This is a genomic window from Roseovarius sp. D22-M7, assembly GCF_037083785.1.
Taxonomy (GTDB): Bacteria; Pseudomonadota; Alphaproteobacteria; order Rhodobacterales; family Rhodobacteraceae; genus Roseovarius.
On the sequence record NZ_JBAPKY010000010.1, the window covers coordinates 1 to 56,560 of the forward strand.

53 protein-coding genes and 2 pseudogenes are annotated in these 56,560 nt (G+C 66.1%); 32 read left to right on the plus strand and 23 right to left on the minus strand.

What is annotated here, in order from left to right; genetic code table 11:
* Window positions 1–8 precede the first annotated feature (8 nt).
* A complete protein-coding gene (locus tag V8324_RS22345) occupies window positions 9–311 on the minus strand; it encodes a hypothetical protein (RefSeq protein ID WP_442970480.1) in 303 nt (100 codons plus the stop codon).
* Between the two features lie 323 nt (window positions 312–634).
* Here V8324_RS22345 and V8324_RS06390 point away from each other — a divergent pair.
* From V8324_RS06390 to V8324_RS06400, 3 genes and pseudogenes are all read left to right on the plus strand, one after another.
* A pseudogene (locus V8324_RS06390) lies at window positions 635–938 on the plus strand (IS110 family transposase); the annotation flags it as partial.
* Window positions 939–1,761: 823 nt separating this feature from the next.
* Entirely contained in the window at window positions 1,762–2,205 is a 444-nt protein-coding gene (gene aroQ / locus V8324_RS06395) for a type II 3-dehydroquinate dehydratase (protein ID WP_336419097.1), read from the plus strand.
* Entirely contained in the window at window positions 2,202–2,954 is a 753-nt protein-coding gene (locus tag V8324_RS06400) for a LuxR family transcriptional regulator (RefSeq protein ID WP_336419098.1), read from the plus strand. Before aroQ ends, V8324_RS06400 begins: the two co-directional genes overlap by 4 nt.
* Before the next feature lie 305 nt (window positions 2,955–3,259).
* Here V8324_RS06400 and V8324_RS06405 read toward each other — a convergent pair whose 3' ends face one another.
* From V8324_RS06405 to V8324_RS06420, 4 genes are all read right to left on the minus strand, one after another.
* Entirely contained in the window at window positions 3,260–4,663 is a 1,404-nt protein-coding gene (locus V8324_RS06405) for an MATE family efflux transporter (protein WP_336419099.1), read from the minus strand.
* A gap of 92 nt (window positions 4,664–4,755) precedes the next feature.
* Window positions 4,756–6,018, minus strand: a complete 1,263-nt coding sequence (locus tag V8324_RS06410; RefSeq protein WP_336419100.1) for an NAD(P)/FAD-dependent oxidoreductase — start codon at window positions 6,016–6,018, stop codon at window positions 4,756–4,758.
* 39 nt (window positions 6,019–6,057) lie between these two features.
* On the minus strand, window positions 6,058–7,281 hold the full coding sequence (locus V8324_RS06415; protein ID WP_336419101.1) for an acyl-CoA dehydrogenase: 1,224 nt from the start codon (window positions 7,279–7,281) through the stop codon (window positions 6,058–6,060).
* A gap of 80 nt (window positions 7,282–7,361) precedes the next feature.
* Entirely contained in the window at window positions 7,362–8,504 is a 1,143-nt protein-coding gene (locus V8324_RS06420) for a divergent polysaccharide deacetylase family protein (protein ID WP_336419102.1), read from the minus strand.
* Window positions 8,505–8,664: 160 nt separating this feature from the next.
* Here V8324_RS06420 and V8324_RS06425 point away from each other — a divergent pair, with 160 nt between their 5' ends.
* From V8324_RS06425 to lexA, 8 genes are all read left to right on the plus strand, one after another.
* Window positions 8,665–9,246, plus strand: coding sequence for an anthranilate synthase component II (locus V8324_RS06425; RefSeq protein ID WP_336419103.1), 582 nt, complete (start codon window positions 8,665–8,667; stop codon window positions 9,244–9,246).
* Window positions 9,243–10,265 carry an anthranilate phosphoribosyltransferase gene (trpD, locus tag V8324_RS06430; RefSeq protein WP_336419104.1) on the plus strand — a complete coding sequence of 341 codons (1,023 nt, stop codon included), beginning with the start codon at window positions 9,243–9,245 and terminating at the stop codon, window positions 10,263–10,265. Before V8324_RS06425 ends, trpD begins: the two co-directional genes overlap by 4 nt.
* Window positions 10,262–11,077, plus strand: a complete 816-nt coding sequence (trpC, locus tag V8324_RS06435; RefSeq protein ID WP_336419105.1) for an indole-3-glycerol phosphate synthase TrpC — start codon at window positions 10,262–10,264, stop codon at window positions 11,075–11,077. The genes trpD and trpC overlap by 4 nt, the downstream gene beginning before the upstream one ends.
* Complete coding sequence (gene moaC / locus V8324_RS06440) at window positions 11,077–11,553, plus strand: cyclic pyranopterin monophosphate synthase MoaC (protein ID WP_336419106.1); 477 nt, start codon at window positions 11,077–11,079, stop codon at window positions 11,551–11,553. Before trpC ends, moaC begins: the two co-directional genes overlap by 1 nt.
* Complete coding sequence (locus V8324_RS06445) at window positions 11,550–12,722, plus strand: molybdopterin molybdotransferase MoeA (protein WP_336419107.1); 1,173 nt, start codon at window positions 11,550–11,552, stop codon at window positions 12,720–12,722. Before moaC ends, V8324_RS06445 begins: the two co-directional genes overlap by 4 nt.
* Before the next feature lie 75 nt (window positions 12,723–12,797).
* On the plus strand, window positions 12,798–13,262 hold the full coding sequence (locus V8324_RS06450; protein WP_336419108.1) for a (2Fe-2S)-binding protein: 465 nt from the start codon (window positions 12,798–12,800) through the stop codon (window positions 13,260–13,262).
* Between the two features lies 1 nt (window position 13,263).
* Complete coding sequence (locus tag V8324_RS06455) at window positions 13,264–15,504, plus strand: xanthine dehydrogenase family protein molybdopterin-binding subunit (protein WP_336419109.1); 2,241 nt, start codon at window positions 13,264–13,266, stop codon at window positions 15,502–15,504.
* A gap of 127 nt (window positions 15,505–15,631) precedes the next feature.
* Entirely contained in the window at window positions 15,632–16,351 is a 720-nt protein-coding gene (gene lexA / locus V8324_RS06460) for a transcriptional repressor LexA (RefSeq protein WP_336419110.1), read from the plus strand.
* Here the strand turns inward: lexA and V8324_RS06465 are convergent.
* Window positions 16,345–18,366: a ComEC/Rec2 family competence protein gene (locus V8324_RS06465; protein WP_336419111.1), complete on the minus strand. Its 2,022-nt coding sequence runs from the start codon at window positions 18,364–18,366 to the stop codon at window positions 16,345–16,347. The two genes, lexA and V8324_RS06465, sit on opposite strands and share 7 nt — an antisense overlap.
* Before the next feature lie 77 nt (window positions 18,367–18,443).
* Here V8324_RS06465 and gltX point away from each other — a divergent pair, with 77 nt between their 5' ends.
* Together gltX and gltA are read left to right on the plus strand one after the other, a co-directional pair.
* The gene (gltX, locus tag V8324_RS06470) at window positions 18,444–19,865 is read left to right on the plus strand and encodes a glutamate--tRNA ligase (RefSeq protein WP_336419112.1); all 1,422 of its coding nucleotides are present in this window, start codon (window positions 18,444–18,446) and stop codon (window positions 19,863–19,865) included.
* A 61-nt stretch (window positions 19,866–19,926) separates the two neighbouring features.
* Window positions 19,927–21,222: a citrate synthase gene (gltA, locus tag V8324_RS06475; protein ID WP_336419113.1), complete on the plus strand. Its 1,296-nt coding sequence runs from the start codon at window positions 19,927–19,929 to the stop codon at window positions 21,220–21,222.
* On the opposite strand, the gene V8324_RS06480 is transcribed toward gltA, so the two are convergent.
* From V8324_RS06480 to V8324_RS06490, 3 genes are read right to left on the minus strand one after another with little or no spacing between them, the layout of a single operon-like run.
* Window positions 21,198–21,515, minus strand: a complete 318-nt coding sequence (locus tag V8324_RS06480) for a hypothetical protein (RefSeq protein ID WP_442970481.1) — start codon at window positions 21,513–21,515, stop codon at window positions 21,198–21,200. The two genes, gltA and V8324_RS06480, sit on opposite strands and share 25 nt — an antisense overlap.
* Window positions 21,443–21,748 carry a hypothetical protein gene (locus tag V8324_RS06485; RefSeq protein ID WP_336419114.1) on the minus strand — a complete coding sequence of 102 codons (306 nt, stop codon included), beginning with the start codon at window positions 21,746–21,748 and terminating at the stop codon, window positions 21,443–21,445. Before V8324_RS06485 ends, V8324_RS06480 begins: the two co-directional genes overlap by 73 nt.
* Window positions 21,745–21,873 carry a hypothetical protein gene (locus tag V8324_RS06490; protein WP_336419115.1) on the minus strand — a complete coding sequence of 43 codons (129 nt, stop codon included), beginning with the start codon at window positions 21,871–21,873 and terminating at the stop codon, window positions 21,745–21,747. Before V8324_RS06490 ends, V8324_RS06485 begins: the two co-directional genes overlap by 4 nt.
* A gap of 444 nt (window positions 21,874–22,317) precedes the next feature.
* On the opposite strand from V8324_RS06490, the gene V8324_RS06495 reads away from it, so the two are divergent.
* Window positions 22,318–23,844: a class I adenylate-forming enzyme family protein gene (locus tag V8324_RS06495; protein ID WP_336419116.1), complete on the plus strand. Its 1,527-nt coding sequence runs from the start codon at window positions 22,318–22,320 to the stop codon at window positions 23,842–23,844.
* Window positions 23,831–24,469 carry a DsbA family oxidoreductase gene (locus V8324_RS06500; RefSeq protein ID WP_336419117.1) on the plus strand — a complete coding sequence of 213 codons (639 nt, stop codon included), beginning with the start codon at window positions 23,831–23,833 and terminating at the stop codon, window positions 24,467–24,469. The genes V8324_RS06495 and V8324_RS06500 overlap by 14 nt, the downstream gene beginning before the upstream one ends.
* 75 nt (window positions 24,470–24,544) lie before the next feature.
* Here V8324_RS06500 and trpB read toward each other — a convergent pair whose 3' ends face one another.
* Window positions 24,545–25,765: a tryptophan synthase subunit beta gene (gene trpB, locus V8324_RS06505; protein ID WP_336419118.1), complete on the minus strand. Its 1,221-nt coding sequence runs from the start codon at window positions 25,763–25,765 to the stop codon at window positions 24,545–24,547.
* Window positions 25,766–25,968: 203 nt separating this feature from the next.
* Between trpB and dld the strand changes: the two genes are divergently transcribed.
* The 5 genes from dld (at window position 25,969) to V8324_RS06530 (ending at window position 34,541) form a co-directional block, all read left to right on the plus strand.
* The gene (gene dld, locus V8324_RS06510) at window positions 25,969–27,687 is read left to right on the plus strand and encodes a D-lactate dehydrogenase (RefSeq protein ID WP_336419119.1); all 1,719 of its coding nucleotides are present in this window, start codon (window positions 25,969–25,971) and stop codon (window positions 27,685–27,687) included.
* Between the two features lie 223 nt (window positions 27,688–27,910).
* Window positions 27,911–30,562 carry a pyruvate dehydrogenase (acetyl-transferring), homodimeric type gene (gene aceE, locus V8324_RS06515; RefSeq protein WP_336419120.1) on the plus strand — a complete coding sequence of 884 codons (2,652 nt, stop codon included), beginning with the start codon at window positions 27,911–27,913 and terminating at the stop codon, window positions 30,560–30,562.
* A 25-nt stretch (window positions 30,563–30,587) separates the two neighbouring features.
* Complete coding sequence (gene aceF, locus V8324_RS06520; RefSeq protein ID WP_336419121.1) at window positions 30,588–31,865, plus strand: dihydrolipoyllysine-residue acetyltransferase; 1,278 nt, start codon at window positions 30,588–30,590, stop codon at window positions 31,863–31,865.
* A gap of 13 nt (window positions 31,866–31,878) precedes the next feature.
* Window positions 31,879–33,615: a dihydrolipoyl dehydrogenase gene (gene lpdA / locus V8324_RS06525; RefSeq protein ID WP_336419122.1), complete on the plus strand. Its 1,737-nt coding sequence runs from the start codon at window positions 31,879–31,881 to the stop codon at window positions 33,613–33,615.
* A 194-nt stretch (window positions 33,616–33,809) separates the two neighbouring features.
* Window positions 33,810–34,541, plus strand: coding sequence for a VPLPA-CTERM sorting domain-containing protein (locus V8324_RS06530; protein WP_336419123.1), 732 nt, complete (start codon window positions 33,810–33,812; stop codon window positions 34,539–34,541).
* Window positions 34,542–34,639: 98 nt separating this feature from the next.
* Here V8324_RS06530 and V8324_RS06535 read toward each other — a convergent pair.
* Together V8324_RS06535 and cysE are read right to left on the minus strand one after the other, a co-directional pair.
* A pseudogene (locus V8324_RS06535) lies at window positions 34,640–34,993 on the minus strand (DMT family protein).
* 6 nt (window positions 34,994–34,999) lie between these two features.
* A complete protein-coding gene (cysE, locus tag V8324_RS06540) occupies window positions 35,000–35,827 on the minus strand; it encodes a serine O-acetyltransferase (protein ID WP_336419124.1) in 828 nt (275 codons plus the stop codon).
* Window positions 35,828–35,910: 83 nt separating this feature from the next.
* On the opposite strand from cysE, the gene V8324_RS06545 reads away from it, so the two are divergent.
* The 9 genes from V8324_RS06545 to gap (V8324_RS06585) all read left to right on the plus strand — a co-directional run bounded on the left by V8324_RS06545 (window position 35,911) and on the right by gap (V8324_RS06585) (window position 42,703).
* Complete coding sequence (locus V8324_RS06545; RefSeq protein ID WP_336419125.1) at window positions 35,911–36,249, plus strand: TraR/DksA family transcriptional regulator; 339 nt, start codon at window positions 35,911–35,913, stop codon at window positions 36,247–36,249.
* Between the two features lie 19 nt (window positions 36,250–36,268).
* On the plus strand, window positions 36,269–36,979 hold the full coding sequence (locus V8324_RS06550) for a CbiX/SirB N-terminal domain-containing protein (RefSeq protein WP_336419126.1): 711 nt from the start codon (window positions 36,269–36,271) through the stop codon (window positions 36,977–36,979).
* A gap of 153 nt (window positions 36,980–37,132) precedes the next feature.
* Entirely contained in the window at window positions 37,133–38,134 is a 1,002-nt protein-coding gene (gene gap, locus V8324_RS06555) for a type I glyceraldehyde-3-phosphate dehydrogenase (RefSeq protein WP_336419127.1), read from the plus strand.
* A gap of 121 nt (window positions 38,135–38,255) precedes the next feature.
* Window positions 38,256–39,734: a hypothetical protein gene (locus tag V8324_RS06560; RefSeq protein ID WP_336419128.1), complete on the plus strand. Its 1,479-nt coding sequence runs from the start codon at window positions 38,256–38,258 to the stop codon at window positions 39,732–39,734.
* 243 nt (window positions 39,735–39,977) lie between these two features.
* Complete coding sequence (locus tag V8324_RS06565; RefSeq protein ID WP_336419129.1) at window positions 39,978–40,232, plus strand: PepSY domain-containing protein; 255 nt, start codon at window positions 39,978–39,980, stop codon at window positions 40,230–40,232.
* A 59-nt stretch (window positions 40,233–40,291) separates the two neighbouring features.
* On the plus strand, window positions 40,292–40,831 hold the full coding sequence (locus V8324_RS06570; protein ID WP_336419130.1) for a cytochrome b/b6 domain-containing protein: 540 nt from the start codon (window positions 40,292–40,294) through the stop codon (window positions 40,829–40,831).
* Entirely contained in the window at window positions 40,828–41,361 is a 534-nt protein-coding gene (locus V8324_RS06575) for a helix-turn-helix transcriptional regulator (protein WP_336419131.1), read from the plus strand. Before V8324_RS06570 ends, V8324_RS06575 begins: the two co-directional genes overlap by 4 nt.
* 66 nt (window positions 41,362–41,427) lie before the next feature.
* The gene (locus V8324_RS06580) at window positions 41,428–41,571 is read left to right on the plus strand and encodes a hypothetical protein (RefSeq protein WP_336419132.1); all 144 of its coding nucleotides are present in this window, start codon (window positions 41,428–41,430) and stop codon (window positions 41,569–41,571) included.
* Between the two features lie 130 nt (window positions 41,572–41,701).
* A complete protein-coding gene (gene gap, locus V8324_RS06585) occupies window positions 41,702–42,703 on the plus strand; it encodes a type I glyceraldehyde-3-phosphate dehydrogenase (RefSeq protein WP_336419133.1) in 1,002 nt (333 codons plus the stop codon).
* 4 nt (window positions 42,704–42,707) lie between these two features.
* Here gap (V8324_RS06585) and coaD read toward each other — a convergent pair whose 3' ends face one another.
* Window positions 42,708–43,199, minus strand: a complete 492-nt coding sequence (gene coaD / locus V8324_RS06590) for a pantetheine-phosphate adenylyltransferase (protein WP_336419134.1) — start codon at window positions 43,197–43,199, stop codon at window positions 42,708–42,710.
* 102 nt (window positions 43,200–43,301) lie between these two features.
* Window positions 43,302–43,736, minus strand: a complete 435-nt coding sequence (locus V8324_RS06595) for a CBS domain-containing protein (RefSeq protein WP_336419135.1) — start codon at window positions 43,734–43,736, stop codon at window positions 43,302–43,304.
* A 188-nt stretch (window positions 43,737–43,924) separates the two neighbouring features.
* On the opposite strand from V8324_RS06595, the gene V8324_RS06600 reads away from it, so the two are divergent.
* Both V8324_RS06600 and V8324_RS06605 read left to right on the plus strand, forming a co-directional pair.
* Window positions 43,925–45,424 (plus strand): CoA-acylating methylmalonate-semialdehyde dehydrogenase, encoded by a 1,500-nt coding sequence (locus V8324_RS06600; protein ID WP_336419136.1) that lies wholly within the window; start codon window positions 43,925–43,927, stop codon window positions 45,422–45,424.
* A 229-nt stretch (window positions 45,425–45,653) separates the two neighbouring features.
* Window positions 45,654–46,784 (plus strand): carboxylate-amine ligase, encoded by a 1,131-nt coding sequence (locus tag V8324_RS06605; RefSeq protein WP_336419137.1) that lies wholly within the window; start codon window positions 45,654–45,656, stop codon window positions 46,782–46,784.
* Here V8324_RS06605 and pyrF read toward each other — a convergent pair.
* On the minus strand, window positions 46,781–47,473 hold the full coding sequence (gene pyrF / locus V8324_RS06610) for an orotidine-5'-phosphate decarboxylase (protein WP_336419138.1): 693 nt from the start codon (window positions 47,471–47,473) through the stop codon (window positions 46,781–46,783). The two genes, V8324_RS06605 and pyrF, sit on opposite strands and share 4 nt — an antisense overlap.
* A 229-nt stretch (window positions 47,474–47,702) precedes the next feature.
* On the opposite strand from pyrF, the gene clpB reads away from it, so the two are divergent.
* Window positions 47,703–50,324: an ATP-dependent chaperone ClpB gene (gene clpB / locus V8324_RS06615; RefSeq protein WP_336419139.1), complete on the plus strand. Its 2,622-nt coding sequence runs from the start codon at window positions 47,703–47,705 to the stop codon at window positions 50,322–50,324.
* 81 nt (window positions 50,325–50,405) lie between these two features.
* Here the strand turns inward: clpB and V8324_RS06620 are convergent, their stop codons facing one another.
* The 8 genes from V8324_RS06620 to sdhC form a co-directional block, all read right to left on the minus strand.
* Window positions 50,406–51,137, minus strand: a complete 732-nt coding sequence (locus tag V8324_RS06620) for a VPLPA-CTERM sorting domain-containing protein (RefSeq protein WP_336419140.1) — start codon at window positions 51,135–51,137, stop codon at window positions 50,406–50,408.
* Window positions 51,138–51,267: 130 nt separating this feature from the next.
* Window positions 51,268–52,113 carry an urea carboxylase-associated family protein gene (locus V8324_RS06625; RefSeq protein WP_336419196.1) on the minus strand — a complete coding sequence of 282 codons (846 nt, stop codon included), beginning with the start codon at window positions 52,111–52,113 and terminating at the stop codon, window positions 51,268–51,270.
* Between the two features lie 4 nt (window positions 52,114–52,117).
* Window positions 52,118–52,327 carry a hypothetical protein gene (locus tag V8324_RS06630; protein WP_336419141.1) on the minus strand — a complete coding sequence of 70 codons (210 nt, stop codon included), beginning with the start codon at window positions 52,325–52,327 and terminating at the stop codon, window positions 52,118–52,120.
* 259 nt (window positions 52,328–52,586) lie between these two features.
* Window positions 52,587–53,366, minus strand: coding sequence for a succinate dehydrogenase iron-sulfur subunit (locus V8324_RS06635; RefSeq protein ID WP_336419142.1), 780 nt, complete (start codon window positions 53,364–53,366; stop codon window positions 52,587–52,589).
* 13 nt (window positions 53,367–53,379) lie between these two features.
* A complete protein-coding gene (locus V8324_RS06640; protein ID WP_336419143.1) occupies window positions 53,380–53,700 on the minus strand; it encodes a succinate dehydrogenase in 321 nt (106 codons plus the stop codon).
* Complete coding sequence (gene sdhA, locus V8324_RS06645) at window positions 53,700–55,517, minus strand: succinate dehydrogenase flavoprotein subunit (RefSeq protein WP_336419144.1); 1,818 nt, start codon at window positions 55,515–55,517, stop codon at window positions 53,700–53,702. Before sdhA ends, V8324_RS06640 begins: the two co-directional genes overlap by 1 nt.
* Window positions 55,518–55,528: 11 nt before the next feature.
* Entirely contained in the window at window positions 55,529–55,900 is a 372-nt protein-coding gene (gene sdhD, locus V8324_RS06650) for a succinate dehydrogenase, hydrophobic membrane anchor protein (protein WP_336419145.1), read from the minus strand.
* Window positions 55,901–55,910: 10 nt separating this feature from the next.
* Window positions 55,911–56,318, minus strand: coding sequence for a succinate dehydrogenase, cytochrome b556 subunit (gene sdhC, locus V8324_RS06655; RefSeq protein WP_336419146.1), 408 nt, complete (start codon window positions 56,316–56,318; stop codon window positions 55,911–55,913).
* Window positions 56,319–56,560: the final 242 nt, after the last annotated feature.

The following is a 56,560-nucleotide window of genomic DNA, read 5'->3' on the forward strand; positions in this document are numbered from 1 at the left end:
CGTGCCACTCAGGACAGGGCGCGCCTTTGGCGCGACGCACTTGCCTTCTTGTAAGGGCTGAGCGCCCTTTTTCTGTCAGGCGGCGGTTGCCGCCCGGACTTCCGCCTGTTTTTCATCAGCGCACGGGCCGTGTCCACGGTCAGCGCTTCGGTCTTCACGGTGACAAACCGCATCGAGGAACGCGACACGGCCTCGCAAATCGCCTCGGCACCGCTCTTGTCCGTCTTGCCGCGCTTGACGTAGCCCGTCACACGGCCGCGCGTGATCAACTCCCGTGCCCGGCAATGCGCGCTGGCGCTGGAAGAACTCAAGCAGCTGGCTGCGCCTGGGTTGACGGCGCAACGAGGGACGCCCCTCGGCGTCAACACCGGGCAGCTGGAAAACACACTTCGCCAGACCGATCCCGATCGGGACAATCTCGTTCATCGATGGCTCCCTTCATTGGGCGTTGTTGCACAGCACCCGACATGGCACATCGCGATGCCGGAAGCGGGAGCCATCCGCATGGGGTAATCGCGAGAGCGAGTCGCCCCGATGGCAAGTCGTTTTCTCGAAGGGCGGCTGTTCCCCCGGCAGCATGGAAAAACGGGCTCACGACTGGTTGCCGGGCCCAGGCATCGAAGGGAGAACGGCCATGGAAGACGATATCGGCCTTGACGTGTCCATGAAAGAAACCGCCGTTTCGATCCGACGGGGCGGTCAGCGTGTGTGGCGCGGAAAGTGCGTCACCGATCCGACGGCAATTGCGGCACTCATTCGCAAACGGGCGCCGGCGGTGAAGCGTGCCGTGGTCGAGACGGGTCCGCTGTCTGTGTGGTTCTATCACGCATTCGGCGCCAGAGGACGACCGGCGATCTGCATTGACGCGCGTCATGCCAAGGCTGCGCTCGACATGGCACCGAACAAGACCGACGCGAAGGATGCCGATGGTCTNTCATCTTCGAGTACCGCATTCCGCACGCGCGATGAGCGGCCTTTGGGGCGCAGCGCCATGAAGTATTTGACCATCTCCGTTCGACGCCCGGATCGCTTGCGCCGCTTGCTTGGGCTGGCTTGCGCCTCTCCGGTCCGCGCGACGAGGTGGATATATTTGGCGGATATCGTGATGCGCCGTGCTTTCGTTGCATTGATGGTCGCGGGAGCTTTCTCCAGCAGTCGCTTTCGGTCCGCCAGAATGACCTTCGGGCCGTTCAGGCGCCGGGGCAGTGAAGTCTGGAGCCCCATGTTCTCCACGAGTAATTCTATCTCGAAATCATCGAGGTAACGACCGTCCTCCAGGCGCGCGTTCAGGTCAGAAAGCCCTTCGAATTCAGAAGCCTGGCCCAGATGCACGAGATCGGTCGCGCCCGCTTTCATTGTCAAAGCGCCAGCATTCTTGCTGCGCAGGTTGAGCATCAAACCTGTTGGGTAATGCGGTGGCACGCCAGTCTCGTCAAAGACGGTAGGGAAGCGCTCGCCATTTGGTCGAACATGCGTGCGGACACGATGACAATACCGGAACTGTGCAGGTGGCAAATGTTCGTTCTTTTTTGAAATATGTTAGCTTATTTATCATTCTTATAAAATGGGTTATGCGAAGGAAAACGCCGGACAGGACGCAATTAGCGTATAATATGTATTATGTAAAATAATACGCTCTTCTAATTATCCATCTTCTGCGGCATCTTCGCCATGGCCAGCTATCTTGCGAGTTTTATAAACGATGCAATGCTCGACAGACCGTGCAAAACCCGTTTAGCTGCCTGCCAAAGGATTTAACGCATGACATCCATCCTCGTGCTCAACGGCCCGAACCTCAACCTGATGGGCGTCCGGCAGCCGGAGGTCTACGGTCACACCACGCTGTCAGATATCGAGGCGATGTGCCGGGCGCATGCGACGGCGCACGATCTAGGTCTTGCCTTCGAGCAGAACAATCATGAAGGCGTGCTGATCGACCGCATCCATGCCGCGCGCGGCACACATGACGGGATCGTGCTCAACGCCGGCGCCTACACCCATACCTCGGTGGCGCTGATGGATGCGCTGAGCTCTGCCGGCCTGCCGGCAATCGAGCTGCACCTGTCGAACGTCCATGCCCGCGAGGAATTCCGGCACGTGTCGCACATCGCTAAGGTGGCGGTCGGCGTGATCTGCGGGTTCGGCGCGCAGGGCTATATCCTCGCGCTCGACGCGATGCGCGGGCACCTGGAGAGCCGCGGATGATCAGCCCGCCCTCGATCAACCGGATGCTCAACCTGACTTCGGTCGAGGAACTCTGGGATGTCCACACGCGCAACATGGCCGCGTTCGGCTTCGACCGGCTGCTATACGGATGCACGCGGTTCCGCACCGCAACCTCGCTGGGCGATCCGGACGATTTCGTGATCCTGTCCAATCACAACCGCGACTATATCGATCCGTTCATCGAGGACAGGCTCTACATGCACGCGCCGATGGTGCGCTGGTCGATGGAGCATGACGGCCCCGGATCGTGGTCGGTTCTCGACGCGCGCGAGCGGCGCGGCGATTTCACCTCCCAAGAGCGCCGGGTGCTGGAGTTCAATCGCCGGCACGGCGTCCTTGCCGGCTACTCGATCAGCTTCAAGTCGCTGCGCCCGCGAATGAAGGCCGCCATCGCGCTGACTGCGCAGGCCGGCATGACGCAAGCCGAGGTAGACGAGATCTGGCACCGCGACGGCGAGACCATCCTGGCGCTGAACAATCTGGCGCATCTGTGCATCCAGTCCCTGCCCTACGAAATGCCGAAGCGCGCCCTGACCGGGCGCCAGCGCGAGGTCCTGACCTGGGTCGGCGACGGCAAGACCGTGCAGGATATCGCGGTGGTCATGGGGCTGACCCACGCCACGGTGGAAAAGCATCTGCGGCTCGCGCGGCACGCGCTATGCGTCGAGACGACCGCGCAGGCGGTCCTGAAGGCGTCTTTCCAGAATCAGATATTCTTCGTGGAATGATCCGCGGCGGGTAGGGAATCCCTGACTTTCCTAACGCCACGTTAAGTCGCATGATAATGATGTTCCGTGAGTGAGGGTGTTGATACCCGGGACGTAGCGGCGGCGCCCAGCTCGGGTCTTTTCCGGGGGGCGGTGTCGCACCGGTCTGACCGGTTGTCGGTCGTCCGCTCTTATTGATCAGGGCGGACGGTCGACCATCCAAGGCTGTCGTCGCGTTCCCCAAGGGCGCACAGCCCCGCGCGGTGTCGCCCGTGTTGCGCGGCGACACCGTGCACTACTACTTGATCCAGGACATGTTCACCCGATCAGCGCAATGCGCGGTTGGCGACGATGTGCATCCGGCGGTCGGGGCAGACATATTGTCCCTGCAGCGGGTCGCGGCACGGCTCGTCGATGACGCGCAGGCCCAGCCACAGCCCGAGGGCCGCGAACACCGCCCCGCCGACCATCTGCCCGGCCAGCACACCGGGCGCGCCCCAGATCGCGCCGAAGGCCAGCGCGAAGGGCCATGTGCCGGCCGTGTGTCGCGCCCAGTTCAGACCCGTGGAATAGGCCGGACGCCCGAGATTGTTGAAGGTCGCGTTGGCCACGAAGACCGCGCCGTTGAAGAAAGACCCGAGCGCCAGCGGACCGAGGAAGAGGTAGAGTATCGCGCGCATCTGCCCGTCCGCCCCGAAAAGATCGGCGATCGGATCGCGGAAAAGATACAGGAGCGCCGACATGCCAACCACGTAAATAGCAAGGAATTTCAGCCCCTCGAGGAACGCCTCGAACACCCGGTCCATGCGCCCTGCCCCGAAATTCTGCCCCAGGATCGGCCCGATCGCGCCCGATACAGACAGCACCACCGCGAACACCACCGGGACCATGCGGTTGATCACCGCCATCGCGGCAACCGCATCGGTGCCGTATTTCGCCATCTCGCGCATCACGATCGCGGTGCCCATCGGGGTCGCCATGGTGCCGAGAGCCGCAGGTCCCGCGATGCTGGCCGCGTCGGTGAAATCGCGCACCACGCAGGCCGGGTTCGGCCAGGCGAAGGCCCGGTAGCGCGCCATCACGAGGCTGAGCGCGAAGAGCGCCGTCGCCAGTCGCGCGAGCACCGTCGCTGTTGCCGCGCCTTCGATCCCCAAACCCAGCGTGAATATCAGGATCGGGTCGAGAACCAGGTTCACCGCCGCACCCAGAAGTGCCGGATACATCGCCGCGCGCGCGTCGCCATGCGCACGCAGAACCGCAACCGCCACCATCGACAGCCCCGACAGGAAGGTTGTCGGCAGGATGATCCACAGATACCCCGCCGCCTGCTCCGCTGTCGTCCCCGACGCGCCCACGAGGCCCAGCAAATCGCCGATCACCGGCAGCGTCAGAAGCGGCAGCAGCAACCCCGCCATGACCGCGATCACCGCGGTGCTGGTGGCATAGTCGCGGGCCCGCGCGGTATCACCGCGCCCCACCGCCCGCGCCACCAGCGCACCGGCAGCAATCGACAGGCCAATATTCATGGCGCTGGCGAAGAACATCAGCGTACTGGCATAACCCGCCGCGGCCGCCAGTTCCTCGCGCCCAAGCATCGAGATGAAGACGACGTCAATCAGGTCGACGGCGAAGATCGCCATCAGCCCGACGCTCGAGGTGAAGGACATCACCGTCACGTGACGGAAAAGATTCCCACTGGTAAACCCGCCTGCGGCGTCCGTCACGGCCATGTCACTATCCTTTTACAATACTGACATGGCATGTAGAGGGTCGCGCTTTGCGCACAATGCCGCCCTGCTCAACAGGTTGTGTGCGTAAACGCTCAGCCACGGGCCGAGATCAGGTGCACCAGCCGCGCGCCGGTCTCGTAGTAGAGCGTCTTGAGCCGCGCCAGGGGTTCGTGATGCACGGCGATCACCGGCACCGGCAGATCGGTTTCGTCCCCGGTCAGCAGCGCGCCGGCCACGGCCTTACCGAAGACCGTGCCCGGCCCGATGCCGCGCCCCGAATAGCCGTAGACGGCGAAACCTTCGGGCCCTAGCCGCTGGATGCGCGGCAGGTGATCGCCGGTCATCGCGATGCGGCCGGCCCAGGCATGCGGCACGGAGATACCGCGCAGCTGCGGGAAAAGCTGCGCCAGCTTGCGCGCGGCCCAGTCGGCATGGATCGCGCCCGCCCCGCCCATGCCGCCGAGGATGATCCGTCCCGCCGCGTCGCGGCGCAGCGCCGTCATCACGAGGCCGGTATCCCAGCACCCTTCGCCGCCCGGCAGGATCTCGCGCGCGCGGTTGTCGCCCAAGGGCTCGGTCGCAAGCTGGTAGAACTGCACCACCGGCATCTCGGGCAGGCGCAGCGGCGGCGCGGGCGTGTGATAAGCGTTGGTCGCCATCAAAAGCCGCTTGGCGCGCAGGGTTCCTTGAGCGGTTGTCACGCACCACTGCCCGTCGCGGTGCTCGACGCCCGTCACGGGGCTGTGCTCGTGCAACTCGGCGCCCGCTTCGCGCGCGGCGCGGGCAAGGCCGCGCGCATAGGCCAGCGGCTGGATCGTGCCGGCGCGCGGATCATGCAGCGCGGCGTGAAACGCGTCCGTGCCGGTGCGCGCGGCGACCTCGCAACCGTCCAGCAGTTGCACCGGGGCGCCGCGGGCCTGCATCTGCGCAAGCCGCGCGCGCAACTGTGCCGTGCCGCGCGGCGCGTGCGCGAGGTGCAGCGTGCCATGGCGCATGGGCTCGCAGGCGATGGCATGGTCGTCGATCAGCGCGAAGACCAGATCCGGTGCTGCGGCCAGCACCGCGGTCAGGTGCTCGCCCGCCTCCGACCCAAGTGCCCGGCAGAGATCATCGGGCGGCAGCCAGAGGCCGGCATTGACAAGGCCCACGTTGCGCCCAGAGCCGCCATGCCCGACGGTTTCGGCCTCGAGCAGGGTGACCGAGGCACCCTGCCCCGCCGCTTGAAGCGCCGCCGACAGCCCGGTATAGCCACCGCCGACGATGGCGAGATCCGTGGCGTGGTCGCCCGTGAAGGGTGCTGCTTCGAACACCTCTAGCGAACTGGCCCGCCAGAACGGGGCGAGTGCGCCACTCATTCGAGCGTTTTCAATGGGTTACGCGCCAAGGCTCGCCTTTCAGAAGAACGCCTGAAGACCGGTCTGCGCGCGCCCGAGGATCAGCGCGTGGACGTCATGCGTGCCCTCGTAGGTGTTGACCGTCTCGAGGTTCACCATGTGGCGCATCACCTGGTATTCCTCGGATATGCCGTTGCCGCCATGCATGTCGCGAGCGTGGCGCGCGATGGTCAGGGCCTTGCCGCAATTGTTGCGCTTGATCAGGCTGATCATCTCAGGCGCCGCGTTGGCATCGTCCATCAGCCGGCCGACGCGCAGGCAGGCCTGAAGCCCGAGCGCGATCTCGGTCTGCATGTCGGCGAGTTTCAGCTGGTAAAGCTGCGTCTGCGCCAGCGGCTTGTCGAACTGCTTGCGGTCCAGCCCATATTGCCGGGCCGCGTGCCAGCAGAATTCGGCGGCCCCCATGACGCCCCAGGCGATGCCGTAGCGCGCGCGGTTGAGGCAGCCGAACGGCCCCTTGAGGCCCGAGACATTGGGCAGGAGGGCCGATTCGGGAACCTCGACGCCGTCCATCACGATCTCGCCCGTGACCGAGGCGCGCAGGGACAGCTTGCCGCCGACCTTGGGCGCGCTGAGACCGGGCGTGTCCTTGTCGAGGATGAAGCCGCGGATCTTGCCGTCATGCGCCTCGGACTTGGCCCAGATGATGAACACATCCGCGATCGGGCTGTTGGAGATCCACATCTTGGACCCGGTGAGGCGGTAGCCGGTGTCGGTGCGCACCGCGCGGGTCTTCATCCCAGCCGGGTCGCTGCCGGCATCGGGTTCGGTCAGCCCGAAACAGCCGATCAACTCGCCCGACGCCAGACCGGGCAGGTAGCGGCGCCGCTGCTCTTCGGACCCGTAGGCATAGATCGGGTACATCACCAGCGAGGATTGCACGCTCATCATCGAGCGGTAGCCCGAGTCGACGCGCTCGATCTCGCGGGCGACGAGGCCGTAGCTGACATAATTCGCGCCGAGCCCGCCATATTCCTCGGGGATGGTGGTGCCCAGAAGGCCCATCTCGCCCATTTCGCGGAAAAGCTCTGGCTCCACCCGTTCCTCGCGGTAGGCGTCGATGACCCGCGGTTGCAGGGTGCCTTGGGCGAAGCTGCGCGCGCTGTCGGCGATCATCCGCTCTTCCTCGGTCAACTGATCGGCGAGGCGGAAGGGATCCTGCCAGTCGAAACTGTCGAGGTTCGGGGCGTCCTTGGCCCGCAGCGTGGGCGTGTTGATGTTCATGACGGTGTCCTCACGTGGTGCTTTGGCATGAGTCTACACCCGCGGGACGCCGAGGTGAAGCGCAGCCAGTGTCGCGCCGCCTACCGGCCGGGCTGTGCCGACAGCACCGCCGAGACCGGGGCGAGGGCCACGCGCCGCGCCCCGCCGCGCCCCGCCCATGACGAGAGCGCGCGCAGCGTGCCGGCGCGCATCCGGCCCAGCACGATCACGCCGCGCTGGTTTTCGGCGGCCGCGGCCGCCTCGTCGAGCGTCGCCTCGATGGTCCCGGTGCCCTGCCACTGCCCGTCAAGATCGTTCTGTAGCGTGGCTGCGGGAACACCTGACGCAGCGAGTACGGCGCGCGCAGGGTCGAAGTCCGTGGCCCGGGTCACGAGCCCGTGCCCGCTGCGGCCAAGGATCGTTGCCGCGCCGGCGACGGGCAAGCCGCCCGCGCCGTCCTCCAGTACCGCAACAGCCTGCCGCACCTGCGCGATATCGTCCTGCAGCGCCGCGCGGGCCTCTTCAGGCGAGACATTCCGCGGCAGATCGACTGCCAGGACCACCTCGAAACCGGCATCGCGGTAGCGCGCGGCAGCGTCTGCCGCGCCGCGGCGGTCAGGGTCGAGCGCGATGCTCAGCGGATAGGGAAAGCTTTCCAGCATCTCGAACGTGACCGTGCTGCCGGCCGCCTCCATCAGCAGGATCGCCATCAGCGGCCTGTTGCCGGAATTGGTGAAGGCGGCGGCATTGCGCCGCAGCGCCGGGGCCTCTGCCGACGGGGCCTCCGTATTGGCCGGCGCGGATGCGGGCCGCGCCGGCCGGTCGTCGCTCCGGGGCGCGTCCTGCATCGGCGCGGGCGGGCGGGGGGCGACCGGGCCGTCGGCGGCGGTCATGCGGGCGGTGTCGCCGGTACTGCCCTCGGGCGCCGGTCCGAGCGTGTCGGCGCCATCGGTCATCGGTGCGCTGGCCGGCGCGCTGTCGGTTTCTGCGCGCGGGACGGCATCGCCGGGCGCGGCCGGGGTCACCTGCGCCGGGGCGCCGGGATCGGGGCGCGTCTCGGGCGCCGGCACCGATGCCGCACGATCCTCGCGCCGGGGATCGAAGCCCGAGCCGGGCGTCACCTCGACCGTGTCGACGCGCGGTGACCGGTCCGCTGGCCCCTCCATCAGCACCGACGCGGTCCCGAGAGCCAGCCCCGAGACGATCGCGCCCGCCACCGCGCCTTTTAGAAATCCGCCCACCATTTGCCGGTCTCCTGCCTCGCGCCCGCTCCGCCGGCCGTTTTGGCCCGCATCGCAATACCCGGCGTGGCGTAGCGCCCCTTGACGGTGCCGTGCAAGCCTGAACATGTATGACAGGACCGGGCCCCAACCCTCCAGCCCCATTCGCAGAGGACAGGCGCAGATGCTGCTATTGATCGACAACTACGACAGTTTCACCTACAACCTCGTCCATTACGTGGGCGAATTGGGGGCCGAGACACACGTCATCCGCAACGATGCGATCGACGTGCAGGGGGCGATGGCGCTGCGGCCCGCCGGCATCCTGCTGTCGCCGGGGCCGTGCGATCCCGACCAGGCCGGCATCTGCCTGCCGCTGACGCTGGCAGCGGCCGAGGCGGGTATTCCGCTCCTGGGCGTGTGCCTCGGGCATCAGGCGATCGGCCAGGCCTTCGGCGGACGCGTGATCCGGCATTCGGAGATCGTGCATGGCAAGATGGGCCAGATCCGGCATGGTGCGCAGGGGGTCTTCGCCGGCCTGCCCTCGCCCTTCGAGGCGACGCGCTATCACTCGCTGGTGGTCGAACGCGCCAGCCTGCCCGACTGCCTGGAGGTCACCGCGGATCTCGCCGACGGGACGATCATGGGGGTGCAACACCGAGAGTTGCCAATCCACGGGGTGCAGTTTCATCCTGAATCCATCGCCTCGCAGCACGGGCACAAACTACTGAAGAATTTCCTCGACCTTATGCAGGTACCGGCATGAGCGAAAACCTCAAACCGCTGATCGGGGCTGCCGCCGACCGGTCGCTGACCCGCGCCGAGGCTGAGGAGGCCTTCGTGATCCTCTTCGACGGCGCGGCGACGCCGGCGCAGATCGGCGGCTTGCTGATGGCGCTGCGCACGCGCGGCGAGACGGTCGACGAGTTCGCCGCCGCGGCGGCCGTGATGCGCGCCAAGTGCAACAAGGTGCGCGCGCCCGAGGGCGCAATGGACATCGTGGGCACCGGCGGCGACGGCAAGGGCACGCTCAACATATCGACCGCCGCGGCTTTCGTGGTGGCCGGGGCCGGCGTGCCGGTGGCCAAGCACGGAAACCGCAACCTGTCCTCGCAATCGGGCGCCGCGGATGCGCTGGCGCAGATGGGGATCAACGTGATGGTCGGCGCCGACGTGGTCGAGCGCGCGCTGAAGGAGGTCGGTATCGCCTTCATGATGGCGCCGATGCATCACCCCGCGATGGCCCATGTCGGCACCGCCCGCACCGAGCTTGGCACCCGCACGATCTTCAACATCCTCGGGCCGCTCACCAACCCCGCCGGGGTCAAGCGCCAGTTAACCGGCGCGTTCTCGCGCGCGCTGATCCGGCCGATGGCCGAAACGCTGGGGCAGCTGGGATCGGAACGCGCGTGGCTGGTGCACGGATCGGACGGCACCGACGAGATGACCATCACCGGCGCGTCTTTCGTCGCCGCGCTCGATCCGGACGGCGTGGTGCGCGAGGTCGAGCTGCATCCCGAGGATTTCGGCCTGCCCGTGCACCCGTTGCAGGGCATCCTCGGCGGCACGCCGGCCGAAAACGGTTCGGCGCTGCGTGCGCTGCTCGATGGCGCTCCGGGCGCCTACCGCGACGCGGTGCTTCTCAACGCGGCGGCCGCCCTTATCGTGGCGGGCCGCGTGGACGATCCCAAGGACGGTGTCGCGATGGCCGCCGAAAGCATCGATTCCGGTGCCGCGCGCGCGCGTATCACCGCACTCGCAACACTGACATCGGAGGTGGCATGACCACGCCCAGCATCCTTGACACGATCAAGGCCTACAAACTGGAAGAGATCGCCGCCGCCAAGGCCGAGCGGTCGCACGACGCTGTCGAGGCCGACGCAGCAGATGCGCCCCGCGTGCGCCCCTTTGCAGGCACGCTGCTGCAAGCGACAAAAACCGGCTACGGCCTGATTGCCGAGATCAAGAAGGCCAGCCCGTCGAAGGGGCTGATCCGCGCCGATTTCGATCCCGCGGCGCTGGCCGCCGCCTATGCCGACGGGGGGGCTGCCTGCCTGTCTGTGCTGACCGACGCGCCCAGTTTCCAGGGCGCGCCAGAGCATCTGACCGAGGCCCGCACGGCCTGCGAACTTCCGGTGCTGCGCAAGGATTTCCTCTATGATCCCTACCAGATCGCCGAGGCGCGCGCCTGGGGTGCAGATTGCATCCTGATCATCATGGCCGCGGTGTCGGACGCGCAGGCCGCGGAACTGGAAGACGCCGCGACACGCTGGGGCATGGACGTGCTGATCGAGGTGCATGATCGCGCCGAGTTGGAGCGTGCGAGCGCGCTCGCCTCGACGATGGTCGGCATCAACAACCGCGACCTGCACAGCTTCGAGACATCGCTTGACGTGACCCGCAAGCTGTCGAAATTCGTGCCCCCCGACGGCTTGATCGTCAGCGAGAGCGGCTTTGCGACCGCCCAGGACCTGGCCGATGTCGCCCGCTACGGCGCACGCGCCTTCCTGATCGGCGAGACGTTGATGCGAGCCGACGACGTGGCGACGGCCACGCGCAACCTGCTGACCAACCCGCTGACCGCGGGCAGCATCTGATGAGCGGGCTGACGCATTTCGACGCCGAGGGCCACGCCCATATGGTCGATGTGTCCGAAAAGGCCGCGACCGCGCGTGAGGCCGTGGCCGAGGGCCATGTCAAGATGGAGCGCGCCACGTTCCAGCTGATCGGCGAGGGTCGCGCCAAGAAGGGCGACGTGCTGTCGGTCGCCCGGCTGGCCGGCATCATGGGGGCCAAGAAGACCCCCGACCTGATCCCGCTCTGCCATCCGCTGCCGGTCACCTCGGTATCGGTCGACCTGACGCTCGACCCGGACCTGCCGGGCGTGGCGATCGAGGCGCGCGTGCGGACCACCGGGCAGACCGGCGTCGAGATGGAGGCGCTGACGGCGGTGTCCGTCGCGGCGCTGACGGTCTATGACATGGTCAAGGCGGTGGATCGCGCGATGCAGATCGGCGGTATCCGGGTTCTGCTCAAGGACGGCGGAAAATCAGGGCGTTACGAGGCGAAATGATCCCGGTTTCCGACGCCCTCGAGCGGCTGTTCGCGCTGGTTTCGCCGGTCGGGTCCGAAGATGTGGCGCTGGTCGAGGCCGCCGGAAGGGTGCTGGCGCAGGACGTGACCGCCCGGCGCGACCAGCCGCCCTTCGCCGCCTCGGCGATGGATGGCTACGCGATACCCGGGGCCGACGCCGCGCCCGGAGACGTCTTGACGGTGATCGGCGAGGCGGCGGCGGGGCACGGGTTTGGTGGCGCGGTCGGCGCGGGAGAGGCGGTGCGCATCTTCACCGGCGCGCCGCTGCCCGAGGGGGCTGACCGCGTGGTGATGCAGGAGGACGTGACGGCCGAGGGCGCGCGGATCACCCTGTCGGACCGCCTCGACCCCAAGGATCACGTGCGCCCGGCGGGCAGCGATTTTCGCACCGGCGACCGGGTGCCGGCGCCGCGCGTGCTGCGCCCCGCCGATATCGCGCTTCTGGCGGCGATGAACATCGCGTCGGTGCCGGTGCGCCGCCGCCCGGAGATTGCGCTGATCGCCACCGGTGACGAGCTGGTGATGCCGGGCGAGGAGCCCGGTCACGACCAGATCCTCGCGTCCAACACGTTCGGGCTGAAGGCGATGTTCGAGGGCTGCGGCGCGCGCGCGCGTCTGCTGCCAATCGCCCGCGACAGCGTAGCCTCGCTGACTGCCGCAGTCGATCTGGCGCGCGGCGCGGACCTGATCGTCACCATCGGCGGCGCCTCGGTCGGCGATCACGATCTCGTGGGGCGGGTTGCCGGCGACCTTGGCATCGACCGCGCTTTCTACAAGGTGGCGATGCGGCCGGGCAAGCCTCTGATGGCGGGCCGGATCGGCGATGCGGCGATGGTCGGCCTGCCCGGCAACCCGGTCTCGGCGATGGTCTGCGGGCAGGTCTTCGTGGTGCCGATGATCCGCGCCATGCTGGGCCTTGGCGCGGCCCCGGCGCCGCGCCAGATCGGGCGACTGGCGGCCCCGCTGGACGCAAACGGCCCGCGCGAGCATTACATGCGCGCCCGCCTGACCCCCGAGGGGCTGGTGGCCGAAACCCGGCAGGACAGCGCGCTGCTGGGCGTTCTGGCGACCGCCGACGCGCTTCTGGTGCGCGCGCCGCACGATCCCGCCCGCGACGTCGGCGACATGGTCGAGTATTTGCCGATCTGACGGCGCGACTGCCGGCTTTACACGCGGGCGGGACGGCTTATCGTACAACGGGTAATCCGGCCCGGAGAGTGTCCCATGCAACTGACCGTAAACGGCACCGCGCAAGAGCTTGACGACATCGACGCGGACATGCCGCTTTTGTGGCTGCTGCGCGACGTGCTGAACATCAAGGGCCCGAAATACGGCTGCGGCATCGGGCAATGCGGCGCCTGCACGGTGCACGTCGCGGGCCAGGCGGTGCGGTCGTGCCAGATCCCGGTGGCAGACGTCTGGGGGCCAGTGACCACGATCGAGGGTCTTGGCACGCCCGACGCCCCGCATCCCGTGCAGGCGGCGTGGATCGAGACACAGGTTGCGCAATGCGGCTATTGCCAGTCGGGCCAGATCATGCAGGCCGCGAGCCTTCTGTCCGCAACGCCCGACCCCGCCGATGCCGAGATCGACGCCGCCATGTCCGGCAACCTGTGCCGCTGCGGCACCTATCCACGGATTCGCGCGGCGGTGAAGGCTGCCGCGCGCGCCATGGCCGAGGAGACCTGAAATGGGACGTGTGAAAACCATCGCGCGGCGCACGTTCCTCATCGGCTCGGCGGCGATCGCCGGCGGCGTGGCCTTCGGTGTCTGGCGGTTTCACGCGCCCCATGCCAACCCGCTGCTGGACGGTCTGCCAAAGGGTGCCGCGGCGCTGACGCCCTACGTGCTGATCACTGAGGGCGCGATCACGCTGATCACACCGCGCGCCGATAGCGGGCAGGGTGCCGTGTCGGTGCAGGCGGCGCTGATCGCCGAGGAACTGGACGTGGATCTGGATCAGGTCGAACCCGATCCCGGGCCGCCCAGCCCCGCCTACTGGAACACCGCGCTGTCGTCGGACGCGGTGCCGTTCCGCGCCACCAACGATGGCTGGCTGGCCGAGACTGTGCGCGATCTCGCCGATGCGCCGATGAAGTTTCTCGGCATGCAGGTGACCGGCGGCTCGACCACCGTGCCCGACGGCTACGACAAGCTGCGCCGCGCCGGGGCCGTGGCGCGCGAGACGCTGAAAGCCGCCGCCGCAAAGGTGCACGGGGTCGCGGCGCGCGATCTGCGCACCGACCGCGGCGCGCTGATCCTGCCCGACGGCACGCGGATCCGCTACCAAAGCCTGGCCGAGGCGGCCGCCGCGACCGCTCCCGTGACCGATGTCGCCTTGCGCGGGCCGAAATCGTGGCGGCTTCTGGGCAAGCCGATGCAGCGCATCGACATGGTGGCGAAATCCACCGGCACGCAAGCCTACGGCATCGACATGGACCTGGCGGACATGCTGCACGCCGCGATCCGCCTCAACCCGGCGCAGGGGGCGGCGCTGCGCGGCTTCGATGCCGCCAAGGCCAAAGCGATGCGCGGGGTTCAGAAGGTCGTCGAAATCCCCGGCGGCGTGGCGGTGATCGCCGACAATACGTGGCGTGCGATGCAGGCCGCGCAGGCGATCACCTGCGACTGGGCGCCCACGCCCTACCCGCCCGGGATGGACGGGCACTGGCAGGCGCTGAGTGACAGTTTCACCGAGGACGCGCAGGACAGCCGTTGGCGCGATGTGGGTGACGTCGACGCGGCGCTGGAAAGCGGCGCGGATGTCGCCGTCGAGTACCGCGCGCCCTATCTCGCCCACGCCCCGCTGGAGCCGCTGAACGCCACCGTGCGCTACACGCCCGGGCGCACCGATATCTGGACCGGCACGCAGGTGCCGCGCTTCGTCCAAGCGAATGCGGCGGCGATCACCGGGCAGGACGCGGCCCACGTCCATGTGCATGCGCAGATGATCGGCGGCAGTTTCGGTCACCGGCTGGAGGATACCGCCGTGCGCCATGCCACGCGCATCGCGATGGCGGTGCCGGGACGCCCGGTCAAGCTGACCTATTCACGCGAAGAGGACATGGCGCAGGATTTTCCCCGCCAGATCGCCATGGCGCGCGGGCGCGGGCGGGTCGCGGATGGCCGGGTCACGGCCTATGATCTGGGCATCGCCATACCTTCGGTGCTGGCGTCGCAGATGGGTCGGCAGGGCATCCCCGCCGCCGGGCCCGACCTGCAGATCGTCGCCGGGGCGTGGGATCAGCCCTTCGCGGTGCCGCATTACCGCGTGACCGGCTACCGCGCGCCGGCGCTCGCGCCGGTCTCTTCTTGGCGCGCGGTGGGGGCGTCGACCAACGGGTTCTTCCACGATTGCCTTCTGGACGAGTTGATCCACGCCGCGGGCGCCGACCCGCTGGAAGAACGCCTGCGGCTGTGCACCCATGCGCCGTCGCGCCGCGTGCTCGAGGCGGTGGGAGAGATGTCGGGTTGGGGCACGCCTCTGCCCGAGCGGCGCGGGCGCGGCGTGGCGTTCTGCCTGTCCTTCGGCGTGCCCTGCGCGCAGGTGGTCGAGGTGAGCGACACACAAGACGGCATTCGCCTCGACCGGGTGTATGTGGCCGCCGATGTGGGGCGCGTCCTCGACCCGGTGAATTTCGAGGGGCTCGTACAGGGCGGCGTGATCTTCGGGCTGGGCCACGCGATGCATGCCGCGACCACCTACGCGGATGGCACCACGGAGCAGCGCAATTTCGACAGCTACCAAGCGATGCGCCTGTCGCAATGCCCCGAGATCCTGGTGCGCGGGCTCGAGACTGCCGCGCAGATCCGCGGCATCGGCGAGCCAACCGTGCCGCCTGCACCCGCCGCCCTCGCGAACGCGATCTTCGCGGCGACCGGCAAACGTCTGCGCGAGATGCCCTTCGATCGCGCGGTCACGTTCGCCTGATCCGCAGCGAGATGTCGCGCCCTGCGTCGTAACCGGCTGGGATGACAGGGGGGTTTGCAAAACATGGTTGACAGAGATATCGAACATAAGTAGAACATGAAATGTAATTTCATCGGGACGGCGGCTCATGTTGACCAAAAAGCAGATCGATCTTCTCGCCTTCATCAATGCGCGGGTGCAGCGCACGGGCGTGCCGCCCAGCTTCGACGAGATGAAGGAGGCGCTTGATCTGCGGTCGAAATCTGGGATTCACCGGTTGATCACGGCGCTCGAGGAACGCGGCTTCATCCGGCGGCTGGCACATCGCGCACGCGCGCTCGAGATTCTCAAGCTGCCCGACAGCCTGCAAGACCGGACTGAAAGCCGGGGCGCAGGCAATCGCGGGTTCACCCCAAGGGTGATCGAGGGCGACCGTGCGGGGCCGGGCCAGCCCGCCAATGCGCGCCCTGTCGCGACCGATGGCGTCGTCGACCTGCCGATGATGGGTCGTATCGCCGCCGGTGTCCCGATCGAGGCGATCGCGCATGCCAGCCACAATGTCAGCGTGCCCGGCGGCATGGTGTCGGGGACCGGAGAGCATTATGCGCTCGAGGTCAGGGGCGATTCGATGATCGAGGCGGGGATCAACGACGGTGATGTGGTGATCATCCGAGAGACCGCGACCGCCGATAACGGCGACATCGTCGTCGCGCTGATCCGCGAGGAAGAGGCGACGCTGAAACGCTTCTTCCGCAAGGGCAGCGCCATCGCGCTGGAGGCCGCGAACCCCGCCTATGAAACCCGCGTGCTGCCCGGCGACCAGGTCCGGGTGCAGGGGCGCCTTGTGGGGCTGATCCGCAGTTACTGAGGGCTCCAGGCGCGAATGCCGGTGAGGTCGCGGGCGGTGACCGTGCGCACGCCGGTTTCGGTCCTATATAGGGCGATGGCCCCCGTCTTTCGCAGACTGGCTGGGGTAACGACCGTGCAAGGCAGCGATGCCACCCGCCCCTCTGGTGGGGCCGTGTTAAGTACGACCCATTCACCGGTCGCGCACTCGGTCAGGCCTTCGGCGGCGCGCTTGCCGCCCAGGGCGCGCACCGGGATCGCGTCCGCGGGCCGCGCGTCCCACCGCAGCGCGGCATCCTCCTGAATCGTAGCATCGCCGTCGTTTTCCAGCCAGATCCCGGCGATGAACCCGCCGCCCTGCGCCTTGTTGAGCGCGCGTCCGGCATCGGTCATCACGCCGACCAGCGCGCCGTCATCAGCGATCAGCACGTCGGGGCGCGCGGCCTGCAGCCAGAGCCCCAGAGACAGCGCCACCGGCAGCAGCCCCGCCAGCCGCGCCCAGCCCTTCCACAGCACCATGAAGAGCGCGCCGAGCGCCATCATCGGCAGCACCATGGGTCCGGGTGTCGGCACCGTGCCACGCGCGCCCTCGAGGCCCGCCACCCAATGCGCCACCCACAAGATCGCGGCCAGACCGCGCCCCATCAACCAGAACGGCAGCGCGTCGAGCCCGAAGGGCATCGCGACTGCACCCATGACCGCCGCCGGCATCACCAGAAGCCCCATCAGCGGCACGCTAGGCAGGTTGGCCACCAGCCCGTAATGCGACCAGAGATTGAAATGCGCCGCCGCGAGGGGTGCGGTCGCCAGCCCCGCCACCACCGAGGTGATGACCACCGCCGAAATGGGCCGCAGCCAGCGCGGCCCCATCGGCAGCTTCGCGTCGCGGATCAGGCCGTAGATCGCGACCAGCGCCGTGGTTGCCGCAAACGACATCTGGAAGCCGGGCCCCAGAAGCGCCTCGGGCTGCCAGACCAGCAGGATCGTCGCCGCCAGCGCGACCGAGCGCAGGCTGATCGCGCGCCGGTCGAGCATCACCGCCACCAGCACCACCGCGGCCATGACGAAGGCCCGCTCGGTCGCGACGTTACCGCCGGAAAGCCCGAGATATCCGGCGGCGACCACCAACGCCAGCGCCGCTGAGAACTTCTTGGCCGGCAGCCGCAGGCCAAGCGGCGGCACCGCGGCGAGGATCAGCCGGAACGCAGAAAAGACGAACCCCACCAGCAGCCCCATGTGCAGCCCCGAGATCGCCAGCAGATGCGCGAGGTTCGTGGTGCGCAGCACCTCGAGCGTCTGCTGGTCCATCCCGGATCGGTCGCCGGCCATGATCGCGGCGGCGAACGCCCCCTCCTCGCCCGGCAGGCGGGTCTGCACGTGGTCCGACAGCGCCATGCGCGCGCGAAACATCGCCTGCCAGCCCTCGGCTTGGGCGATGGTCAGAAGCGGCACGCGGCTGTAGCCGACGGCGCCGATCCCCTGGAACCACGCGTGGCGGCGGAAATCGAAGCCCCCCGGCTCGGCCGGACCGCTCGGCGGCAAGAGATGCGCGGTGGTCATCACGCGCAGGCCGGGGCGCGGCGCGATCACCTCGGTGCTGGCGTGCAACGAAACGCGCACCCGGTCCGGCACGCGGTCGGGGTCCACCCCCGACAGCACCACCCGGTCGAGCGTCAGCCGCACCGCATCCGAGGCCGATCGGTCGATCGCCACGATCCGCCCCTCGACGGGGCCATAATACCGCCAGCCGAGCACCGGCCCGGCGACGAGATGCGTGCGTAGCCCGGCCAGCGCGAACCCGGCCAGCAGAAGGGCAAGCGCCCACAGGATCGGGCCGGCCCAGTCGCGCCCATACCACGCCGCAAGGGCGAGCAATGCCGACGCACCGCCACAGGCCCAGAGGACATCCGTCGCAGGCTCAATCCGCAGCGAGAAATAGACGCCGATCCCGCAGGCCAGTAGCACCGGCACCCAAGGGAAAAGCGACCCGCGCTGCATCAGCCAGCCGCGTTCGATCACCTGCCAGACGCGCCCCACTTGTGTCCCCTTTGACGGGCCGATAAAGATGCCGCATTCTTAGGCTTCGTATCGTTACCGAAAGGTTAATGCGCCCCATGACAAGCCAGGTCGTAACCCGTTTTGCCCCCTCACCGACAGGGTTCCTGCATATCGGGGGCGCACGCACGGCCCTTTTCAACTGGCTTTACGCGCGCGGCCGCGGCGGCCGCTTCCTGTTGCGGATCGAGGACACGGATCACGCGCGCTCGACCCAGGAGGCAACGCAGGCGATCCTGGACGGACTGGCGTGGCTGGGGCTCGACCATGACGGCGAGGCGGTCAGCCAGGCCGCGCGTGCCGAGCGGCACCGCGAGGTCGCGCATGAGCTTCTAGCAAGCGACCAGGCCTATAAGTGTTTCTCGACCCGCGACGAGATCGAGACATTCCGCGACACAGCGCGGGCCGAAGGCCGCTCGACGCTTTTTCGCAGCCCGTGGCGCGATGCGACCCCCGACCAGCACCCCGAGGGGGCGCCGCATGTGATCCGTATCAAGGCGCCGCGCGAGGGCGCCGTGACCATCCCCGACGCGGTGCAGGGCGAGGTCGCCATCCGGAGCGATCAACTCGATGACATGATCCTGTTACGCGGCGACGGTACGCCCGTCTACATGCTGGCCGTGGCGGTGGACGATCACGACATGGGGGTGACGCACGTGATCCGCGGCGACGATCATCTCAACAACGCGGCGCGGCAGATGCTCATCTACCTCGCGATGGACTGGCCGCTGCCGGTCTATGCGCATATCCCGCTCATCCACGGACCTGACGGCAAGAAGCTGTCCAAGCGGCACGGCGCGCTCGGGGTCGAGGAATACCGCCAGATGGGCTACCCGGCTGCGGGCCTGCGCAACTACCTCGCGCGGCTGGGGTGGAGCCATGGCGATGACGAGGTCTTCACCGACGCCAAGGCGCAGGAGTGGTTCGACCTTTCAGGGATAGGCAAGGCGCCGGCACGGCTGGACTTCAAGAAGCTCGACAATATCTGCGGTCAGCACATCGCGATGATGGATGATGCCGCGCTGCGGCACGAATTGCAGGATTTTCTGGCCGCGACCGGGCAGTCCCGGCTGGATGAGGGCAAGGCAGAATTGCTGGAACAGGGCATGTATTGCCTGAAAGAGCGCGCGAAGACCTTCCCGGAACTTATTGACAAGGCGGCGTTTATTCTGTCAGTTCGCCCGATTGTGCCGGAGCCGAAGGCCGCTGCGCAACTCGACGATGTATCCCGTAGTATACTGAAAGAATTGACGCCGCAGCTGCAAACTGCTAATTGGGCACGATGCGGGATCGAGACCGTCATGAACGGAATCGCCGATGCTCACGGGATCAAGTTTGGTAAACTGGCCGGGCCGTTGCGCGCCGCGCTGGCCGGGCGCAGTGTGACACCAAGCGTGTTCGACATGATGCTGGTGCTCGGGCGCGACGAGAGCATCGCCCGGCTCGACGACGCCGCGCACGGGGGACCAGACCCGTCGTGACGGCCCATTTCATCCGGCCCGCGTGGTAAACCGCAAAAGGGCATCGAAAGGGAGGACCCCTATGGCAGACGACACCCGAACCGCACGGCTGGAGATCGAGGGCAAGAGCCACGATCTGCCGATCTACTCGCCCACCGCGGGGCCCGACGTGATCGATATCCGCAAGCTTTACAGCGCCGCGGGCGTCTTCACCTACGATCCCGGCTTTACCTCGACGGCGAGCTGCGACAGCACGATCACCTTCATCGACGGCGACAAGGGCGAGCTCTTGCATCGCGGCTATCCGATCGATCAGCTGGCCGAGAAATCGCATTTCCTCGAGGTCTGCTACCTGCTGCTTTACGGCGAGCTGCCCTCGCCCGCGCAGCTGGAGGATTTCGAGGGTCGCGTGACCAATCACACCATGCTGCACGAGCAGATGGTGTATTTCTTCCGCGGCTTCCGGCGTGACGCGCATCCGATGGCGATCATGGTCGGCGTGGTCGGCGCGATGTCGGCCTTCTACCACGACAGCACCGATATCAGCGATCCGTGGCAGCGCGAGGTCGCCTCGATCCGGATGATCGCCAAGATGCCGACGATCGCCGCCTGGGCCTACAAGTATTCGATCGGGCAGCCCTTCGTCTATCCGCGCAACGATCTCGACTACGCGTCGAATTTCCTGCGCATGTGCTTCGCGGTGCCGGCCGAGGATTACGAGGTCAACCCGATCCTCGCCCGCGCGATGGACCGGATCTTCACGCTGCACGCCGACCACGAGCAGAACGCCTCGACTTCGACCGTACGGTTGGCATCAAGCTCGGGCGCCAACCCGTTCGCTTGCATCGCCGCCGGGATCGCCTGTCTCTGGGGGCCGGCGCATGGCGGCGCCAACCAGGCCTGTCTGGAGATGCTGCGCGAGATCGGCACGCCCGACCAGATCCCCGAATACATCGCCCGCGCCAAGGACAAGGACGACCCGTTCCGCCTGATGGGCTTCGGGCACCGGGTCTACAAGAACTTCGATCCGCGCGCCAAGGTGATGAAGCAATCGGCCGACGAGGTGCTCGAGCTTCTGGGCGTCGAGGACAACCCGACGCTGCAGGTCGCCAAGGAACTGGAAAAGCAGGCCCTCGCCGATCCGTTCTTCACCGAGAAGAAACTGTTCCCGAACGTCGATTTCTATTCCGGGATCATCCTCGAGGCGATGGGATTTCCGACCTCGATGTTCACGCCGATCTTCGCGGTCAGCCGCACTATCGGCTGGATCTCGCAGTGGAAGGAGATGATCACCGATCCGCAACTGAAGATCGGACGGCCGCGGCAGTTGTATCAGGGTGTCACGCTGCGCGATTACGTCGATATCGAGAACCGCTGACGACGCCGACTGCACCCGCTTGCCACAGAAGGCCCGCGCGATGCGGGCCTTTTCTTTTGCCGCATGACATCTCGGCGTTGCGCCCATGTCACAGATGTGCTCGACGAGACCTGCGCGACCGGACAATCCGGGACCGTACCCGGGTCTTGGAGCGTCCACGCCTTCAACCAGCCGATCATGTCGCAAAGCGGCATCGGCCGGGCCAGGCCGAAGCCCCGGATCACAGGGCACCCGGCGGCGCGCCGCATCTGCAACTGTCCGGCGGTCTCGACGCCCTCGGCGACCACAGCCATGCGCAGAAGGCGGCACAGGCGGATGATTCCGCGCTTGATGACCCGGTTGCGCGGATCGTGCGGTCCAGAAGATCGGGATAGCCCGGATCGGCAAGCACTGCCGCCGAGACGTTGATCGACATGCCCAAGCCGTCGAAGCCCGACGCGTGTCGTGAGGCGAGCGCGTCGAACGGCTTGGTCATCGACAGGTCATCGAGATCCGCCACGGCGCCGATCCGTGCCGCCGTCGTCATGGCCGGAACCGCGCGTTGATTTCATTGAGGTTGTCGATATCGAGCAGCAGGACACCCAAGCCGCCGCGCGCGATTTCGGCGTGCAGGTGACCGGCCAGCCTGCGGCGATTGGCCCGCCCGGTCACCTCGTCGCGCTGCGCCGCGTGGAGCGGGTCGAACTAGCCGGATCGGCGGTTCGACCCTTGCGGCGTCTTGCGACATGTCGCGTTGCGCATTGCGGGACATCTGCGATCCAGACCGACCTTCGGAGTTGCACGCCAAAAGCCATGCCTTTCAGGTTAAAGGTTGCGCGCGCAAACGCCTGAATGGGACAGCGTCTAATAGATTAAATTCGCTCGACCGGCGCGCGCTTCGAGATGCAAGACGTTCTGCCCTGTTTCGCGGCGGGCATTGTCGCTGAGGGCGGTCGCGCGGTCGGTGTGGCGTCCTGACGTTGCGGAGAACCGGCAACATGCCGCCAATGAGACAAACGATCGCCCCCGCTGGCTGCATCCTGCTGATCGTCGTGGTCCATCTGGGCGGACCGGCCGCCACTTGCAACTCGTCCGCGGGGCGCCTAATCCGAAGATATGCTTGCCGAATATCACCACGGGACCTGCGCGCCCTGCCCCGCGCCGTTCAGCCTCGCGGCACATGTCTTGGGAGGGGCGGACGCGCAGCCCGACAAGATCGCGCTGGCCGTTCTCCGCCTGTCGGGGGCCGAGCGCTGGAGCTACGCGCGCCTGAAATCGGCAATCCTCGGTACCGGCACAGGGCTGTTGCGACAGGGGATGCAGCCCGGGGACCGGGTGCTGATGCGGCTTGGCAACACGGTGGAGTTTCCGATCGCCTATCTCGGGGCGATCGCCGTGGGGCTGGTGCCGATCCCCACCTCCAGCCAGCTGACCGCGCCCGAAGTGGCCGGGATCATCGACACCACGCAACCCGCGCTGATCCTGCGCGACGGCGCCATCGCCTGCCCCGAGACGGACATTCCCGTGCTGGGGGTGGCCGACCTGCGAGCGATGCGCGACCTGCCCGAGGCCGACTGGCAGTTGGGCGATCCCGAGCGGCTGGCCTATATCATCTACACCTCCGGGACGTCCGGTATACCCCGCGCCGTCTGCCACGCGCATCGCGCGATCTGGGCGCGGCGGATGATGTTTGACGGCTGGTACGGGCTGCGACCCGAGGACAGGCTGTGCCATGCGGGCGCGTTCAACTGGACCTTCACGCTTGGCACCGGGCTGATGGATCCGTGGACGATGGGGGCGACCGCGCTCATCCCCGCGCCCGAGGTCACGCCGGAACAGATCCCGCTGCTTCTGAAGCGCCACGATGCGACGCTTTTTGCAGCTGGGCCGGGTGTTTACCGCAAGATATTGAAGCATCACGCGAAGATGTCCCTGCCGCACTTGCGGCATGGTCTCGCGGCCGGGGAAAAGCTGTCGGAGACGCTGCGCCGGCAGTGGCAGGAGGCCACGGACACCGCCATCTACGAGGCGTACGGGCTGTCGGAATGCTCGACCTTCATCTCCGGCAGCCCCGATCACCCGGCCACGCCGGGCACGCTGGGGCGCCCGCAGGACGGTCGCCGCGTCGCGATCATCGGGCCCGACGGCCCCGTCGAGACGGGCGCGGAGGGGACCATCGCCGTGCACAACTCCGATCCCGGCCTGATGCGCGGCTATCTCGGCGCGCCCGAGGCCACCGCGGCGAAATTCGCAGGCGACTGGTTTCTGACCGGGGATCAGGGCATGATGGACGCGCAGGGCGAGATCACATACCTGGGGCGCGCCGACGACATGATGAACGCGGGCGGTTTCCGCGTCTCGCCGATCGAGGTCGAGCAGGCGCTGCTGCCGCATCCCGGCATCACCGAGGTCGCGGTCACCGACATCGAGGTGAAAGAGGATGCGCGCGTGATCATGGCGTTCTATACGGGGCCGGAATCCCTCGATCCCGCTTCCCTCGACGCCTTCGCGCGCGAACGGCTCGCGGGCTACAAGGCCCCGCGCGACTACATCCACGTGGATGCATTGCCCACGGGGGCGAACGGAAAACTCCTGCGCCGCGCGTTACGGCCGATCCAAAAGGACCGTCATGGTCAAGCTTGACATCATCTCCGACCCGATCTGCCCTTGGTGCTATATCGGAAAGACCCTTCTGGATCAGGCGCTTGCGGCCCGGCCCGATCACCCGTTCGAGATCGAGTGGCATCCCTTCCAGCTCAACCCCGAAATGCCCGAGGGGGGCATGGACCGGCGCGAATACCTCGAGACGAAGTTCGGCGGCCAGCAGGGCGCGGCGCAGGCCTACGCCCCGGTGCTGGAGCGGGCCGAGGCCGCGGGGCTGGCGATCGACTTCGCCGGCATCGAGCGTACGCCCAACACGCTGGATGCGCACCGGCTTCTGCACTGGGCGGGGATCGAGCAGTGCCAGGACCGCATGGCGATGGCGCTGTTCGCGGCCTATTTCGACGAGGGCCGCGATATCGGCGATCACGAGGTTCTGGCGGATGTGGCAGACACCCTCGGCATGGATGGCGCGGTGATCCGGCGGCTTCTGGCGACGGACGCGGATCGCGCGGATATCAAGGCGCGCGACGCGCAGTTCCGCGAGATGGGCATCACCGGCGTGCCGACCTTCATCCTGGGTGGCGAACATGCGGTGCCCGGCTGTCAGCCGGTCGATCTGTGGTGCAAGGTCATCGACGATCTTGCGGCGAGGACCGCCGGCTGAGCACGCATCGGTACAAATTCACCATGCGTTTGGTACAAGGCGGCGACCGTCGAGCGGGGGCACCGAAAGGCGGTGTCAGCCGATCTCGACACCCAGATGCTTGGCGACCGCGAAGATGTCCTTGTCGCCGCGTCCGCACATGTTGAGCACCAGAAGATGATCGCGCGGCAGGTCGGGCGCGATCTTCATCACATGGGCCAGCGCGTGGCTGGGTTCCAGCGCGGGGATGATCCCTTCCTGCGCGCAGCAAAGCTGGAACGCCTCGAGCGCCTCGGCATCGGTGATCGAGACATATTGCGCCCGCCCGACATCGTGCAGCCAGCTGTGTTCCGGCCCGATCCCGGGATAATCCAGCCCCGCCGAGATCGAATGCCCTTCGAGGATCTGCCCGTGGGCATCCTGCAGCAGGTAGGTGCGGTTGCCGTGCAGCACGCCGGGGCGCCCACCATTCAATGACGCGCAATGCTCCATCCGGTCGTCGACGCCGTGACCGCCGGCCTCGACGCCGATAAGGTTCACCTCCTTGTCGTCGAGGAACGGGTAGAAAAGCCCCATGGCGTTCGAGCCGCCGCCGATCGAGGCGACCAGCATGTCGGGCAGACGCCCCTCGGCTGACTGCATCTGTTCGCGCGTCTCGCGGCCGATGATCGACTGGAAATCGCGCACCATGGCCGGATAGGGATGCGGGCCCGCGACCGTGCCGATGCAGTAGAACGTGTCGCGCACATTTGTCACCCAGTCGCGCAGCGCGTCGTTCATCGCATCCTTCAGCGTGCCGCGCCCGCTGGTCACCGGCACCACCTCGGCGCCCAGAAGCTTCATGCGGAAGACGTTGGGTGCCTGCCGCTCGGCGTCATGCGCGCCCATGTAGACCACGCATTTCAGCCCGAACTTGGCGCAGACCGTGGCGGTGGCGACACCGTGCTGGCCCGCGCCCGTCTCGGCGATGATGCGGGTCTTGCCCATCCGGCGGGCCAGGATGATCTGACCCAGCACGTTGTTGATCTTGTGCGCGCCGGTATGGTTCAACTCGTCGCGCTTAAGGTAGATCTTCGCGCCGCCCAGGTGCTCGGTCAGCCGCTCGGCATGGTATAGCGGCGAGGGCCTGCCGACGTAATGCGTCCAGAGATGGTGCATCTCGTCCCAGAAGCTCTGATCGGTCTTGGCATGCTCGTAGCACTCTTCCAGCTCGAGGATGAGCGGCATCAGGGTCTCCGACACGAAGCGCCCGCCGAAATCGCCGAACCGGCCCTTTTCGTCGGGGCCGGTCATGAAGCTGTTGAAAAGTTCGTTCATCGCGTCCGCACCTTTGCGTTCCGGGGTGTTCCCCGATCCATATGGGACGCGGGCGGCATTTTCCAGCGCAAAGCGCGTCACACGGACCGGCGCCGCGCGCGCTTTCGGGCGGTTTTCATTAAGCACGCTTGCACGGATGGCGTTTTTGCCTGAACGTGTGCCGGGGCTACCCTGAGGGACGGAACGTAACAAAGGGGGCGCACATGACAGCGACAAGGGGTGATCCCGTGGGCACGGCGCAGGACAATGACAGGCTGATCGCCGATCTGCAGCGGATCGTCGGGCGACGGCACTGCCTGACCGGCGCACGGCAGACCGAGCGGTTCCGCAAGGGCTGGCGCTCCGGCGAAGGGGACGCGCTGTGCGTGGTGCAGCCGGGATCGCTGCTGGAGCAGTGGCAGGTGCTGCAGGCCTGCGTCGCCGCCGACAAGATCGTCATCCTGCAGGCCGCCAATACCGGGCTGACCGAGGGTTCGACCCCCAAGGGCACCTACGACCGCGACGTGGTGCTGATCAACACGCAGCGGATGGACCGGCTGCACAGCCTGCGCGGCGGGCGCCAGGTGCTCGCCCTGCCCGGCGCCACGCTGTTCGCGCTGGAAAAGATGCTCAAGCCGCTGGGGCGTCAGCCGCATTCGGTGATCGGGTCGTCCTGCATCGGGGCCTCGGTGATGGGCGGCGTGTGCAACAATTCCGGCGGCTCGCTGGTCGAGCGCGGGCCGTCCTATACGGAGCTGTCGCTTTACGCGCGCATCACCGAGGACGGTAAGATCGAGCTGGTCAACCACCTTGGCATCCGTCTGGGCGACACGCCCGAAGAGATCCTGACGCGGCTGGAAGCCGGCGATTTCGACGAGGCGGATGTCGAGGCCACGAACCGCAAGGCTTCGGATACCGAGTACGTGTCGCGTGTGCGCGATGTCGACGCGGGCACGCCCGCGCGGTTCAACGCCGACAAGCGCCGGCTTTACGAGTCGGCGGGCTGCGCGGGCAAGCTGGCGGTCTTCGCCGTGCGGCTCGACACTTACGCGATCCCGGAAAGCGAGACGGTCTTCTATATCGGCACCAACGATCCCGCCGAGCTGACCGCACTGCGCCGGCACATCCTGAAGAATTTCGATCACGTTCCGGTCTCTGGCGAATACATGCAGCGGGCGTGTTTCGATGTCGCCGACAGGTACGGCAAGGACACGGTGCGCATGATCGACTGGCTGGGCACCGACCGGCTGCCGATGTTCTTCGCGCTGAAGGGCGCGTTCGATGCGCGGTTCAACAAGCTGCGGCTGACGCGCGGGCTGACCGACAAGGTCATGCAGCTATTGGCGCGACTGACCCCGGACCACCTTCCGCGCCGCCTGCGTGACTGGCGCGACAAGTACGAGCATCACCTCATTCTCAAGATGCGCGATGGCGGCATCGACGAGGCGCGCGGATTTCTGAAAGACTTTTTTGGCGCGCGCAGCGGTGACTGGTTCGAATGCACCCCGCGCGAGGCCAAGCTGGCCGGTCTGAACCGCTTTGCCGCCGCCGGGGCCGCGATCCGCTACCAGAACATCCATCGCGGCGAGGTCGAGGATATCCTGGCGCTGGATATCGCGCTGCGGCGCAATGACGAGGACTGGCTGGAGAAACTGCCCCCCGAGATCGATGACCAGATCGTGCACAAGCTGTATTACGGGCATTTCTTCTGCCACGTGCTGCACCAGGATTACGTCGTGAAAAAGGGCTGCGATCCGAAGGCGCTGAAGAACCAGATGCTGGAACTGCTGGACGCGCGCGGCGCGGAATATCCGGCCGAGCACAACGTGGGCCATCTCTACCCGGCCAAGCCCGACCTCGCGGCGCATTACCGGGCCTGCGATCCGACCAACAGCCTGAATCCCGGGATCGGCAAGATGTCGCGGTGCAAGCATTATGGCTAGGCGGGCGGAATGAGGCATGACGAGGGCCGGGGGAGGGCCTGCCGCATCGTTCAAGGCTCAGACGGGGTGTCGCGCAGCCATGCGTGCGACACATGCAAGACATGCCTGAAACGGGGTGACCCGACAGGATCGGATCCGCTAGGACCGGTCCGCAAGAGATAATGGTTTATCATTAAACCGATTTGGCGCCGCGAGGGGCCGCATCAGAGGAGAAGGGGGAGAGATGACACAGATCCCAGACATAGACCCGATCGAGTCGCGGGAATGGCAGGACGCCATCGAGGACGTGATCGAACGCGACGGCGCCAACCGTGCGCATCACCTTCTGGACAAGGCCGTGCAGGCCGCCCGCGGCGCCGGCGCCAACCTGCCCTTCTCGGCCACCACCCCCTATCAGAACACCATCCCCGCGGACGACCAGGAGTATTTCCCCGGCGACCTGGAGATGGAGTGGCGCATCCGCACCATCAACCGCTGGAACGCCATGGCGACTGTCGTGCGCCGCAACAAGGAAAGCAGCGAATACGGCGGGCATATCGCGTCCTTCGCGTCCTCGGCGGTGATGTACGATATCGGGCTCAACCATTTCTGGCGCTCGAAATCGGCGATCCATGGCGGCGACCTTGTGTTTTTCCAGGGCCACGTGATCCCCGGAATATACGCGCGGTCCTTCATGGAAGGCCGCATCAGCGAGGAACGGCTTGAAAACTTCCGATCCGAGGTGGACGGCAAGGGCCTGTCCTCGTACCCGCATCCGTGGCTGATGCCGGATTACTGGCAGTTCCCGACCGTCTCGATGGGGCTTGGGCCGCTGATGGCGATCTACCAGGCGCGGTTCATGAAATACATGCACAACCGGGGCCATATCGACATGGCCGACCGCAAGGTGTGGTGCTTCCTGGGCGATGGCGAGATGGACGAGCCCGAAAGCCGCGGCGCGATCGACCTTGCGGCGCGCGAGGGGCTCGACAACCTGATCTTCGTCATCAACTGCAACCTGCAACGCCTCGACGGCCCGGTGCGCGGCAACGGCAAGATCGTGCAGGAGCTCGAGGGCGATTTCCGCGGTGCCGGCTGGGAAGTGATCAAGCTTCTCTGGGGCCGGGGCTGGGACGAATTGCTGGAGCGCGATACGTCCGGCCGGCTGCGCCAGCTGATGGACGAGACCGTCGATGGCGATTACCAGACCTTCAAATCCCGCGACGGCGCCTATATCCGCGAGCATTTCTTCGGCAAGTACCCCGAAACCGCCGCGCTGGTCGAGGACTGGACCGACGACCAGATCTGGGCGCTGCGCCGCGGCGGGCACGACCCGCAAAAGGTCTATACCGCCTTCAAGCGCGCGGTCGACACCAAGGACCAGCCCACCTGCCTGCTGATCAAGACCGTCAAGGGCTACGGCATGGGCACTGCCGGCGAGGGCCAGAACACCACCCACCAGCAAAAGAAGCTGGCCGAGGATCAGCTGCGCGCGTTCCGCGACCGCTTCAAGATCCCGGTCAGCGACGAGGATCTGCCGAAGGCGCCGTTCGTCACGCTCAACAACGCGCAGAAGGCGTATCTGGCGGATCGGCGCAAGGCGCTTGGCGGCGACTTCCCGAAACGCACGACCGACGCGCCGAAACTGACGATCCCGTCGCTCGACGCCTTCAAGCGGCAGTTGCAGAGTTCGGGCGAGCGCGAGATCTCGACCACGATGGCCTTCGTGCAGATCCTCACGACGCTGCTGCGCGACAAGAATATCGGCAAGCAGGTGGTGCCCATCGTCCCGGACGAGAGCCGCACCTTCGGGATGGAAGGACTGTTCCGGTCGGTGGGGATCTACAACCCGAAGGGTCAGAAATACACGCCTGAAGACCGCGAACAGATGTCCTATTACAAGGAGTCGGAGACCGGTCAGGTGCTGCAGGAAGGCATCAACGAGGCCGGCAGTATGGCCGACTGGATCGCCGCGGCGACGTCCTATTCCAATCACGGCGTGGCGATGATCCCGTTCTACATCTACTACTCGATGTTCGGCTTCCAACGCACCGGCGATCTCGCCTGGGCGGCCGGCGACAGCCGCGCGCGCGGCTTCCTGCTGGGCGGCACGGCGGGGCGCACCACGCTCAACGGCGAGGGTCTGCAGCACGAGGACGGGCACAGCCACATCCTCGCCTCGACGATCCCCAACTGCGTCAGCTACGACCCGACCTTCCAGTACGAGGTGGCGGTGATCGTCCAGCACGGGCTCAAGCGGATGTTCGAGGACGAGGAGGACGTCTATTTCTACCTCACCCTGATGAACGAGAATTACGTGCATCCCGAGATGCCGATGGGCGTGGAAGGGGACATCGTCCGCGGCCTCTACCGGCTACAAAAGACCTCGAGACCCGGCAAGAAGCACGTCAACCTGATGGGCTCGGGCACGATCCTGATGCAGGCGATCAAGGCGGCCGAGATGCTCAAGGAGGATTTCGGGGTCACCGCCGATATCTGGTCGGTGCCGTCGTTCAACGAGCTTGGCCGCGACTACGAGCATGTCGAGCGCTGGAACCGCATGAACCCGCTGGACGAGCCGCGCGAGCCCTTCGTGACCGCGCAGCTGAAAGGCGCAAAGGGGCCGTTCATCGCCGCCACGGATTACATGAAATCCTTCGCCGACCAGATCCGCGCCGGGGTGCCTGGGCGCTACACGGTGCTGGGCACGGACGGGTTCGGGCGGTCCGACAGCCGGGTGAACCTGCGCCGGTTCTTCGAGGTGGACGCCAACCACATCGCCGCGGCCGCGATGACCGATCTTTACCGCGAGGGGGCGGTTACCAAGACGGATCTGCAGAAGGCGCTGAAAACCTACGAAATCGACGGCGACAAGCCGAACCCGCGTCTGGTCTGACGCGCGCGCGAGAGGAGACAGTGACATGACGAAAGACGTGAAAGTACCCGATATCGGCGATTTCAGCGACGTGCCCGTGGTCAGCATCCTTGTCGGCGTTGGGGATACCATCGCCGAAGAAGACCCGCTGATCGAGCTTGAATCCGACAAGGCGACGATGGAGGTGCCCAGCCCCGCCGCCGGCAAGATCAAGGAGATCAAGCTGAGCGAGGGCGACAAGGTCTCGCAAGGCTCGCTGATCCTGCTGCTCGAGGACGAGGGTAGCAATGGCGGCGGTGCGGACGAAAAACCAAGCGAAGAGGCGCCCAAGGCCAAGTCCGAGGCCCCTGCCCCCGCGAGGGAACCGACCCCGACTGCGGCTCCCGCGCCCACGGCCGCGGTGACCGATGCCGGGTTTGGCAAGGCGCATGCCAGCCCGTCCGTGCGCGCCTTCGCGCGGCAACTCGGGATCGATCTGGCGCAGGTCAACGGGTCGGGCCGCAAGGGCCGCATCCTGCGCGAGGACGTGACGCGGCACCTCACGTCCACGGCCGCACCCGCCGCCGGCGCGCCCGCATCAGGCGGCATGGGCATTCCGCCGATCCCGGCGGTCGATTTCTCGAAATTCGGCCCCGTCGAGAATGTCGAGATGTCGCGCATCCAGAAGCTGTCGGGTCCGGCGCTGCACCGCTCATGGCTCAACATCCCGCATGTCACGCATGATGACGAGGCCGACATCACCGATCTGGATGCCTACCGCAAGGAGATGGACACGCAGGCCAAGGAGGAAGGCTATCGCGTCACGCTGCTGTCTTTTGTCATCAAGGCGAGCGTCTCTGCGCTCAAGACAAATTGGCAGTTCAATTCCTCGATCCATCCCGATGGCGACAAACTGGTGCGCAAGCATTTCTACAATATCGGGTTTGCGGCCGACACGCCCAACGGGCTGATGGTGCCGGTGATCAAGGATGCCGATCGCAAGGGGCTCGTGGAGATCTCGAAAGAGTTGATGAGCCTGTCGAAAGCCGCGCGCGACGGCGAGCTGAAATCGAAGGACATGCAGGGCGCCACCTTCACCATCTCGTCGCTGGGCGGGATTGGCGGGACGTCCTTCACGCCCATCGTGAACGCGCCCGAGGTGGCCATACTGGGGCTGACGCGCTCGAAAATGGCGCCGGTCTGGAACGGAACGGAATTTGCGCCGCGCCTGATGCAACCCCTCTCGCTCAGCTACGACCACCGCGCGGTGGACGGGGCGCTTGCCGCACGCTTCTGCGTGACGCTCAAGACGCTGCTGGGCGACATGCGCAAACTGATGTGGTAAGGAGACAACCCCCATGGACATCAAGGTTCCCGATATCGGCGATTTCTCGGATGTGCCGGTCGTCGCCATCCTGGTCAGCGTCGGCGACACCATCGCCGAGGAAGATCCCCTGATCGAACTTGAATCGGACAAGGCCACGATGGAGGTGCCGAGCCCCGCTGCAGGCAAGATCACCGAGATCAAAGTGGCCGAGGGCGACAAGGTCTCCGAAGGCACACTGATCATGGTAGTCGAGAGCGCAGGCGCGTCCGAGGACGCCCCCAAGTCAGAGGCCCCCGCCAAATCGGCCCCGGCCCCGCAGACCGCCACCGGCACCGCGACGGGCAAGGGTGACAAGCATGCCGATCTGGTCGTGCTCGGCTCGGGCCCCGGTGGCTATTCGGCGGCGTTCCGCGCCGCCGATCTGGGCAAGAAGGTGATCCTGATCGAGCGGTACCCGACGCTTGGCGGGGTCTGTCTGAACGTGGGCTGCATCCCCTCGAAGGCGCTGCTGCACGTCGCCAAGGTGATCACCGAGGCCGAGGAGATGTCGCATCACGGGGTCAGCTTCGGCAAGCCGAAGATCGACCTCGATGCGCTGCGCAAGTTCAAGAATGACACGATCGGCCAGCTGACCGGCGGGCTCGACGGGCTGTCGAAGGCGCGCAAGGTCGAGGTCGTTCAGGGCACCGGCGCCTTCACCGGGCCCAACATGCTGGAGGTGGCGCATGACGGGAAAAAGGTCAGCGTGTCGTTCGACAACTGCATCATCGCCGCCGGGTCAGAGGTCGTGAAGCTACCCTTCGTGCCGCATGACGACCCGCGGGTGATCGATTCCACCGGCGCGCTGGAACTCGACGACATCCCCAAGCGGATGCTGGTGCTGGGCGGCGGGATCATCGGGCTGGAAATGGCCTGTGTCTACGACGCGTTGGGGGCGAAGATCACCGTGGTCGAGCTGATGGACCAGTTGATGCCCGGCGCCGACAAGGACCTGGTGAAGCCGTTCCAGAAGCGCATCGAGGGGCGCTACGAATCCATCAGGCTGAAGACCAAGGTCACAAATGTCGAGGCGCTGAAGAAGGGCCTGAAGGTCACCTTCGAGGATGACAAGGGCGAGACAACGACCGACACGTTTGACAAGATCCTCGTTTGCGTCGGGCGCACGCCCAATGGCAAGCGGATCGCGGCCGAGGCCGCCGGCGTCGCGGTGGACGAGCGCGGCTTCATCGCCGTGGACGACCAGCAGCGCACCAATGTGGGCCATATCTTCGCCATTGGCGATATCGTCGGCCAGCCGATGCTGGCGCATAAATCGGTGCATGAGGGCAAGGTCGCCGCCGAGGTCGTGGCCGGTCAGAACCGCCATTTCGACGCTCGGCTGATCCCGTCGGTCGCCTATACCGATCCCGAGGTGGCGTGGTGCGGCCTGACCGAGACCGAGGCCAAGGCCAAGGGCATCAAGTACGAGAAGGGCGTGTTTCCCTGGGCGGCCTCGGGCCGGGCCCTGTCGAACGCGCGCAGCGAGGGGCTGACCAAGCTGCTGTTCGATCCCGAGGACGATCGCGTGATCGGCGGCGGAATCGTCGGCACCAACGCGGGCGACCTGATTTCCGAGGTGGCGCTGGCGATCGAGATGGGGGCAGATGCCGTCGATCTGGGTCAGACGATCCATCCGCACCCGACGCTGTCGGAAACGGTGAACTTCGCCGCCGAGATGTTCGAGGGAACGATCACCGACCTGATGCCGCCGAAGAAAAGGAAGGCGTGACGGGTCAGCCAAAATAAAAGGGGGCGGCGGGACGACCGGCGTCACCCGGGTACGTGCGGCCCGGCACCAAAGCCGGACCGTGCTTTATTCAGGCGTACCCGAAATTATTAAGAACTTGTGATGCGTTAACTATTTGTTCATATCTTTGACGTCGGCCCCCTGTCGGTCGACTTGCCATATTGGGGTCAATTGCAATGAAGAATGTTTCTTATGCTGCGGCGGCTCTTTCTGCCGCCATCATGTCTTGCGCGCCCGCCGGGGCATCGACGGTCACGCTTGTCGTCCCCGGCACGGCAAACCCTTATCTCGCGGGCCTTCCCGCGGGAACCACGGCAAGCTCGGGTGACAGCGCGCCGTCGAACTCGCCCGTCCTTGTCACCGGTCTCGAGGTTCTCGGGGGCGCGGCCTTTTCATTTTCGGCAACGGGCCGGGTTTCGCTGGGCGGAGCATTGGGACCGGACCCGGACGGATCGGCACCGATCAACCACACCGGCACGCCCGAGAACGGCTTTTCCGACGTGACCATGCCGCGCTTGTCGCTTCTCGGCGTATTTCTTGACGAGATGCTGCCGACCGCAACGTCAGCGCCCGCGTCGCTCGATTTCTCATCGGAGGCCAGCCAGAGCTATTCGTCGCTTTCCCCGCTTCTGAAGCAGATATTCTTCATCGGCGACGGCGTAACCGATGGTGGTATCGCGCAGACGGTTGTCGCGCCGAGCGGCGCCACGCGGCTTTACCTTGGCGCCATGGACGGCTTCGGCTGGTTCAACAATTCCGGCCAGTTCAACGTCGCGGTAAGCGGACCTGACATCTCGACGTCCCCGATCCCTCTACCTGCCGGCGCGCCGCTGCTGCTCGCAGGTCTTGCAGCACTGGGGGCGCTGCGCGGGCGCAAGCGGGGTCGTTTTACCGGATCGAACGGATGAGAGTGGAACAGCCCCCGGTGGAGCGTTCCGGCAATACCGTGCGTTTCCCCGAGGGATATTGAAACAACGGGGGCGGATGAAACCGCCCGCCCCCTTCGCTACAGCGGCGCGCGGCATATCAGGAAGGCACCCGATGCGATCAGCGCGAAGCCGAGCGCGTGATGCCAGGTGATCGGCTCTTTCAGCCAGAGCACGGAAAAGCCGGCGAAGACCAGCAGGGTGATGACCTCCCGCATGGTCTTCAGTTCCGCCGCCGAATAGACGCGATAGCCGAGGCGATTGGCCGGCACGGCGAAGATGTATTCGATGAGGGCGATCGCCCAGCTGATCAGCACCACCGCCTAGAGCGCCGCGTGCGGGAACCTGAGATTCCCGTAGCAAGCTACCGTCATGAAGACGTTCGACAGGCAAAGCAGCACCACTGGTGCCACCCACGGCCACCATACCGGCATGACGCCTCAGTCGCTTACGGTTTCCGTGCCGCGTACGCCCAGAAGCTGGTCCATGCTGACCGAGGGCTGGTCGCAGCCCGCCTCGCCGACGATCTTCGCCGGCACACCGGCGACGGTCTTCATCGGTGGCACGTCCTGCAGCACCACCGACCCGGCGGCGATGCGTGAGCATTGCCCGACCTTGATGTTGCCGAGAACCTTGGCCCCTGCCCCGATCAGCACGCCGTTGCCGATCTTGGGATGCCGGTCCTCTTCTTCCTTGCCGGTGCCGCCGAGTGTCACCGAATGCAGCATCGAGACGTTGTCGCCCACCACCGCCGTCTCGCCGATGACGATGGAATGCGCGTGATCGATCATGATGCCCTTGCCGATGCGGGCCGCGGGATGGATGTCGACGCCGAAAACCTCGGACACGCGCATCTGGAAGAACCGCGCCAGATCGTACCGGCCTTCGTTCCAAAGCCAATGCGCGATGCGGTAGGCCTGGATCGCCTGATACCCCTTGAAGAACAGCAGCGGCGTCAGGAACCGGTCGCAGGCCGGGTCGCGGTCGCAGACCGCCACGATATCGGCGCGCGCCGCCAGCCCGATGCTCTCATCGGCCGCGAGCGCCATGTCGCAGATCTCGCGCAGGATCTGTTCGGGCATCTCGTTCGAGATCAGCTTGAGCGAAATGCGGTAGGCAAGGGCCGATTCGAACGTACCATGGTGCAATACGCTGGAATGCACCAGACCACCCATCAGCGGCTCGTCGGCGATGGCTGCCTCGGCCTCGCGGGCGATGCGGCCCCAGACCGGATCGACCTCGGCCAGTTTCGATTTTGTATGCGCCACGGGCTCGCCCTCCTCTGGAATGTGTCGAGTGTAGCAGATAGTCGGGAGAGGTGAAATGCAAAGACGCGCGCGAGGCAAGACCCATGGACGAACAGCGCTTGACGGAATTCCGGCAGCGGATCGAGGCGCTTCTGGCAGAGTTGCAGGACGAGGATGCGCGCGGGAAGTCCGGGCAGGCGACGGTCGAGCTCGACCAGCAGGCCGTCGGCCGGCTGAGCCGCATGGACGCGCTGCAGAACCAGGCGATGGCCAATGCCGGCCATGCCCGCCGGCACGCGCAGCGCACCCGCCTGCGGGCCGCACTGGCGCGGATCGACGAGGGAGAGTTCGGCTATTGCGAGGATTGCGGCGACGAGATCGGCCGCGGAAGGCTGGAGCTTGACCCGGCGGCGACGCGTTGCATCTCCTGTGCCAATGGTTGACCGCCAAAGGACCCCCCGTGTGAAACGCCCCGCTGCCATCATCGTGAGCCACGGACAACCCTCCGACCCCGACCCTGCGCAGGCGGATCTGGAGGTGTTCGCGGCGCGCGTCGCCGCCCTTCTACCCGACTGGCATGTCGGGGCCGCGACGCTGGCGAAAGAGGGCGCGCTGAACCGCGCGCTTGGCGCGGCAGGGTCGCGACCGTCGATCTACCCGCTTTTCATGACCGAAGGGTGGTTTACCGGCGACAACCTGCGCAAACGCCTGCACGCAGCCCCGGATGCGCGGGTGCTGCGGCCGCTTGGCGTGTCGCCCGCCCTGCCCGATCTCGCGGCCGATCTCTTGCGCGAGGTGCTGGCCGCGCAGGGCTGGCAGGCAGCCGACACGCGGCTTTTCATCGCCGGGCACGGATCCGGGCGCAGCCCCAATTCGGCGCGCGACACCCGTGCCTTCGCCGACGCCCTTGCGCAGCGCATCGCGTTTGCAGAGCACCGCGTCGGTTTCGTCGAAGAGCCGCCCTATCTGGCGGATCAGGCCGCGGGCCTCGGGACGCAGGCGATCTGTCTGCCATTCTTCGCCGCACGGCTGGGCCACGTGATCGACGACATCCCCGAGGCGCTGGACGCGACCGGATTCAACGGCGTGCGGCTGGATCCTGTCGGCTGTGCGCCGCATGTGCCGCAACTGGTCGCGGACGCGCTGACCCAGGAGGCCACGCCCTCGGACTGACGCGCGGGCTGCCAAGGACCTACGCGGACATAGGTTTGCGATAACCGTTATCGCTAACACATTGACTGTCCCGCAAAAACGCCGGTTTTGCGTCTTTCGACAGGGGGCGCTTGCGTCTATACCCCCGACAAACGTGACAGCAGGAGCAGCCCCATGACCATCACAGTCGGGATCAACGGATTTGGCCGGATCGGTCGCGCCACCCTTGCGCATATCTCCGAGAGCTTGCGCAACGACATCAAGGTCGTGAAGGTCAACGCCACCGGCCCCCTCGAGACGGCGGCGCATCTGATGCGCTATGACAGCGTGCATGGACGCTTTCCGCACGCCGTGACCGTCGAGGGGAGCAGCATGGATCTGGGCCGCGGCCCGATCGAGATGTTTTCCACCTATGACATGACCGCGCTGGACTGGGACGGGGTCGACGTGGTGATGGAATGCACGGGCAAGTTCAACGACGGGCTGACCGCACGCACTCATCTGGATCGCGGTGCGGGCAAGGTGCTGCTGTCGGCGCCGGGCAAGAATGTCGACCGCATGGTGGTCTACGGCGTCAACGATCACACCCTGCAGCCGGGCGAGCGGATGATCTCGAACGGGTCCTGCACCACGAACTGCCTTGCGCCGCTGGCCAAGGCGCTGAACGACGCGATCGGGATCGAGTCGGGGCTGATGACCACGATCCACGCCTATACCGGCGACCAGCCGACGCATGATCGGCGGCACAACGACCTCTACCGTGCGCGGGCCGCGGCGATGTCGATGATCCCCACCTCGACCGGGGCGGCGCGCGCGCTTGGCGAGGTGCTGCCGGAACTGGCCGGGCGGCTCGACGGGACAGCGATGCGCGTGCCAACGCCCAATGTCTCGGCGGTCGACCTGACCTTCGTGGCGCAGAAGGATGTCACGAAAGCGGACGTGAACGAGGCGATGGCCGCCGCCGCCGCCGGGCCCATGAAGGGCATCCTCGGCTACGATCCCGAGCCCAAGGTCAGCGTCGATTTCAACCATACCGAGGAAAGCTCGATCTTCGCGCCGGACCAGACCAAGGTGATCGGCAAGCGCCTCGTTCGGGTGCTGGCATGGTACGACAACGAATGGGGGTTTTCGTGCCGCATGGCGGATGTCTCGGTGGCGATGGGGCGGCTCAACTGAGCCGTCGCGCGCCGGGTCTGTGACACAAGTTTCATGAAAGCATTACAGGACTGTCATCTGAATTAACCACTCCAACGGGCAGGGGCCGTGCGCCCTTTCGCTGCCAATGGAGATGAATTCGATGACACGCTATTCCACGACCACCGCGATGACGGTGTCCCTGACGGCGCTTTGCGCCTTCGCCGTGCCCGCAAGTGCCGACTGCGTCGAGGGCGGGAACGCGACCGACCCGACCCTGACCTGCAGCGGCACCGATATCGCCCCGATCTCTGACGCGCGTGACAACCTGTCGGTGATCTTCGATGCGAGTGCCGCGCTTGTCCGGCCCTCGGGCCTGCCGGTCGCGTTGAGCGGAGCCGATCAATCCCTCGCCAATAGCGGCCTGATCGAGAGCACGGATAGCGGCGAGAACGCGGTCGAGGGCAAAGGCCCCGCCCTGACCGTGACCAATTCCGGCACGATCCGCGGCGGGGATCGCGGCATCGTGCTCGAGGACGACGCTGACACCTTCACGCTGACCAACCTGTCGGGCGGCGAGATCTTCGCGCGCCGTCAGGCCGTGCGGCTGGACGACGATTTCGCACTGACCGACACGACCATCACCAATGACGGCCTGATCCAGAGCACCGACGGCCGCGCGATCCAGAGCCGCGGACCGGGCACCACGATCACCAACACCGGCATCCTGCGCGGCGGCGAGGAAGTGGTCGAGGCGCGCGAGGATTTCGAGCTTACGAACAGCGGCACCATCGCGCTGAACGGGTTGTCGTGGGACGCGGGCACGCAGACATGGAGCAACGACGGCGCCACGTCCGACGAGGACGGCGTGCAATTCGCAAGCGGGACACTCACGAACGACGGCGTAATCCTGGGCACCGATGACGGGATCGATCTGGATGAAGGCACCGTGACCAACCTTGCGACAGGCGTGATCGTCTCGACCGGCGCGGACGGCGATCCGAGCGATGGCGGCAGCGGCATCGACGTGGACGAGACCTTTGAGCCGACCGTGGGAGATGATCGTGCGTCCGGTCCGCTGACCATCGTCAACGACGGCTATGTCGAGGGTGTACGCGCCATCGGCACGGACCCCGCGAGCACCGCGCAGATCACCATCGCGAACAGCGGCACCCTGCGCGGCCGCTCTGGCACCGCCATCGAACTGGCGCCGGGACAGGGCGACAGCAGCCTGACACTCGGCGGCGAAAGCGAGATCTTCGGCGACGTGATCTTCGGTGGCGGTGATGATCTGCTGACGGTTGGGGACGTGTCCTCGGGCAAGCTGATCAACAGCGTCTTCGATGGCGGCGCGGGCGAGAACACCGTGACCTTCACCGAGCTTGCCCTAGGCGATGTCACCTCGGCCCGGTTCGGCGTGGATCAGATTTCGCTCGGCCTTGCCACGGATGACGGCGCGATTTCCGGCGATTTCCGGAATTTCGGCTTCTGGCAATTCGGCGATGACGGCGCGCTGACGACCGCGGCGTTCCGCGGCTCGCTGCCGCAGGCGGTGGTCGTGCCAGTGCCGGCAGGGCTGCCGCTGCTGCTGACGGCGCTTGGCGGGCTGGCCTGGCTGCGCCGCCGCGTCGCGCGCGGCTAAGCCGCGCGGCAGGCCATGCCCCGCGGGGTGGGTTGCAGGATTGACTGCACAGATGAAGATCAAAGCCCCGGCCTTGTCGCCGGGGCTTTGACATGTCCCGGTGCGATGCGGGGTAAACTCGAGTTATAGGCGCCCTATTTCCAACCTTCGTTCAATGGGCATGGCGGCCCGTGCGGCTCATGTGGGGGGCAGTCCCGCCGTCTTGGCGGGCCTGATCGCAACCTCGCAAGGAGATATATACGAATGACACGCATCACTCCCCTCGCCCTCGCCATCACGCTTTCGCTTGGCGGGATCGCACAAGCCTCGGATGACCAGACCGTCGAGAAGGCCAAGGCAGAAGAGATCAAGGCCACCCTTTCCGAACAGGGCTACGACGTCCGCAGGGTCAAGACCGAGGACGGCCTGTTCGAGGCCTATGCCCTGAAGGACGGGCAACGCTACGAGATCTACCTCGATGAGAGCCTCGAGGTCGTCAAGACCGAGCGCGACGCCTGAATTTCCCACGGCGCCGGAGCCTCGCGACCCGGCGCCCGTTCATCAAGGAGAGCCATTTCATGACGACACACAAGATATGGGATCCGTTCGTGCGCCTCTTTTACTGGTCGCTGGTGGGGTTGTTCGCCGCCAATGCGCTGATCGTCGATGACGATAGCTGGATCCATGAATGGGTGGGCTACGTGCTGGCCGCGCTCATCGTGTTGCGCATCGCCTGGGGTTTCATCGGCCCGCGATATGCGCGCTTTGCCTCTTTCCTGCCCGGCGCGCAGGCGGTCACCGAGCAGGTCGGCGACATCGCGACGCGCCGCCGCCGCACGCATCTGGGGCATTCGCCGCTGGGCGCGTTGATGATCTTGGCGCTGCTGATGGGCATCCTGGGCATCTGCGCGAGCGGCTACATGATGACGACCGACGCGTTCTGGGGCATCGAATGGGTCGAGGACGTCCACGAGACGCTGGTGACCGTCGCGGAGATCCTGATCCTCCTGCATGTCGCCGCCGTGATACTCGAAAGCCACCGCACCGGCATCAACCTGCCATGGGCCATGATCACCGGGACAAAGCGCACGCCGGATGATACACGACTTGTCGAATGATCACGAACAAGCACGACAAGATCCCCTGGCTGATCGCCCTGATCGCGGTGCAGAGCCTCTGCGCCGCGTTCTTCCTGTGGGACGTGGCCAACGACATGCGGCTTCAGGGCCTGCGGTCGCTGACCAACCTTCACCTCGCCATCGAGACCATCGCGGCGCTCGCACTGGTGTCGGGGATCGTGTTCGAGACGCGGTACCTCGCGCGGTTGCTGCGGCACACCGCGCATCTGGAGGACCAGGTGTCGATCGCGGCGGGGGCCATGCACGAGATCATCGGCGCGCATTTCGATCACTGGCGTCTGACCCCCGCCGAAAGCGACGTGGCGATGTTCGCGATCAAGGGCTGTTCTGTCGCCGAGACGGCGCGCCTGCGCGGATCCGCCGAGGGCACGGTCAAGGCGCAATTGAACGCCGTCTACCGCAAGGCCGGGGTGTCGGGGCGCGGGGCACTTCTGGGGTTGCTCGTCGACGACCTTCTGAACGGCGCGTTGAGGTCGGATGACCGCGCCGGACCGCACGGCGACGCGTGACAGGCTTGCGCGCGCGGGGGCTGTCGGGCATAGGGCGCGGGATCTTCAATGAGGGGTGCGCAGGCCATGACCAACCGGATCGCGATTATCCTCGCGGCTGTGATCCTTGCCCTGCTGGGTCTCGACACGCTTGCGAATGACGGCGCGGCGTCGGTCTTTCTGGGCCGCAAGACGGTCGCGCTGATCGAGTACATCGCCTTCTGGAGGTGATCGTTTCTGATCGCATGGGGCGCAATCGGACGTGATTTGACAGGTTTCGATATTCGTTTATGTTCGCGCCTCGATGTTAGCGATACCAGAACCGCAGGACTGACCCGGAACACGGCAAGAGGAGGACGCCATGACAACCAAACTGGCCATCAACGGCTTCGGGCGAATCGGGCGCAACGCGCTGCGCGCGCTGGTGGAGTCGGGGCGCCACGATCTCGAGATCGTGGCGATCAACGATCTCGGCCCGGTCGAAACCAACGCGCATCTACTGGAATTCGACAGCGTGCATGGCCGCTTTCCCGGTCCCGTCATCACCACCGAGGACAGCATCGATGTCGGGCGCGGGCCGATCCGGGTGACCGCGCTGCGCAACCCCGCGGACCTGCCTTGGGGCGATATCGACGTGGTGCTGGAATGCACCGGCATCTTCACCGACCGCGACAAGGCTGCCACGCATCTGAAGAACGGGGCAAAGCGCGTGCTCGTCTCGGCCCCGTCGAAAGGCGCGGATCGCACGGTCGTCTACGGGGTCAACCACGGCGATCTGACCGCGGGTGACGTCATCGTGTCGAACGGCTCCTGCACCACCAACTGCCTTGCCCCGGTGGTCAAGGTCCTGCACGAGGCGGTCGGTATCACCCGCGGCTTCATGACGACCGTGCACAGCTATACCGGCGACCAGCCGACGCTGGACACGATGCACAAGGATCTCTACCGCGCCCGCGCCGCGGGGCTGAACATCATCCCCACGACGACCGGCGCCGCACGGTCCGTGGGGCTGGTGATGCCCGAGCTTGAGGGCCGGCTCGACGGGACGGCGATCCGCGTGCCGACGCCGAATGTCAGCGTCGTCGATCTGACCTTCGAGGCGGCGCGCGACACCAGCATCGAGGAGATCAACGGCGCGGTCGAGGCCGCCGCCACCGGACCGCTGACCGGCATCCTCGACGTGGCACGGCGCGAGCTCGTCTCGTCGGATTTCAATCACAACGCCCACAGCTCGATCTTCGCGCTGGACCAGACGCGGGTGATGGACGCGCGCATGTGCCGGGTGCTCAGCTGGTACGACAACGAATGGGCGTTCTCCAACCGCATGCTGGACGTGGCGGCGGCGATGGGCAAGGCGGCCTGACGCGTCAGGCGAACTTGGCCAGCAGCGCCTGTTTCACGGTGGGCGAGACGAATTTCGTAACGTCCCCGCCCAGCCGGGCGATTTCCTTGACCAGTTTCGAGGCGATCGCCTGATGATTGGCGTCGGCCATCAGGAACACGGTCTCGACCGAGCTGTCGAGCGAACGGTTCATCCCGACCATCTGGAACTCGTATTCGAAATCGGCGACCGCGCGCAGCCCGCGCACGATCACTTGCGCACCCACGTCATGCGCGCAGCTGATCAGCAGGTTCTCGAAGGGATGGGCGACGATCTCGGTGCCGGTTTCGGCCGAGAGCTTGCGCGCTTCTTCCTCGATCATCGACACGCGCTCGTCCAGATCGAAAAGCGGCCCCTTGTCGCGGTTGATCGCCACTCCGATCACCAGCCGGTCCACCAGGATCGCCGCGCGACGAATGATGTCGACATGCCCCAGGGTGATCGGGTCGAAGGTGCCGGGATAAAGGCCGATGCGCATGGGGCTGCTCCGTTGTTCTACTCGGGCTGACGCAACGATATTATGCCCGGGAATGCAAGCCCCACCCGGCGGCCCCGTATGCCGGACCCCGGGAAGGCCGCGTCAATATCCCATGATCATGCCTTCGAGGGCGCTTTTTTCCATCGCCAGCTCGTCGAGGCGCGACTTCACCACGTCGCCAATGGTGACGATGCCCACAAGCTCGCCTTTGTCGACCACAGGCACGTGGCGGAAGCGCCCCTCTGTCATCCGGGTCAGCACCTGGTCGGAGGTGTCGTTCAGCGAACAGAAGACCGGGTTGCGGGTCATCATCTGGCTGACCGTCTCGTTCACGCACGTGACCCCGCGCACCGCGAGGCTGCGCACGATGTCGCGTTCCGACAGGATGCCGTCCACGCGCTTGCCGTCGCCCGACACGATCAGCCCGCCGATGCGCCGTTCGGCGAGGATCTGCGCCGCCTCGGACACCAGCGTGTCCGGGGTGACGGTGATTACCCCGTCATCGCCCTTGGCCTTCAGGATTTGCTGGACCAGCATTGCGGGACCTCCCTAGTGAATACCCTCGTGTGCAGCGTCAGCCAGTCCGGCATTTTTGTCAACTGTCCACCGCCCCTGCGCCCCCCGCGCATCCGTGGCATAATCGCCGCGGCGCTTTTGGCCCATTGCCCCTTTTCGCCCGCGGCAGGCCCGACTAAGCTGCGCGCAATCAAGGAGGAGGATCCAAAATGCAGGACTTGACCCACTATATCGACGGCGCGCATGTGCAGGGCACATCGGGACGATTTTCGGACGTGTTCAACCCGGCCACCGGCGAGGTGCAGGCGCGCTGCCCGCTGGCCAATGCCGACGAGATGGCGCGCGCCGTCTCGGTGGCGCAGGCCGCACAGCCCGCGTGGGGCGCCACCAATCCGCAGCGCCGCGCGCGGGTGATGATGGAGTTCGTGCGCCTGCTGAACCGTGACATGGACAAGCTGGCCGAAACGCTCAGCCGCGAGCACGGCAAGACCTTTCCCGACGCCAAGGGCGACGTGCAGCGCGGGCTGGAAGTGGTGGAATACTGCGTCGGTGCGCCGCAGATGCTGAAGGGCGAGTTTACCGACGGGGCCGGGCCGGGCATCGACATCTACTCGATGCGCCAGCCGCTCGGTGTGTCGGCCGGAATCACGCCGTTCAACTTCCCGGCGATGATTCCGATGTGGATGTTCGCCCCCGCCCTGGCGTGCGGCAACGCCTTCATCCTCAAGCCAAGCGAGCGCGACCCGTCGGTGCCCCTGATGCTGGCCGAGCTGATGGAAGAGGCCGGCTTGCCCAAGGGCCTCTTGCAGGTCGTCAACGGCGACAAGGAGGCGGTGGATGCGATCCTCTACAATGACGTGATCCAGTCGGTGGGCTTCGTCGGCTCGACCCCGATCGCCGAATACATCTACGGCACCGGCTGCGCGCAGGGCAAGCGCGTGCAGTGTTTCGGCGGTGCCAAGAACCACATGATCGTAATGCCCGATGCCGACATGGATCAGGCCGCGGACGCGCTGATCGGCGCGGGCTACGGTGCCGCGGGCGAGCGGTGCATGGCGGTGTCGGTGGCGGTCCCGGTGGGCGACGAGACCGCCGACCGGCTGATCGAGAAACTGGTGCCGCGCATCGAGAAGCTGAAGGTCGGGCCCTATACCGCCGGCGACGATGTCGATTACGGCCCCGTGGTGACCGCCGAGGCCAAGAAGAAGATCGAGGGCCTCGTGCAGTCCGGCATCGACCAGGGCGCGGAACTGGTCGTCGACGGGCGCGATTTCAAGCTGCAGGGCTACGAGGACGGCTTCTTCGTCGGCCCGCACCTGTTCGACCGGGTGACGCCCGAGATGGACATCTACCAGCAGGAGATCTTCGGCCCCGTCCTGTCGACCGTGCGCGCTGGCAGCTACGAGGAGGCGCTGAAGCTGGCGATGGATCACGAAATGGGCAACGGCACCGCGATCTTCACCCGCGACGGGGATGCGGCGCGCAATTTCGCGCATCGCGTCAACGTCGGGATGGTGGGCATCAACGTGCCGATCCCGGTGCCGCTGGCCTATCACACCTTCGGCGGCTGGAAGAAGTCGGTCTTCGGCGATCTCAACCAGCACGGGCCGGACGCGTTCAAGTTCTACACCCGCACCAAGACGGTGACCGCGCGCTGGCCGTCGGGGATCAAGGAAGGCGGCGAGTTCAACTTCAAGGCCATGGAGTGATTACGACGGAGAGGGGTGGCCCGATGGACCGCCCCTCCTGCGCCGAGGCAGCGCCGCCAGAGCGTCAAGCCGGGCCAGCCCGCGGCGGAAGGGTGGACTTCGTTGACGTCGGCGCTGTCGGACAGCGCGGATAGTCTATCCGCCTGCCCGACCCGGATGGATTGATTCGCCCTTGCCAAGATCGCGATACGGCGCTCTGCTGCCTCTGGCGGCGCAACGGGAGGCAAGCATGACCAAGGCACCCGACTTCACCATCGGCATCGAGGAGGAATACCTGCTCGTCGATCGCGACAGTCTCGCGCTGGCCAATGCCCCAGAGGCGCTGATGGCCGCCTGCCAGGAGGATCTGCAGGACCAGGTCAGCCCCGAATTCCTGACCTGCCAGATCGAGATCGGCACCCGCCCGTTCAACACCGTCGCCGAGGCGCGCGAGGACCTGAAACGCCTGCGCAGCACCGTGGCAAAGCACGCCGCCGCGCACAATCTTGCGCCGATCGCCGCCTCGTGCCATCCGTTTTCCGACTGGCGCAGCCAGACTCATACCGACAAGCAGCGCTACAACGACTTGCAGAACGATCTGGCGGGCGTGGTGCAGCGGATGCTGATCTGCGGGATGCATGTGCATGTCGGCATCGACCCGCCCGACCGGCGCATCGACCTGATGAACCAGCTGAGCTACTTCCTGCCGCATCTTCTGGCGCTTTCGTGTTCCTCGCCGTTCTGGCAGGGGAAGGATACCGGCCTCAGTTGCTACCGGCTCAGCGTGTTCGACAACCTGCCACGTACCGGACTGCCGCCGCGGATGGAAAGCTTCGGCGAGTTCGAACGCTCGGTGAAATCGCTGGTCGATCTCGGGGTGATCGAGGATTCCAGCAAGATCTGGTGGGACCTGCGCCCCTCGTCGCGCTTTCCGACACTCGAATCGCGGATCTGCGACGTCCAGCCCCGGCTGGAACACGCGCTGACGCTGGCGGCGCTGATGCAGGGGCTTGCGCGGATGCTGTGGCGGCTGGCGATCCGCAACCAGCGCTGGCGGATCTACGACACCTTCCTCGTGGGCGAAAATCGCTGGCGCGCGCAGCGCTACGGCACCACGGGCGGCCTCATCGATTTCGGCCGGGGCGAGATCGTGGACATGGAAACGCTGGTGGACGAGATCATCGACCTGATCGCGGAGGACGCGGATTTCTTCGGCTCCGTATCGGAGGTGGCGCGCGCCCGCGACATGCTGGCCACGGGGACCAGTTCAGAACGCCAGCGCGCTACCTTTGCCGCCGCGCGCGATACCGGCCAGACCGAGGCCGAGGCGTTGCAATCCGTTGTGCGCCACCTGATCGAGGAATTCCAAGCCGATCTCTAGCCGCGCAGCTCGTCGACGATCGCTTGCGCCGCAGCCTTCGGGGCGTCGGCAGCCCAGATCGGACGTCCGACGACGATGTGATCGGCGCCGTCGGCCACCGCCTTTGCCGGGGTCGCCACGCGTTTCTGGTCGCCGAGCGCCGCGCCCGCCGGCCGCACCCCCGGCGTGACGATCAGTCGGCCAGATGCTTCGGGCAGCGCACGGATCATCGCGGCCTCCTGCGGGCTGGCGATCACCCCGTCGGCGCCCGCGTCGAACGCGCGGCCCGCGCGCTGCGCCACCAGGTCGGGCAGATCGCCCGCCACCATCAGCCCGTCATCGAGATCATGGCGGTCGAGCGAGGTCAGGATCGTCACCGCGAGGATCTTCATCCCCGTGCCGGCGGCCCCCTGCCGTGCCGCGCGCACCACGTGCGGGTCGCCATGCACGGTCAGGAAATCGAGATCGAACTGCGCCAGCCCGCGCACCGCCGCCTCGACCGTGGCGCCGATATCGAAGAGCTTCATGTCGAGAAAGATCCGCTTGCCATGATCCTGCTTCAACTCGCCCGCCAGCGCGAGGCCGCCGCCGGTCAGCATGCCCAGCCCGATCTTGTAGAACGACACCGTGTCGCCAAGCGTCTCGGCCATCCGCAGCCCGTCCAGCGCATTGGGCACGTCGAGGGCAACGATCAGGCGGTCATCGGACATCGCGGCGGTCTCCTGCGGGGCAAGTTCCGGCTTCTTGTCACGGCGCGTGGCCGTCGCGTCAAGGCCTCATCGCCGGGCACGACGGGTCAGCCCACGGGGCAGGTTTTGTGGCTGCGCCATCTTGAACCACATCAGCGCCTTGCCCATTTATCAATCAAGGTTCCCGGCCAATGCATGCCTCGGCGAGGGTGCGCGCCCGGGGGAACGCTTGCAAAAAGGAGAGATACCCATGGACTTCGACAAGTTCACGGAGCGGTCGCGCGGTTTCATTCAAGCTGCCCAGACCATCGCGATGCGCGAAAGCCATCAGAAACTTGCCCCCGAACATCTGCTCAAGGCGCTTCTGGACGATCCCGAAGGTCTGGCGAGCAACCTGATCACCCGCGCCAAGGGCGATGCGGCGCGCGTGACCCAAGCCAACGATCTGGCTTTGGCGAAGATTCCGCAAGTCTCGGGCGATGCCGGCCAGACCTACATGGACCAGCAGACCGGCAAGGTGCTGGCCGAAGCCGAGAAACTGGCCCAGAAGGCCGGCGACAGCTTCGTGCCCGTAGAGCGCATGCTGTGCGCGCTGGCGATGGTGAAATCGCCGGCGAAAGAGGCGCTCGAGGCCGGGAAGGTCAGCGCGCAGAAGATCAACGAGGCGATCAACGACCTGCGCAAGGGCCGCACCGCCGACACGGCGAGCGCCGAGGACACCTACGAGGCGTTAGAAAAATACACCTATGACCTCACCCGCGCGGCAAACGAGGGCAAGATCGACCCGATCATCGGCCGCGACGACGAGATCCGCCGCGCCATGCAGGTGCTGTCGCGCCGCACCAAGAACAACCCGGTGCTGATCGGCGAGGCCGGCGTCGGCAAGACCGCGATCGCCGAAGGGCTGGCGCTGCGCATCATCAACGGCGATGTGCCCGAAAGCCTGCGAGACAAGCGTCTTCTGTCGCTCGACATGGGGGCGCTGATCGCGGGCGCGAAGTATCGCGGCGATTTCGAGGAACGCCTCAAGGGTGTGCTCAACGAGGTGACGCAGGCCGCCGGCGAGATCATCCTCTTCATCGACGAGATGCACACGCTGGTCGGCGCCGGCAAGACGGATGGCGCGATGGATGCCGCCAACCTCATCAAGCCGGCGCTGGCGCGCGGCGAACTGCATTGCATCGGCGCGACCACGCTGGACGAGTACCGCAAGCATGTCGAGAAGGACGCGGCCCTCGCCCGCCGGTTCCAGCCGCTGACGGTGTCCGAGCCGACGGTCGAGGACACGATCAGCATTCTGCGCGGCATCAAGGAGAAATACGAGCTGCACCACGGCGTGCGGATTTCCGATGCGGGCCTCGTGGCAGCGGCGACCCTGTCCAACCGCTACATCACCGACCGCTTCCTGCCCGACAAGGCGATCGACCTGATGGACGAGGCGGCGTCGCGCCTGCGCATGGAGGTCGACAGCAAGCCCGAGGAACTGGACGCGCTGGACCGCGACATCCTGCAAAAGCAGATCGAGGCCGAGGCGCTGCGCAAGGAAGAGGATGCGGCGTCGAAGGACCGGCTCGACCGGCTGGAAAAGGAGCTTGCCGAGTTGCAGGAACGCTCGGCCGAGATGACCGCGCAATGGCAGGCCGAGCGTGACAAGCTGGCCTCGGCGCGGGATCTGAAGGAACAGCTCGACAAGGCACGCGCCGAACTCGACATCGCCAAGCGAGAGGGCAACCTCGCCCGCGCGGGCGAGTTGTCCTACGGCGTGATCCCGGATCTCGAGCGGAAGTTGACAGAGGCCGAGAAGCGCGGCGGCGACGACGGCATGATGGTCGAAGAGGCCGTGCGCCCCGAACAGATCGCGCAGGTGGTCGAGCGCTGGACCGGCATCCCGACCTCGAAGATGCTGGAAGGCGAGCGCGAGAAACTGCTGGGGATGGAGTCCAACCTGCATCGCCGCGTGGTCGGTCAGGATGCGGCCGTCAAGGCCGTTGCCAATGCCGTGCGCCGCGCCCGCGCGGGCCTCAACGACGAGAACCGGCCGCTTGGCAGCTTCATGTTCCTCGGGCCGACGGGCGTCGGCAAGACCGAACTGACCAAGGCGGTGGCCGAGTTCCTGTTCGACGACGACAGCGCCATGGTGCGTATCGACATGTCGGAATTCATGGAGAAACACTCGGTCGCGCGGCTGATCGGCGCCCCGCCGGGCTATGTCGGCTACGAGGAAGGCGGCGTGCTGACAGAGGCCGTGCGCCGCAGGCCCTATCAGGTGATTCTGTTCGACGAGGTCGAGAAGGCGCATCAGGACGTGTTCAACGTACTCCTGCAGGTGCTCGAGGACGGGCTGCTGACCGACGGGCACGGCCGCACGGTGGACTTCAAGCAGACGCTGATCGTGCTGACCTCGAACCTCGGGTCGCAGGCGCTCAGCCGCCTGCCCGAGGGGGCCGATGCCGAGACCGCCAAGCACGACGTGATGGCGGCCGTGCGCGATCACTTCCGGCCCGAGTTCCTCAACCGGCTGGACGAGATCGTGATCTTCGACCGCATCACGCGCGAGCAGATGACCGGCATCGTCGACATCCAGTTGCGGCGCCTGCTGAAACGTCTGGCGACGCGCAAGATCGACCTTCAGGTCGATCAGTCGGCCAAGGACTGGCTGGCCGAGGCGGGCTATGACCCGGTCTACGGCGCGCGCCCGCTCAAGCGGGTGATCCAGAAGGCGCTGCAGGATCCGCTGGCCGAGGCGCTTCTGGCCGGGGAAATCGTGGACGGCGAGACCGTGCCGGTCACCGCCGGGCCCGAGGGGCTGCTGATCGGCGAGCGGGTGGGCACGACCACCCAGGATCCGCCGGCCGACGCGGTGGTGCACTGAACCGCATCGCACCGAAAGATGAGACGCCCGCCGGTCCGCAAGGCCGGCGGGCGTCGGCGTTCGGGGGATACGCGGTGTGGCTCAGCCCTTGCGGCGGAACCGGCCGATGGCCCCAAGACCACCAAGCCCCGCCAGCAGCATCCAGACCGCGGCGGGCAGCGGCACGGGTGCCACCATGGCATCGGGCCCTGACCTTTCGAACCGCGCGGTCGCGACCGGAAGCAGCGCGTTGAAATTGCGGTCCGCGGACGTGAACCCGTCGATATCCCCGCCAAGGGTTCCGATCACGTCGATGGGTTCGAAAACGGTGTCCATGCCGTGCACCACGACCTCGCGGTTACCCAACGAGAAGAGATCGTCGTCAAGCTCGCTGCCTGCAGCTATGTCGAAGGCCCTCTCGTAGATGGCCCAGCCGCCGGCATTGGCTTCGAGACCCGTGAGCGTTTGCAGGATCCCGCCATAGAACGGCGCGCCTTCGGTCAGTTCGGTAAAGCCGTCACCGTCGCCATCCACGTCTGGATCGAACACGCCCGCGACCGGCGCGACGCTGGGGCGGCGGTCCGCTCCCTCGAACCCGTGAATATGCGCCGCATGCGCTCCGGATTTCAGCCCCTGGATCGCTGTGTTGACGCGCAGCGACGCCGGTCCCCCGTCGTCGGGCCGCTCGTAGGTCAGAAAGACCTGGCCGGACACCCCCGAGTCGTTCAGCGCCACGAGGTCGGCCGAATAGTAGTCGATATGCGCCGCAAGAGCGGGGCCCGCAAGCACGGCGAGCCCGCCGGAAAGCAGCGCGGGTCGAATTCCATATGTCATGTCGTTCCTCCTGTTGCCGGCCCGTTCAATCCGGGCCCAACGACAGTCACGACAGGGGGCGGGCAAAGTTTCAAACACGGTTAGAATTTTCGAATAATGCCCGAGTAGAGCGCTGGCCTCCGTTCGGGCGCTACCGCCCGTGGCTGCCGTCATAGCGGCTGCGCGCCGGGCTTCGCCAATCGCCCAGGGCGTCCGGCGCGGGGCGGAACACCTCGACCAGCAGCGGATGGCAGGTCGCGGCATCGCTGGTGTGGCCGGACGCGCAATCCCCGCCGGGACAGGCGCTGAGCGCGCCCAAGAGATCGATCTCGGCGAAAAACTCGAGGTGATCGCCGGGGCGCACGGGGCTTGCCTTCATGAAATACTGGCCCGTGTCACGGGTGAAGCCGGTGCACATGAAGACGTTGAGCACGTTATGCACATGCCCCTCTGCCTCGGACAGCGGCACGCCCAGCTCGTCGGCCAGTGCGCGGGTCAGGTTGGAATGACAGCAATGGTGGTATTGCACGCCGGCCAGCAGATGCCCGGTATAGGGATCGCAGCGCGTGCCGATCACGTCATGCACGGATCCCCCGAAGGCGTCGATCCCGTACCAGTCCAGCGTATCCGCGACGATGGTGGCCATCGCGCGCAGATGCGGAAAGGACGACCAAAGCCGGTCTTCGTTGCCGACATGCGTGCCGTGCAGCGCGCGGGTCTTGCCGGAATAGAAGCGCTCGGACAGGTCGGCCGCGTTCCAGAGGTTAAGATCGCCGACCTGGGGGCCCTCGATGCTGGTGATCCGGAAGAACTGCCCGGCCTCCACCCGAAAGCACGCCGCCTCGCGCGGCGGCACGACCACCTCGGACAGCTTTTCGGCGGTCGCGCGCGCGGATTGGTATCGAGCCATGTCCGGCACGGGCAGCGTGTCGGTGGGATAGCAAATTACCGGCGGCACGGCGCGTCGGGCTTCGGCATCCTCGGGTCCAAGGGTCATCGCATCACGGCTTTCGGCGGGTGGGGTCATAGCAGATCTTCGGCGCGGTGGCATCGGAAGTAAAGACCTCGGCCCCACAGGCCACGCAGCGCCAACGGCGCCTGTCGCCGCCGTCGCCCACCCGGTATTCGCGCCAACGGCAGTTCCGCGTGGCCCGGTTCGACAGCAGCACCACCAGGATGAAGGCGATGATCAGGCCGACGACGACCAGCACGGGATCAGCCTTTCGTCATCGCCGCCGCCCGATCACCGAACCGCCGGCAGACTTGCGCCGGATCCATCAGATGCTTGGGCTCTGGCGGCCTGGGAAACAGGGGCATGGATGCGTCTCCTTCTGTGAAGGCCACTTGCGGGTGTCCCGACGGGCGGCGCCGAGGCCCCCTGCCCCACGCGATACGCGCGGAGAATTCCATGACCGACAGCCGACCGGGCCGGCCCGCGCATCCCGCGACCCGTCAGCAAGCGGGGTCGTCTCAGACCTGCCGTGCGACCATCTGTCGCTTGATCTCGGCGATGGCCTTGGCGGGGTTCAGACCCTTGGGGCAGGTCTTGGTGCAGTTCATGATGGTATGACAGCGATACAGCTTGAACGGATCTTCCAGATCGTCAAGCCGCTCGCCGGTCGCCTCGTCGCGGCTGTCGATGATCCAGCGATAGGCGTGCAGCAGCGCAGCCGGCCCGAGATACTTGTCGCCGTTCCACCAGTAGGACGGGCACGCGGTCGAGCAGCAGGCGCACATCACGCATTCATACAGCCCGTCGAGCTTGTCGCGATCCTCGATCGACTGCTTCCATTCCTTGGCCGGGCGGTTGGTCTTGGTCTCCAGCCACGGCATGATCGACGCGTGTTGCGCGTAGAAATGCGTCAGGTCCGGGATCAGGTCCTTGACCACCGGCATGTGCGGCAGCGGGTAGATCTTCACGTCGCCCTTGACCTCGTCCATACCGTAGATGCAGGCCAGCGTGTTGATCCCGTCGATATTCATCGCGCAGGATCCGCAGATCCCCTCGCGGCACGACCGGCGGAAGGTCAGGGTCGGGTCGATCTTGCTCTTGATCCAGATCAGCGCGTCCAAGACCATCGGCCCGCAATCGTCGAGATCTACGAAGTAGGTATCGACCCGCGGGTTCTGCCCGTCATCGGGATTCCAGCGATAGATCGTGAACTTGCGCAGGTCGCCGGCGCTTTCCGGCTTGGGCCAGGTCTTGCCGGTCACCATGCGAGAATTCTTGGGAAGTGTCAGTTGGACCATGGGTTGCTCCTTTTCAGCTGCCTAGCAGCACCAAGCTGTTGCGGGCGATGCATTGCACGGATTCGGGGCGGCGCGCGATGACGACGACCTCTTGCGAGATCTCCGGCGTGATGCCGGTGACGGTGGCGCCGGCGATGCGGATGATCTCGCCCGAGGATGCGGCGTCGATGATGCAGTCGGTCACCGGCGCCGCGTTGATGCCGGGAAAGCGCGACGCCACGACAGAGTTGACGACGACCTTGGCGCGGTCGCGCGCCACCGCATCTGCGGCTTGGCCCGCCACGTCGCAAGCCCCGAGCGAGGCCAGCGCACCACAGGCCGCCGCCACCCGCATCAAAATGTCCGTTCCTTGGGCGCGATCCGCTTGAGGCTGATGCCGCCCATGTCCTCGGTCGTCAGCGGCTCTTCGATGATCGGGCGATAGCTGAGGTTGAAGTGGATCGCGTTGACCCGGTTGTCTTGGGTCTTGGCGATGGTGTGCACACGCCAGTTGGCATCGTCGCGCTTGGGGTGATCCTCGGAGGCATGCGCGCCGCGGCTTTCCTTGCGTGCCTCGGCGGAATAGACCGTCGCCAGCGCATTCGGCACGAGATTGGTCAGCTCCAGCGTCTCCATCAGGTCGCTGTTCCAGATCATCGACCGGTCGGTGACGCTGAGATCGTCGACCTTGCCGGCAACCTTGGTCATCTGCTCGACACCCTGCGCAAGGGTCTCGTCGGTACGGAAGACGGCGGCGTAATCCTGCATCGTCTTCTGCATTTCCAGCCGCAGGTCGGCGGTGGGCACGTCGCCGCTGGCATGGCGCAACCCGTCGAACCGGTCGAGGGCGCGATCGACCTCGACCTTGTTGGTCGCGGGCACGGCGCTTTCGCGGTCCACCGTCTTGCCGGCGCGGATCGCGGCGGCACGGCCGAACACGACCAGGTCGATCAGAGAGTTCGAGCCCAGCCGGTTGGCGCCATGCACCGACGCGCAGCTTGCTTCGCCCACGGCCATCAGGCCAGGCACGACCGCGGTCGGGTTGTCCTTGGTCGGGTTCAGCACTTCACCCCAGTAATTCGTGGGGATCCCGCCCATGTTGTAATGCACGGTCGGCAGCACCGGGATCGGCTGCTTGGTGACGTCAACGCCGGCGAAAATCTTGGCCGACTCGGAAATACCGGGCAGCCGCGAATGCAGCGCCTCGGGCGGCAGGTGCGAAAGGTTAAGGTGGATGTGATCCTTGCCGGTCCCCACGCCACGGCCCTCGCGGATCTCCATGGTCATGCAGCGGCTGACATAGTCGCGCGGCGCAAGGTCCTTGTAGTTGGGCGCATAGCGTTCCATGAAACGCTCGCCCTCCGAATTGGTCAGGTACCCTCCCTCGCCGCGCGCGCCTTCGGTGATCAGGCAGCCGGCGCCGAAGATGCCGGTCGGGTGGAACTGCACGAATTCCATGTCCTGCAGCGGCAGCCCGGCGCGGGCCACCATGCCGCCGCCATCGCCGGTGCAGGTATGCGCCGATGTGGCGCTGAAATAAGCGCGGCCATACCCGCCGGTCGCCAGCACCACGGACTTGGCGTTAAAGACATGCATCGTGCCATCGTCGAGCTTCCAGCACACGACGCCGGTACAGGCGCCGTCGGTCATGATCAGGTCGATGGCGAAATACTCGATGTAGAACTCGGCCTTTTCCTTCAGGCTCTGGCCGTAGAGCGTGTGCAGGATGGCATGCCCGGTGCGGTCCGCGGCCGCGCAGGTGCGCTGCACGGGAGGGCCTTCGCCGTATTCTGTGGTGTGCCCGCCGAAGGGGCGCTGATAAATCGTGCCTTCCTCGGTGCGCGAGAAAGGGACGCCGTAATGCTCGAGCTCGTAGACTGCCTTGGGGGCCTCTCGGGCGAGATATTCCATCGCGTCGGTGTCGCCGAGATAGTCCGACCCCTTCACCGTGTCGTACATGTGCCATTGCCAGCTGTCGGGGCCCATGTTGCCAAGGCTGGCGGCGATGCCGCCTTGCGCGGCCACGGTGTGCGACCGCGTGGGAAACACCTTCGTCACGCAGGCCGTGCGCAGCCCCTGCTCGGCCATGCCGAGAGTGGCGCGCAGCCCGGCGCCGCCGGCGCCGATGACCACGACATCGTAATCATGCGTTTCGTATTCATAAGCAGCCATCATTCAGTTCCTCACAGCGCAATCTTGGCAAGGGCGAACAGCCCCACGGCTATCATCGCGTAACTTAGAATGGTCACTGCAATAATCAGCCCCCGGCGAGTGCCGCCCTGGCTGTAATCCTCGATCATCGTCTGGGCACCTGCCGCGAAATGCCGCAGTCCGAAAAAGATCACGAGGCCGGTCAGGATCGCCATGAGCGGGTTGGAAAAGGTCGCGAGCACCTCGGTGCGGTCGCCGCCGAGTGCGCGACCGAATGCCACGAGAAAGACCGGGATGATCAGCGCGAGACCCACACTGCTCACGATCATGAACCAGTGATGGTCGGTGCCGGTGCCGGCCGCGCCCTTGTTCTCAGCCTGTTTCAGCGGGGTGATGTAACGCATGGGACTCTCCTCAAACCAGAAGCAGCGTGATGACGGTCAGAACGACCGACCCGATGATGCAGCCCCAGCCCATCATCTCGGCGGTCGGCAGATCCAGCCCCTTGCCAGCATCCCAGACCAGATGCCGCAGGCCGGCGAGGTAGTGATACCAGACCGCCCAGAGCGACAGGATCAGCACCAGATCGCCGAACCACGAGGTCAGCACCGCGTCGGCGGTGCGGAAATACTCCTCGGAGGTCGCGGCTGCGAGCAACCACCACACGATCAGCAGCGAGGCCACGATCAGCGCGTTGCCGGTGATCCGTGTCAGGATCGACGAGATGGATGTCACCTGCGGCCGGTAAATCTGCAGATGCGGCGAGAGCGGGCGTTCCACCGGCTCCACCGGATGAATGCGGGATTGATCGGTTTGCTCCATTAGGAAGCTCCTTTGGTCCTTTGGTCTGGCGGCGACGCAAGGCCGTGCTTGCTAGTGTCGTTTTGGTACCTTTCGCGGGCAATGTCACCTGTTACGCGCGAAAATCTCCGCAAAAGGACAATAGGACGCAAAAATTGCGGGGCTTGTGATCACGAAAATAATGCCGTGATCACAGCTTGACCACCCCCGCCCGAGGCGTCGCGCGAAATAGCAAGGGGCCCGGGTCTCTGCCGACCCGGGCC

Excerpts from the sequence above, each read along its gene's own strand:
- V8324_RS06400 (WP_336419098.1), top strand. The coding sequence starts at position 2,202 with ATGATCAGCCCGCCCTCGATCAACCGGATGCTCAACCTGACTTCGGTC.
- V8324_RS06405 (WP_336419099.1), bottom strand. The coding sequence starts at position 4,663 with ATGGCCGTGACGGACGCCGCAGGCGGGTTTACCAGTGGGAATCTTTTC.
- V8324_RS06580 (WP_336419132.1), top strand. The coding sequence starts at position 41,428 with ATGACCAACCGGATCGCGATTATCCTCGCGGCTGTGATCCTTGCCCTG.
- aceF (WP_336419121.1), top strand. The coding sequence starts at position 30,588 with ATGACGAAAGACGTGAAAGTACCCGATATCGGCGATTTCAGCGACGTG.
- V8324_RS06545 (WP_336419125.1), top strand. The coding sequence starts at position 35,911 with ATGGACGAACAGCGCTTGACGGAATTCCGGCAGCGGATCGAGGCGCTT.
- coaD (WP_336419134.1), bottom strand. The coding sequence starts at position 43,199 with ATGCGCATCGGCCTTTATCCCGGCACCTTCGACCCGATCACCCTGGGG.
- sdhA (WP_336419144.1), bottom strand. The coding sequence starts at position 55,517 with ATGGCTGCTTATGAATACGAAACGCATGATTACGATGTCGTGGTCATC.
- moaC (WP_336419106.1), top strand. The coding sequence starts at position 11,077 with ATGAGCGGGCTGACGCATTTCGACGCCGAGGGCCACGCCCATATGGTC.
- V8324_RS06420 (WP_336419102.1), bottom strand. The coding sequence starts at position 8,504 with ATGGTGGGCGGATTTCTAAAAGGCGCGGTGGCGGGCGCGATCGTCTCG.
- V8324_RS06425 (WP_336419103.1), top strand. The coding sequence starts at position 8,665 with ATGCTGCTATTGATCGACAACTACGACAGTTTCACCTACAACCTCGTC.
- trpB (WP_336419118.1), bottom strand. The coding sequence starts at position 25,765 with ATGAACGAACTTTTCAACAGCTTCATGACCGGCCCCGACGAAAAGGGC.
- V8324_RS06625 (WP_336419196.1), bottom strand. The coding sequence starts at position 52,113 with ATGACCCTTGGACCCGAGGATGCCGAAGCCCGACGCGCCGTGCCGCCG.
- sdhC (WP_336419146.1), bottom strand. The coding sequence starts at position 56,318 with ATGGAGCAAACCGATCAATCCCGCATTCATCCGGTGGAGCCGGTGGAA.
- V8324_RS06600 (WP_336419136.1), top strand. The coding sequence starts at position 43,925 with ATGCAGGACTTGACCCACTATATCGACGGCGCGCATGTGCAGGGCACA.
- trpD (WP_336419104.1), top strand. The coding sequence starts at position 9,243 with ATGAGCGAAAACCTCAAACCGCTGATCGGGGCTGCCGCCGACCGGTCG.
- V8324_RS06635 (WP_336419142.1), bottom strand. The coding sequence starts at position 53,366 with ATGGTCCAACTGACACTTCCCAAGAATTCTCGCATGGTGACCGGCAAG.
- V8324_RS06620 (WP_336419140.1), bottom strand. The coding sequence starts at position 51,137 with ATGACATATGGAATTCGACCCGCGCTGCTTTCCGGCGGGCTCGCCGTG.
- V8324_RS06570 (WP_336419130.1), top strand. The coding sequence starts at position 40,292 with ATGACGACACACAAGATATGGGATCCGTTCGTGCGCCTCTTTTACTGG.
- gltA (WP_336419113.1), top strand. The coding sequence starts at position 19,927 with ATGGCAGACGACACCCGAACCGCACGGCTGGAGATCGAGGGCAAGAGC.
- V8324_RS06485 (WP_336419114.1), bottom strand. The coding sequence starts at position 21,748 with ATGACGACGGCGGCACGGATCGGCGCCGTGGCGGATCTCGATGACCTG.
- trpC (WP_336419105.1), top strand. The coding sequence starts at position 10,262 with ATGACCACGCCCAGCATCCTTGACACGATCAAGGCCTACAAACTGGAA.
- lpdA (WP_336419122.1), top strand. The coding sequence starts at position 31,879 with ATGGACATCAAGGTTCCCGATATCGGCGATTTCTCGGATGTGCCGGTC.
- V8324_RS06500 (WP_336419117.1), top strand. The coding sequence starts at position 23,831 with ATGGTCAAGCTTGACATCATCTCCGACCCGATCTGCCCTTGGTGCTAT.
- sdhD (WP_336419145.1), bottom strand. The coding sequence starts at position 55,900 with ATGCGTTACATCACCCCGCTGAAACAGGCTGAGAACAAGGGCGCGGCC.
- V8324_RS06605 (WP_336419137.1), top strand. The coding sequence starts at position 45,654 with ATGACCAAGGCACCCGACTTCACCATCGGCATCGAGGAGGAATACCTG.
- V8324_RS06575 (WP_336419131.1), top strand. The coding sequence starts at position 40,828 with ATGATCACGAACAAGCACGACAAGATCCCCTGGCTGATCGCCCTGATC.
- gap (WP_336419133.1), top strand. The coding sequence starts at position 41,702 with ATGACAACCAAACTGGCCATCAACGGCTTCGGGCGAATCGGGCGCAAC.
- V8324_RS06530 (WP_336419123.1), top strand. The coding sequence starts at position 33,810 with ATGAAGAATGTTTCTTATGCTGCGGCGGCTCTTTCTGCCGCCATCATG.
- V8324_RS06450 (WP_336419108.1), top strand. The coding sequence starts at position 12,798 with ATGCAACTGACCGTAAACGGCACCGCGCAAGAGCTTGACGACATCGAC.
- clpB (WP_336419139.1), top strand. The coding sequence starts at position 47,703 with ATGGACTTCGACAAGTTCACGGAGCGGTCGCGCGGTTTCATTCAAGCT.
- V8324_RS06595 (WP_336419135.1), bottom strand. The coding sequence starts at position 43,736 with ATGCTGGTCCAGCAAATCCTGAAGGCCAAGGGCGATGACGGGGTAATC.
- V8324_RS06560 (WP_336419128.1), top strand. The coding sequence starts at position 38,256 with ATGACACGCTATTCCACGACCACCGCGATGACGGTGTCCCTGACGGCG.
- dld (WP_336419119.1), top strand. The coding sequence starts at position 25,969 with ATGACAGCGACAAGGGGTGATCCCGTGGGCACGGCGCAGGACAATGAC.
- aroQ (WP_336419097.1), top strand. The coding sequence starts at position 1,762 with ATGACATCCATCCTCGTGCTCAACGGCCCGAACCTCAACCTGATGGGC.
- V8324_RS06640 (WP_336419143.1), bottom strand. The coding sequence starts at position 53,700 with ATGCGGGTGGCGGCGGCCTGTGGTGCGCTGGCCTCGCTCGGGGCTTGC.
- pyrF (WP_336419138.1), bottom strand. The coding sequence starts at position 47,473 with ATGTCCGATGACCGCCTGATCGTTGCCCTCGACGTGCCCAATGCGCTG.
- V8324_RS06565 (WP_336419129.1), top strand. The coding sequence starts at position 39,978 with ATGACACGCATCACTCCCCTCGCCCTCGCCATCACGCTTTCGCTTGGC.
- V8324_RS06455 (WP_336419109.1), top strand. The coding sequence starts at position 13,264 with ATGGGACGTGTGAAAACCATCGCGCGGCGCACGTTCCTCATCGGCTCG.
- V8324_RS06445 (WP_336419107.1), top strand. The coding sequence starts at position 11,550 with ATGATCCCGGTTTCCGACGCCCTCGAGCGGCTGTTCGCGCTGGTTTCG.
- gltX (WP_336419112.1), top strand. The coding sequence starts at position 18,444 with ATGACAAGCCAGGTCGTAACCCGTTTTGCCCCCTCACCGACAGGGTTC.
- V8324_RS06480 (WP_442970481.1), bottom strand. The coding sequence starts at position 21,515 with ATGGCTGTGGTCGCCGAGGGCGTCGAGACCGCCGGACAGTTGCAGATG.
- V8324_RS06415 (WP_336419101.1), bottom strand. The coding sequence starts at position 7,281 with ATGAACATCAACACGCCCACGCTGCGGGCCAAGGACGCCCCGAACCTC.
- aceE (WP_336419120.1), top strand. The coding sequence starts at position 27,911 with ATGACACAGATCCCAGACATAGACCCGATCGAGTCGCGGGAATGGCAG.
- V8324_RS06410 (WP_336419100.1), bottom strand. The coding sequence starts at position 6,018 with ATGAGTGGCGCACTCGCCCCGTTCTGGCGGGCCAGTTCGCTAGAGGTG.
- V8324_RS06495 (WP_336419116.1), top strand. The coding sequence starts at position 22,318 with ATGCTTGCCGAATATCACCACGGGACCTGCGCGCCCTGCCCCGCGCCG.
- lexA (WP_336419110.1), top strand. The coding sequence starts at position 15,632 with ATGTTGACCAAAAAGCAGATCGATCTTCTCGCCTTCATCAATGCGCGG.
- gap (WP_336419127.1), top strand. The coding sequence starts at position 37,133 with ATGACCATCACAGTCGGGATCAACGGATTTGGCCGGATCGGTCGCGCC.